The organism is Embleya sp. NPDC050493 (genome assembly GCF_044458105.1).
GTDB lineage: Bacteria > Actinomycetota > Actinomycetes > Streptomycetales > Streptomycetaceae > Embleya.
Genome location: NZ_JBITHP010000002.1, coordinates 704,353 through 762,023 on the forward strand (window position 1 = coordinate 704,353; position 57,671 = coordinate 762,023).

General features: G+C 69.5%; 46 protein-coding genes and 1 tRNA gene (2 of these 47 only partly in view). 40 read left to right on the forward strand and 7 right to left on the reverse strand.

The genetic code is table 11. The annotated features are described in order from the left end of the window. From gltB to pyk, 3 genes are all read left to right on the forward strand, one after another. Positions 1-3,102 carry the 3' portion of a glutamate synthase large subunit gene (gene gltB, locus ACIBM5_RS06385; RefSeq protein ID WP_396005738.1) on the forward strand. It extends 1,449 nt beyond the left edge of the window, so only the last 3,102 of its 4,551 coding nucleotides appear in the window; its start codon lies off the left edge, out of view; it ends in the stop codon at positions 3,100-3,102. Further along, on the forward strand, positions 3,095-4,555 hold the full coding sequence (locus ACIBM5_RS06390; protein WP_396005673.1) for a glutamate synthase subunit beta: 1,461 nt from the start codon (positions 3,095-3,097) through the stop codon (positions 4,553-4,555). The genes gltB and ACIBM5_RS06390 overlap by 8 nt, the downstream gene beginning before the upstream one ends. A 158-nt stretch (positions 4,556-4,713) precedes the next feature. Beyond that, complete coding sequence (gene pyk / locus ACIBM5_RS06395; protein ID WP_391583064.1) at positions 4,714-6,138, forward strand: pyruvate kinase; 1,425 nt, start codon at positions 4,714-4,716, stop codon at positions 6,136-6,138. 51 nt (positions 6,139-6,189) lie between these two features. Here the strand turns inward: pyk and ACIBM5_RS06400 are convergent, their stop codons facing one another. After that, complete coding sequence (locus tag ACIBM5_RS06400) at positions 6,190-6,954, reverse strand: helix-turn-helix domain-containing protein (RefSeq protein ID WP_396005674.1); 765 nt, start codon at positions 6,952-6,954, stop codon at positions 6,190-6,192. A gap of 83 nt (positions 6,955-7,037) precedes the next feature. Then, positions 7,038-7,123: transfer RNA gene (locus ACIBM5_RS06405), tRNA-Leu, on the reverse strand. A 102-nt stretch (positions 7,124-7,225) separates the two neighbouring features. Between ACIBM5_RS06405 and ACIBM5_RS06410 the strand changes: the two genes are divergently transcribed. From ACIBM5_RS06410 to ACIBM5_RS06435, 6 genes are all read left to right on the forward strand, one after another. Further along, positions 7,226-7,846: an ANTAR domain-containing response regulator gene (locus ACIBM5_RS06410; RefSeq protein ID WP_391582584.1), complete on the forward strand. Its 621-nt coding sequence runs from the start codon at positions 7,226-7,228 to the stop codon at positions 7,844-7,846. A 284-nt stretch (positions 7,847-8,130) separates the two neighbouring features. Continuing rightward, a complete protein-coding gene (locus ACIBM5_RS06415) occupies positions 8,131-9,348 on the forward strand; it encodes a branched-chain amino acid ABC transporter substrate-binding protein (protein ID WP_396005675.1) in 1,218 nt (405 codons plus the stop codon). 101 nt (positions 9,349-9,449) lie between these two features. Beyond that, the gene (locus tag ACIBM5_RS06420; protein WP_391582582.1) at positions 9,450-10,373 is read left to right on the forward strand and encodes a branched-chain amino acid ABC transporter permease; all 924 of its coding nucleotides are present in this window, start codon (positions 9,450-9,452) and stop codon (positions 10,371-10,373) included. After that, on the forward strand, positions 10,370-11,791 hold the full coding sequence (locus tag ACIBM5_RS06425) for a branched-chain amino acid ABC transporter permease (protein ID WP_391582581.1): 1,422 nt from the start codon (positions 10,370-10,372) through the stop codon (positions 11,789-11,791). The genes ACIBM5_RS06420 and ACIBM5_RS06425 overlap by 4 nt, the downstream gene beginning before the upstream one ends. Further along, positions 11,788-12,708, forward strand: coding sequence for an ABC transporter ATP-binding protein (locus tag ACIBM5_RS06430; RefSeq protein ID WP_396005676.1), 921 nt, complete (start codon positions 11,788-11,790; stop codon positions 12,706-12,708). Before ACIBM5_RS06425 ends, ACIBM5_RS06430 begins: the two co-directional genes overlap by 4 nt. Positions 12,709-12,785: 77 nt before the next feature. After that, positions 12,786-13,490, forward strand: a complete 705-nt coding sequence (locus tag ACIBM5_RS06435; protein WP_391583063.1) for an ABC transporter ATP-binding protein — start codon at positions 12,786-12,788, stop codon at positions 13,488-13,490. A gap of 65 nt (positions 13,491-13,555) precedes the next feature. Here ACIBM5_RS06435 and ACIBM5_RS06440 read toward each other — a convergent pair whose 3' ends face one another. Beyond that, complete coding sequence (locus ACIBM5_RS06440) at positions 13,556-13,984, reverse strand: hotdog fold thioesterase (protein ID WP_396005677.1); 429 nt, start codon at positions 13,982-13,984, stop codon at positions 13,556-13,558. A gap of 55 nt (positions 13,985-14,039) precedes the next feature. Between ACIBM5_RS06440 and polA the strand changes: the two genes are divergently transcribed. The 4 genes from polA to ACIBM5_RS06460 all read left to right on the forward strand — a co-directional run bounded on the left by polA (position 14,040) and on the right by ACIBM5_RS06460 (position 19,468). After that, on the forward strand, positions 14,040-16,778 hold the full coding sequence (gene polA, locus ACIBM5_RS06445) for a DNA polymerase I (RefSeq protein ID WP_396005678.1): 2,739 nt from the start codon (positions 14,040-14,042) through the stop codon (positions 16,776-16,778). 119 nt (positions 16,779-16,897) lie between these two features. Next, positions 16,898-18,106 (forward strand): lytic transglycosylase domain-containing protein, encoded by a 1,209-nt coding sequence (locus ACIBM5_RS06450; RefSeq protein ID WP_396005679.1) that lies wholly within the window; start codon positions 16,898-16,900, stop codon positions 18,104-18,106. Between the two features lie 126 nt (positions 18,107-18,232). Further along, entirely contained in the window at positions 18,233-18,370 is a 138-nt protein-coding gene (locus ACIBM5_RS06455; RefSeq protein ID WP_391582576.1) for a hypothetical protein, read from the forward strand. A 69-nt stretch (positions 18,371-18,439) separates the two neighbouring features. After that, complete coding sequence (locus ACIBM5_RS06460) at positions 18,440-19,468, forward strand: DUF3068 domain-containing protein (RefSeq protein WP_396005681.1); 1,029 nt, start codon at positions 18,440-18,442, stop codon at positions 19,466-19,468. Positions 19,469-19,471: 3 nt separating this feature from the next. Here the strand turns inward: ACIBM5_RS06460 and ACIBM5_RS06465 are convergent, their stop codons facing one another. Beyond that, a complete protein-coding gene (locus ACIBM5_RS06465) occupies positions 19,472-20,338 on the reverse strand; it encodes a class I SAM-dependent methyltransferase (RefSeq protein WP_391582574.1) in 867 nt (288 codons plus the stop codon). Between the two features lie 279 nt (positions 20,339-20,617). Between ACIBM5_RS06465 and rpsA the strand changes: the two genes are divergently transcribed. The 13 genes from rpsA to ACIBM5_RS06530 all read left to right on the forward strand — a co-directional run bounded on the left by rpsA (position 20,618) and on the right by ACIBM5_RS06530 (position 36,542). Further along, complete coding sequence (rpsA, locus tag ACIBM5_RS06470; protein ID WP_391582573.1) at positions 20,618-22,105, forward strand: 30S ribosomal protein S1; 1,488 nt, start codon at positions 20,618-20,620, stop codon at positions 22,103-22,105. 232 nt (positions 22,106-22,337) lie between these two features. Next, a complete protein-coding gene (locus ACIBM5_RS06475; RefSeq protein ID WP_396005682.1) occupies positions 22,338-23,618 on the forward strand; it encodes an MFS transporter in 1,281 nt (426 codons plus the stop codon). Next, on the forward strand, positions 23,608-24,657 hold the full coding sequence (locus tag ACIBM5_RS06480) for a hypothetical protein (protein WP_396005683.1): 1,050 nt from the start codon (positions 23,608-23,610) through the stop codon (positions 24,655-24,657). The genes ACIBM5_RS06475 and ACIBM5_RS06480 overlap by 11 nt, the downstream gene beginning before the upstream one ends. 375 nt (positions 24,658-25,032) lie before the next feature. Further along, positions 25,033-25,596, forward strand: coding sequence for a phosphatase PAP2 family protein (locus tag ACIBM5_RS06485; RefSeq protein ID WP_396005684.1), 564 nt, complete (start codon positions 25,033-25,035; stop codon positions 25,594-25,596). Between the two features lie 3 nt (positions 25,597-25,599). Then, complete coding sequence (locus tag ACIBM5_RS06490) at positions 25,600-26,574, forward strand: decaprenyl-phosphate phosphoribosyltransferase (protein WP_396005685.1); 975 nt, start codon at positions 25,600-25,602, stop codon at positions 26,572-26,574. Further along, on the forward strand, positions 26,567-27,952 hold the full coding sequence (locus tag ACIBM5_RS06495; protein WP_391582568.1) for an FAD-binding protein: 1,386 nt from the start codon (positions 26,567-26,569) through the stop codon (positions 27,950-27,952). Before ACIBM5_RS06490 ends, ACIBM5_RS06495 begins: the two co-directional genes overlap by 8 nt. Positions 27,953-27,999: 47 nt before the next feature. Then, a complete protein-coding gene (locus tag ACIBM5_RS06500) occupies positions 28,000-28,755 on the forward strand; it encodes a decaprenylphospho-beta-D-erythro-pentofuranosid-2-ulose 2-reductase (RefSeq protein WP_391582567.1) in 756 nt (251 codons plus the stop codon). Between the two features lie 166 nt (positions 28,756-28,921). After that, entirely contained in the window at positions 28,922-29,521 is a 600-nt protein-coding gene (coaE, locus tag ACIBM5_RS06505; RefSeq protein ID WP_391582566.1) for a dephospho-CoA kinase, read from the forward strand. A gap of 218 nt (positions 29,522-29,739) precedes the next feature. Continuing rightward, positions 29,740-31,818, forward strand: a complete 2,079-nt coding sequence (gene uvrB / locus ACIBM5_RS06510; RefSeq protein WP_396005686.1) for an excinuclease ABC subunit UvrB — start codon at positions 29,740-29,742, stop codon at positions 31,816-31,818. 212 nt (positions 31,819-32,030) lie between these two features. After that, positions 32,031-32,603 carry a TerD family protein gene (locus tag ACIBM5_RS06515; RefSeq protein ID WP_391582564.1) on the forward strand — a complete coding sequence of 191 codons (573 nt, stop codon included), beginning with the start codon at positions 32,031-32,033 and terminating at the stop codon, positions 32,601-32,603. Between the two features lie 104 nt (positions 32,604-32,707). Further along, complete coding sequence (locus ACIBM5_RS06520; protein ID WP_391582563.1) at positions 32,708-34,462, forward strand: TerD family protein; 1,755 nt, start codon at positions 32,708-32,710, stop codon at positions 34,460-34,462. Positions 34,463-34,719: 257 nt separating this feature from the next. Then, positions 34,720-35,376 (forward strand): exonuclease domain-containing protein, encoded by a 657-nt coding sequence (locus tag ACIBM5_RS06525; RefSeq protein WP_396005687.1) that lies wholly within the window; start codon positions 34,720-34,722, stop codon positions 35,374-35,376. Positions 35,377-35,552: 176 nt separating this feature from the next. Then, entirely contained in the window at positions 35,553-36,542 is a 990-nt protein-coding gene (locus ACIBM5_RS06530) for a TerC family protein (protein WP_396005688.1), read from the forward strand. Here ACIBM5_RS06530 and ACIBM5_RS06535 read toward each other — a convergent pair. Continuing rightward, positions 36,539-36,700, reverse strand: coding sequence for a hypothetical protein (locus ACIBM5_RS06535; protein ID WP_391582560.1), 162 nt, complete (start codon positions 36,698-36,700; stop codon positions 36,539-36,541). The two genes, ACIBM5_RS06530 and ACIBM5_RS06535, sit on opposite strands and share 4 nt — an antisense overlap. A gap of 125 nt (positions 36,701-36,825) precedes the next feature. Between ACIBM5_RS06535 and ACIBM5_RS06540 the strand changes: the two genes are divergently transcribed. Next, positions 36,826-37,377, forward strand: coding sequence for a CGNR zinc finger domain-containing protein (locus ACIBM5_RS06540; RefSeq protein ID WP_396005689.1), 552 nt, complete (start codon positions 36,826-36,828; stop codon positions 37,375-37,377). Between the two features lie 202 nt (positions 37,378-37,579). Here ACIBM5_RS06540 and ACIBM5_RS06545 read toward each other — a convergent pair whose 3' ends face one another. Beyond that, positions 37,580-38,236: an MBL fold metallo-hydrolase gene (locus ACIBM5_RS06545; protein WP_396005690.1), complete on the reverse strand. Its 657-nt coding sequence runs from the start codon at positions 38,234-38,236 to the stop codon at positions 37,580-37,582. A 70-nt stretch (positions 38,237-38,306) separates the two neighbouring features. Beyond that, on the reverse strand, positions 38,307-39,041 hold the full coding sequence (locus ACIBM5_RS06550) for a maleylpyruvate isomerase family mycothiol-dependent enzyme (protein ID WP_391582557.1): 735 nt from the start codon (positions 39,039-39,041) through the stop codon (positions 38,307-38,309). Positions 39,042-39,396: 355 nt separating this feature from the next. Between ACIBM5_RS06550 and uvrA the strand changes: the two genes are divergently transcribed. From uvrA to ACIBM5_RS06615, 13 genes are all read left to right on the forward strand, one after another. Beyond that, positions 39,397-42,243, forward strand: coding sequence for an excinuclease ABC subunit UvrA (uvrA, locus tag ACIBM5_RS06555; protein WP_396005691.1), 2,847 nt, complete (start codon positions 39,397-39,399; stop codon positions 42,241-42,243). Between the two features lie 102 nt (positions 42,244-42,345). Continuing rightward, on the forward strand, positions 42,346-42,822 hold the full coding sequence (locus ACIBM5_RS06560; protein WP_396005692.1) for a Rieske (2Fe-2S) protein: 477 nt from the start codon (positions 42,346-42,348) through the stop codon (positions 42,820-42,822). Between the two features lie 39 nt (positions 42,823-42,861). Continuing rightward, positions 42,862-44,967 carry an excinuclease ABC subunit UvrC gene (gene uvrC, locus ACIBM5_RS06565; RefSeq protein ID WP_396005693.1) on the forward strand — a complete coding sequence of 702 codons (2,106 nt, stop codon included), beginning with the start codon at positions 42,862-42,864 and terminating at the stop codon, positions 44,965-44,967. 24 nt (positions 44,968-44,991) lie between these two features. Next, positions 44,992-45,885: an RNase adapter RapZ gene (rapZ, locus tag ACIBM5_RS06570; RefSeq protein WP_391582553.1), complete on the forward strand. Its 894-nt coding sequence runs from the start codon at positions 44,992-44,994 to the stop codon at positions 45,883-45,885. Continuing rightward, a complete protein-coding gene (gene yvcK, locus ACIBM5_RS06575; RefSeq protein ID WP_396005694.1) occupies positions 45,882-46,847 on the forward strand; it encodes a uridine diphosphate-N-acetylglucosamine-binding protein YvcK in 966 nt (321 codons plus the stop codon). Before rapZ ends, yvcK begins: the two co-directional genes overlap by 4 nt. Then, positions 46,838-47,818: a DNA-binding protein WhiA gene (gene whiA / locus ACIBM5_RS06580; RefSeq protein WP_020553580.1), complete on the forward strand. Its 981-nt coding sequence runs from the start codon at positions 46,838-46,840 to the stop codon at positions 47,816-47,818. The genes yvcK and whiA overlap by 10 nt, the downstream gene beginning before the upstream one ends. A gap of 131 nt (positions 47,819-47,949) precedes the next feature. Beyond that, positions 47,950-49,194 carry a GNAT family N-acetyltransferase gene (locus ACIBM5_RS06585; RefSeq protein ID WP_396005695.1) on the forward strand — a complete coding sequence of 415 codons (1,245 nt, stop codon included), beginning with the start codon at positions 47,950-47,952 and terminating at the stop codon, positions 49,192-49,194. Positions 49,195-49,373: 179 nt separating this feature from the next. Continuing rightward, positions 49,374-52,598, forward strand: coding sequence for a M14 family zinc carboxypeptidase (locus ACIBM5_RS06590; RefSeq protein WP_396005696.1), 3,225 nt, complete (start codon positions 49,374-49,376; stop codon positions 52,596-52,598). 144 nt (positions 52,599-52,742) lie between these two features. Beyond that, on the forward strand, positions 52,743-53,288 hold the full coding sequence (locus tag ACIBM5_RS06595) for a hypothetical protein (RefSeq protein ID WP_396005697.1): 546 nt from the start codon (positions 52,743-52,745) through the stop codon (positions 53,286-53,288). A 198-nt stretch (positions 53,289-53,486) separates the two neighbouring features. Next, the gene (gene gap / locus ACIBM5_RS06600) at positions 53,487-54,491 is read left to right on the forward strand and encodes a type I glyceraldehyde-3-phosphate dehydrogenase (protein WP_020553576.1); all 1,005 of its coding nucleotides are present in this window, start codon (positions 53,487-53,489) and stop codon (positions 54,489-54,491) included. 123 nt (positions 54,492-54,614) lie between these two features. Then, positions 54,615-55,802 carry a phosphoglycerate kinase gene (locus ACIBM5_RS06605; RefSeq protein WP_396005698.1) on the forward strand — a complete coding sequence of 396 codons (1,188 nt, stop codon included), beginning with the start codon at positions 54,615-54,617 and terminating at the stop codon, positions 55,800-55,802. A 5-nt stretch (positions 55,803-55,807) separates the two neighbouring features. Beyond that, positions 55,808-56,608, forward strand: a complete 801-nt coding sequence (gene tpiA, locus ACIBM5_RS06610; RefSeq protein ID WP_396005700.1) for a triose-phosphate isomerase — start codon at positions 55,808-55,810, stop codon at positions 56,606-56,608. A gap of 265 nt (positions 56,609-56,873) precedes the next feature. After that, a protein-coding gene (locus ACIBM5_RS06615; protein ID WP_396005701.1) for a hypothetical protein crosses the window boundary here: on the forward strand, positions 56,874-57,671 show its beginning. It continues 867 nt past the right edge of the window; the window shows 798 of its 1,665 coding nt (coding positions 1-798); it begins with the start codon at positions 56,874-56,876; its stop codon lies beyond the right edge, outside the window.

Consider the following 57,671-nt stretch of genomic DNA (forward strand, 5'->3'; position numbering starts at 1 on the left):
GCCCGGGCCGGCGGCGAACCGCTCGGCTCGATGGGCACCGACAGCCCGATCGCCGCACTCTCCGCCAAGCCCCGGCTGCTCTTCGACTACTTCGTCCAGCTCTTCGCGCAGGTCACCAACCCGCCGCTGGACGCGATCCGGGAAGAACTCGTCACCTCGCTCGGCAGCTTCGTCGGCCCCGAGGGCAACCTGCTCGACGCCCAGCCCGCCGACTGCCGCAACGTCGTCCTGCCCTTCCCGGTGCTCGACAACGACGAACTCGCCAAGCTGATCCACATCAACCTCGACGGCGACCAGCCGGGCCTGAAGGCCGTCACCATCTCCGGGCTCTACCCGGTCGACGGCGGCGGCGCCGCGCTGGCCAAGCGACTCGAGGAAATCCGCACCGAGACCACCGGCGCAATCGCCGACGGTGCCCGCATCGTGGTCCTGTCCGACCGCCATTCGGACGCCGAGCACGCGCCGATCCCCTCGCTGCTGCTCACCTCCGCCGTGCACCACCACCTGATCCGGACCAAGACCCGCACCCAGGTCGGCCTGATCGTCGAGGCCGGCGACGTGCGCGAGGTCCACCACATCGCGCTCCTGATCGGCTACGGCGCCGCCGCGGTCAACCCCTACCTCGCGATGGAATCCGTCGAGGACCTGGTCCGCGAGGGCGTCTTCCTCGCCGACATCGCCCCCGAACAGGCCATCCGCAACCTGATCAAGGCACTGGGCAAGGGCGTGCTGAAGGTGATGTCCAAGATGGGCATCTCCACCGTCGCCTCCTACCGCGGCGCCCAGGTCTTCGAAGCCGTGGGCCTCGCCGAGGACTTCGTCGCCGAATACTTCACCGGCACCACCAGCAAGCTCGGCGGCATCGGCCTGGACATCGTCGCCGAGGAGGTCGCCCGCCGGCACGCCAAGGCCTACCCGCCCACCGGCATCGCCCCCTCGCACCGCCGACTGGAGATCGGCGGCGAGTACCAGTGGCGCCGCGAAGGCGAACCGCACCTGTTCGACCCCGAGACGGTCTTCCGGCTCCAGCACTCCACCCGGACCCGCCGCTACGACATCTTCAAGAAGTACACCTCGCGCGTGGACGAGCAGTCCAAGCGGCTGATGACCCTGCGCGGCCTGTTCGCGTTCAAGACCGGCGCCCGCACGGCGATCCCGATCGACGAGGTCGAACCGGTCTCCGAGATCGTCAGGCGCTTCTCCACCGGCGCGATGTCCTACGGCTCCATCTCGATGGAGGCGCACCAGACGCTGGCCATCGCGATGAACCGGCTCGGCGGCAAGTCCAACACCGGCGAAGGCGGCGAGGACCCCGAGCGGCTGTACGACCCCGAGCGGCGCTCGGCGATCAAGCAGGTCGCCTCCGGCCGATTCGGCGTCACCAGCGAATACCTGGTCAACGCGGACGACATCCAGATCAAGATGGCCCAGGGCGCCAAGCCCGGCGAGGGCGGCCAACTGCCCGGCCACAAGGTCTACCCCTGGGTCGCCCGCACCCGGCACTCCACCCCCGGCGTCGGCCTCATCTCGCCGCCGCCGCACCACGACATCTACTCGATCGAGGACCTCGCCCAGCTCATCCACGACCTCAAGAACGCCAACCCGGCGGCTCGGGTGCACGTGAAGCTGGTCGCCGAGGTCGGCGTCGGCACGGTTGCCGCCGGCGTATCCAAGGCACACGCCGACGTGGTGCTCATCTCCGGCCACGACGGCGGCACCGGCGCCTCGCCGCTCACCTCGCTCAAGCACGCGGGCGGCCCCTGGGAACTCGGCCTCGCCGAGACCCAGCAGACCCTGCTGCTCAACGGCCTGCGCGACCGCATCGTGGTGCAGACCGACGGCCAGCTCAAGACCGGCCGCGACGTCCTGGTCGCGGCCCTGCTCGGCGCCGAGGAATACGGCTTCGCCACCGCGCCGCTCGTGGTCTCCGGCTGCGTGATGATGCGGGTCTGCCACCTCGACACCTGCCCCGTGGGCGTCGCCACGCAAAACCCCGTGCTGCGCGAGCGCTACAACGGTCAGGCCGACCACGTGGTCAACTTCTTCGAATTCATCGCCGAAGAAGTCCGCGAACTGCTCGCCGAACTCGGCTTCCGCACCCTGGAGGAAGCCGTCGGCCACGCCGAACTCCTGGACACCAGCGCGGCGATCGAGCACTGGAAGGCCGAAGGTCTCGACCTCGCGCCGCTGTTCCACGTGCCCGCCCTCGCCGAAGGCGCGGCCCTGCACCACACCAGCCCGCAGGACCACGGGCTGGCCAAGGCGCTCGACAACCAGCTCATCCAACTCAGCGCCGACGCGCTGGAAAACGGTGAGAAGGTCGTCATCAACCTCCCCGTGCAAAACACCAACCGCACCGTCGGCACGATGCTCGGCCACGAGGTCACCAAGCGCTACCGCGGCGCGGGCCTGCCCGACGACACCATCGACATCACCCTGACCGGCTCCGCCGGCCAATCGTTCGGCGCGTTCGTGCCCAAGGGCATCACCCTGCGGCTCGAAGGCGACGGCAACGACTACGTCGGCAAGGGCCTGTCCGGCGGCCGGATCACCGTGCGCCCGCACCGCACCGCGCCCTTCGCCGCCGAGGACAACATCATCGCCGGCAACGTGATCGGCTACGGCGCCACCAGCGGCGAGATCTACCTGCGCGGCGTCGTCGGCGAACGCTTCTGCGTGCGCAACTCCGGCGCCACCGCCGTCGTCGAAGGCGTCGGGGACCACGGCTGCGAGTACATGACCGGCGGCCGGGCCGTGGTGCTCGGCCGTACCGGCCGCAACTTCGCCGCCGGCATGTCCGGGGGCGTCGCCTACCTGCTCGACGCCGACCCGGACAACATCAACACCGAACTCGTCGGCGTCGAGGAACTCGACGCCGCGGACAGCGCCGAACTGCACGACGTTGTGCGCCGGCACCACGAGGAGACCGGCTCGGCCGTCGCCGAAGCCCTGCTCTCCGACTGGGACGCCGCCTCCCGGCGCTTCACCAAGATCCTGCCCAGGGACTACAAGGCAGTGCTCGCCGCCAAGGACGCCGCCGAGCGAGCCGGTCTCACCGAGACCGAGATCGTCCAGAAGATGATGGAGGCGGTTCATGGCTGACCCGAAGGGCTTTTTGACCACGCCCCAACAGCTCGGCAAGCGTCGCCCCGTCGACGTGCGCATCCGGGACTGGAAGGAGGTGTACGAGGAGCGCACACTGCTCCCGATCATCACCGAACAGGCCGGCCGCTGCATGGACTGCGGCATCCCGTTCTGCCACAACGGCTGCCCGCTGGGGAACATCATCCCCGAGTGGAACGACCTGGTCTGGCGCGACGACTGGCAGACCGCGAGCGAACGACTGCACGCGACCAACAACTTCCCGGAATTCACCGGCCGACTGTGCCCCGCGCCCTGCGAGGCCGCCTGCGTGCTCGGCATCAACCAGCCGCCGGTCACCATCAAGAACGTCGAAGTCTCGATCATCGACCGGGCCTGGGACGACAACAACGTCGCCCCGCAACCGCCCGACCGGCTCTCCGGCAAGACCGTCGCGGTGATCGGCTCCGGCCCGGCCGGCCTCGCCGTCGCCCAGCAACTCACCCGGGCCGGCCACACCGTCGCCGTGTACGAGCGGGCGGACCGGATCGGCGGACTGCTGCGCTACGGCATCCCCGAATTCAAGATGGAGAAGCGGCACATCAACCGGCGCATCGAACAGATGCGCGCGGAAGGCACCAAGTTCTACACCGGTATGCAGATCGGCACCGACCTGGACGCGGCCAAGCTGCGCCGGCGCTACGACTCGGTGGTGATCGCCGCCGGCGCCACCGCCGCGCGCGACCTGCCGATCCCCGGGCGCGAGTTCGGCGGCATCCACCAGGCGATGGAATACCTGCCGTTCGCCAACAAGGTGCAGGAGGGCGACCTGGTCGCCTCGCCGATCGACGTGGCCGGCAAGCACGTGGTGATCATCGGCGGCGGCGACACCGGCGCGGACTGCCTGGGCACCGCACACCGCCAGGGCGCCGCCTCGGTCACCCAACTGGAGATCATGCCCCGGCCCACGGAGGAGCGGCCCGCCGCACAGCCGTGGCCTACCTACCCGATGACCTACCGGGTGGCCAGCGCGCACGAAGAGGGCGGCGAGCGCGTGTACGCGGTCAACACCCAGGAATTCGTGGGCGGCGAGGACGGCCGGGTCAAGGCGCTCAAGCTGGTCGAGGTGGTGTTCGAGAACGGCCGCTTCGTGCCGGTGCCCGGCACCGAGCGGGAGATCCCGGCGGACTTCGTGTTCCTGGCGATGGGCTTCACCGGGACCGACCGCTCCAACGGCCTGGTCGAACAGCTCGGACTGGCCCTGGACGAGCGCGGCAACGTGGCCCGGGACGAGGCGTTCGCGACCAACGTGGACGGCGTGTTCGTGGCCGGCGACGCCGGACGCGGGCAGTCCCTGATCGTCTGGGCGATCGCCGAGGGCCGCTCGTGCGCGGCAGCGGTGGACGCCTGGTTGACCGGCGGCACCAACCTGCCGTCGCCGATCCGACCCACCGATCGACCGCTCACCGTGTGACCCGCAGTGCTCGCGCGAGACCGGATTGAATATGTGACGAAAGTCGCGTGAACGGGAAAGGGCGCCGCCGTTGCGGCGCCCTTTCCGCATGCTGGAAAAGCGCCATATACCGGACGCGGGTACGGCTTACCCGGCGGTAGGAACTAGGCTCTGTGACCATGCGTCGAGCCAAAATTGTCTGCACCCTGGGCCCTGCCACCAATTCGTATGAACAGATCCGCACGCTGGTCGACGCAGGCATGGATGTAGCCCGCTTCAACCTCAGCCACGGCGCCTACGCCGAGCACGAGGAGCGTTATCACCGCGTCCGTCGGGCATCCGACGAATCCGGTCGCAGCGTCGGCATCCTCGTCGACCTCCAAGGCCCCAAGATCCGCCTGGAGACCTTCGCCGAAGGCCCCGTGCTCCTGGAGCGCGGCGACGAGTTCACGATCACGACCGAGGACGTCCCCGGCGACAAGCACGAGGTCGGCACCACCTACAAGGGGCTGACCGCCGACGTCACCAAGGGCGAGCGGATCCTCATCGACGACGGCCGGGTCACCCTGGAGGTCGTCGACGTCGAGGGCCCGCGCGTGCACACGATCGTCATCGAGGGCGGGATGGTCTCCGACCACAAGGGGCTCAACCTCCCCGGTGTGGCCGTGAGCGTCCCCGCACTGTCCGAGAAGGACATCGAGGACCTCAAGTGGGGCCTCGCCCTCGGTGCCGACATGATCGCGCTGTCCTTCGTGCGCGCCGCGAAGGACATCGAGGACGTCCACAAGATCATGGACGAGGTCGGCGTCCGACTCCCGGTGATCGCGAAGATCGAGAAGCCGCAGGCGGTGGACAACCTCGAGGAGATCGTCCACGCCTTCGACGCCATCATGGTCGCCCGCGGCGACCTGGGCGTCGAGATGCCGCTGGAGGCCGTGCCGATCGTGCAGAAGCGCGCGATCACACTGGCCCGGGCCAACGCCAAGCCCGTCATCGTCGCCACCCAGATGCTCGACTCGATGATCAGCGCCTCGCGCCCCACCCGGGCGGAGGCGTCCGACGTCGCCAACGCCGTCCTGGACGGCGCGGACGCGGTCATGTTGTCGGGCGAGACCTCGGTCGGCAAGTACCCGATCGAGACCGTCAAGACCATGGCACGGATCGTGGTCGCGGCGGAGGACTCCACCGCGATGCGGGAGGAGATCCGCAGCATCGCCGGCCCGCGCACGCAGGGCGGGGTGATCGCGAAGGCCGCGATCGAGATCGCCGAGCGCCTGGACGCCAAATACCTGGTCGCGTTCACCCAGAGCGGTGACACGGGCCGCCGGTTGTCCCGGTACCGCTCGATGATCCCGATGCTGGCCTTCACCCCCGAACCCGCCGTGCGCAGCCGCCTGGCGCTCACGTGGGGCCTGGAGACCTTCCTCGGCCCGCTGTGCAGCCACACCGACGAGATGGTTCGTCAGGTCGACGCGGCGCTCCTGGCCATCGGCCGCTGCAAGAAGGGCGACCTGGTCGTGATCACGGCCGGCTCCCCGCCCGGTGTTCCCGGCTCCACCAACCTGATCCGCCTGCACCACATAGGGGATCTGCCGACCGAGTGACACTCGGCCGCGACGCCGACGGCCCGCCACCCTTTCGAGGGCGGCGGGCCGTCAGTATTTGGGGCCGATATGCCGATCCATGAGCGCGACGGAGGATCGGCGGGCGACCGAGAGAAGGTTCCGTCGGGCGAATTTCCACTCGACACCGAGTTCGTCCAGCGTCGTTGTGAGGATGTGCATGATGTCGAGGGACTCGTTGGCGAAGAGGTAGCGCGGGTACTCGTAGCGCTTGCGTTCACCGGCGACCATGCGGGTGGTCCAGTTCATGTTGCGGCAGCCGTCGGAGTGGATCAGGCCGCGGACGAGGGCCCAGGGCTCGGCCCGGACGATGTCCTGCTGCCAGGGTTCGAGGACGATCGGCCGCTCGTGCTTGCGGCCGGGGCCGTGTTGGGGGAACAGGCATGGCCAGTGTTGCGAGTAGCGCTTGACGTCCTTGCACCCCTGCCGGGGTACGAAGCTCGGCGGGGAGCCGGGCAGAACCCGGGTGATGGCATTCGCGCACTCCTGCATCAGGCCGGGCCAGGCGTTCGCGCACGAGATGGAAAGGGAGTGGGAGCGAGGGTGCGCCACGATGTGGCCGTCGCCGAGGTAGAGGCCGAGGAGGTAGGCGTACGCCCGATGATCGACGCCGACGTCGTGGCATCGGAAGCAGGGGGCTCCGCGTCGCGCGGGGAGTTCGCCACGGCGAAAGCGTTCCATGTGCAGCCAGTAGCCCACGGTTCCTTTGGGAACGCACAACCTACGAGCCACATCGGCGTTGGAGATGCCTGCTTGCAGCAGAGAGAGTGCCTGGCGGCGCAGATCCGGATCATTCATGGGACCTACGGTGCGCCGCCGGCGCCTATCGATACATATGTTCGAGTCGACGTCACTCGAACGAGTGTTCCCTGAGGATGCACTGGTACCGGGTGCGGGATTCGAACCCGCAAGCCCTTTCGGGCAGATGGGTTTGAGCCATCCGCGTATGCCATTCCGCCAACCCGGCAGGTCAGGATGGTCTTGGTGCCCCAAAACCCCCTGCTAGGAGAACACCATACCGTGTCTCGGTACCCTCGTGTCCGCACCATTTCCCTGATCGAGGAGCGACGTGACCGCCGCCACGCAGCCGCCCGCCGCATCGCAGGACAGCCGCCGCGCCCGTGTCGTCATTGCCGAGGACGAGGCGCTGATCCGGCTCGATCTGAAAGAGATGTTGGAGGAAGAGGGGTACCACGTCGTCGGGGAGGCCGGGGACGGGCAGCGCGCCGTGGAGTTGGTCCACGAGTGTCGGCCCGACCTGGTCATCCTCGATGTGAAGATGCCGATACTGGACGGGATTTCGGCTGCCGAGCAGATTGCCCAGGCGCGGCTGGCGCCGGTGTTGATGCTGACCGCCTTCTCCCAGCGCGAGCTGGTCGAGCGGGCCCGGGACGCCGGTGCGATGGCGTATCTGGTCAAGCCGTTCACCAAGGGCGATCTCGTCCCGGCGATCGAGATGGCCGTCTCGCGGTACACCGAATTGGCCGCCCTGGAGCGTGAGGTCGGCGATCTCACCCAGCGGCTGGAGACGCGCAAGCTGGTGGACCGGGCCAAGAGCGTGCTCCAGGAGAAGTACGGGATGTCCGAGCCCGAGGCGTTCCGCTGGATTCAGAAGGCCTCGATGGATCGCCGGATGTCGATGCGCACCGTGGCCGAGGTCGTCGTGTCCGGAGGCGACGTCGCCGACTGACCCAGCCGTACCCATACCCCAACGAACCCGTCCGGTTGCTGGCAAACCGGACGGGTTCGTTGTTTTTCCGGCACCCGATGATCATATTTGATCACTTTGGACCGTAAGAATTCGTTCACTGTTTCTTTTGGATTACATCTGGTTACGGGCGCATCACATCTCAGTCGGCGGACTGCCGCTGCCCTTCCCGCCGGACTACATTCCGGGCACCGCATGTTCATCGCGGTTTGTGAAGGCGCCCCGATGCGGGCTCCGAACTTTTTCTACAAGGGTTGGGGTTTGCTGTGCTCAAGCGACGCGTGATCAAAATCGCGCTGCCCATCGCGGCAGCGGCACTCGTGCTTTCCGCGTGCGGCAGTGACGATGACGACGACAAGAAGAAGGACGGTGGCAGCACCGCCCCCGGCAACAGCGGTGGCGGTAACAAGCCGACCTGGACGATAGGTTTCCAAGCGGGGCTCTCGGGGGAGAATGCCCAGCTTGGCATCAACGAAGAGAACGGCGCTCGGCTTGCCGTCGAGCAGGCCAACGCGAAGGGCGATCTTCCCTTCACGCTCAAGTTCAAGACCTCGGACGACGAGGCGTCGGAGACCAAATCGGTCTCCGCGGCGCAGAAGCTGATCGACGACAACAACGTTGTTGCCGTCGTCGGCCCCGCCTTCTCCGGCCCCACCAAGGCCGCGTCGCCGAACTACGCCAAGGCGAAGCTCGCCACGGTGTCCCCGTCGGCGACCAACCCTTCCCTGACGAACGCGGAGAACAATTTCACCGCGTTCCTGCGCGGCGCGCCGAACGACAACGCGCAGGGCGGCGGGATGGCGAAGTACCTGTCGAAGAAGCTTCAGGTCAAGAAGGTCTTCGTCGTCGACGACAAGACCGAGTACGGCGTGGGTCTGTCGAAGGTCGCCAAGGACGAGCTGACCAAGGCCGGTGTCCAGGTCGTCTCGGACAGCGTGCCGAAGGCGACCCCGGACTACGGTCCGATCTCCACGAAGATCAAGAACTCCGGCGCGGACGCCATGATCTACGCGGGCTACTACCAGGACGGCGCGCCGTTCGCGAAGAAGCTCAAGGAGGCCGGGTTCACCGGTCCCAAGTTCTCCGGTGACGGCACCAACGACTCGCAGTTCGTCTCGCTCGCCGGGGACGCCGCGAACGACTGGTTCCTGACCTGCCCGTGCGCCGACGCGAACGTCGAGGCGGCCACGAAGCAGTTCACCGAGGACTACAAGAAGCGCTTCAACACGAACCCGAGCACCTACTCGGCGGAGTCGTTCGACATCGCCAACCTGGTGATCGACCAGATGAAGTCGTTCGGCGCGGAGAAGATCACCCGCGAGGCGATGCTCACCAAGCTCAAGGGTGCGTCGTACAAGGGTCTGACCAAGACCTTCAAGTTCCAGCCGAACGGTGAATTCGACGGCGCGACCACCTTCATCTACCAGGTGAAGGGCGGCAAGATCGGCTACATGGGCGACATCGACCAGCTCGTGGGCGGCTGACCCGTCAATCGGGGCGGCGCTACCTGACGATCGGGCCCGGGTCTTCCCGGAGTTTTCGGGAAGACCCGGGCCCGTCCGGTTTTCTTGAGGAAGCTTTCCTTATGCAACCTGATGAAATCCTGGATTACCTTATTCCAGGGATCATGCTCGGTGCGTTGTACGCGGTGATCGCCATCGGCTATACCCTGGTCTATGGCGTTCTGCAACTCATCAACTTCGCGCACAGCGAAGTCTTCATGGTGGGCGCCTATTCGGCGTTGCTCGCCTTGACCTGGATCGACCCGAGCAGCAATCCGACGACGTTCATGTCGGTGTTGTTGGTCGCGGCCGGTCTGGCCGTTTCCGGTACCGCCGGCGCGGCCACGGCCTTTACGCTCGAAAAAGTCGCGTACAGACCACTCAGACGCAGGAACGCGCCGCGCCTTGCGTTCCTGATCAGCGCGATCGGGGCGTCCTACTTCCTGCAGAACCTGGCAGGGAAGTTGTTCGGTCGCGACTCGCGCGCACTGCCGACGGTGTTCGAGAACAAGAAGGTCTTCTCGGTCTTCGGCACCCAGGTCACCATCCTGCAGCTGCTCATCGTTTGTGCGGCCGTGCTGATGATGGTCGGCCTGGACTACCTGGTGAACCGCACCAAGCTGGGCTCGGGTATCCGGGCGGTGGCGCAGGACGCCGAGACGGCGGGCCTGATGGGTGTGGACATCGACAAGGTGATCTCGCGGACGTTCATCATCGGCGGGTTCATGGGCGGTATCGCCGGCTTCCTGTTCGGCCTGCACCTGCAGCTGTCGTTCACGATGGGCTTCCTGCCCGGCATCACCGCGTTCGCGGCGGCCGTGGTCGGCGGGGTCGGCAACATTCGCGGCGCGATGATGGGCGGCATGCTGCTCGGCATCGTCGAGAGCTTCTCGTCGCCCATCTTCGGTGAGTCGTGGCGGTACGTCAGTGCCTTCGCGGTGCTGGTCCTGGTGCTGATGTTCCGGCCGACCGGCATCCTGGGCGAGCGCTTGGGGAGGTCGGCGTGACCACGACGACGAAGGAACGCGATCTCGCGCCGACCGGGTCGGCGCTGGCCAAGCTGCGGCGCAAGCGCTGGTATCAGCAGCCGATGTTCGGCCGACTGGTCGGGACCGTCGCCGCGGCCGTGCTGCTGGACGTGATGAGCGGTCCGCAGGGCAGCCGCGAGGACGTGTTCTTCTCGCTGGACAAGACCCTCGGGTCGATGCGTCTGGTGTGGTGGGTCCTCGGCGCGGTGGTGTTGTGGGCCGTCCTGGAGTTCGCCAAGCCGCTGTACAACCGTCATCTGGCGACGAGCGTGGGCCCGCTGGAGCGTTTCCACGCGCCGGTGACCGGTCCGGTGAAGGGGCTGATCGCGCAGACCCGGGCGACCTCGGCGAATCTGCGTCGGATCATCTGGGTCCGGATCGGCTTCTCGGTCGTGGTGATCGGCCTGCTGATCCTGCTGCCGAACGTGCTGTCCACCTTCTGGAACCAGGTCCTGGTCAACGAGGTGGCGATCTACGTCCTGCTCGCGATCGGTCTGAACGTGGTGATCGGCTGGGCGGGTCTGTTGGACCTGGGCTTCATCGCGTTCTTCGCGATCGGCGCGTACAGCACGGCGTACTGGACCGGCGCGATGCCGGTGGATCCGCCGTTCACGCTGAACGCGTTCCTGGTGATCCCGGTCGCGGTGGCCACGTGTCTGCTGGCCGGGCTGTTGCTCGGCGCGCCGACGCTGCGGCTGCGCGGTGACTACCTGGCGATCGTGACGCTGGGCTTCCACGAGATCATCTATCTGATCGCCAAGAACGCGGACGGGTTCACCAACGGTCCGCGCGGGGTCCAGGGCATCTCGAACTTCGGGGTGCACGTCGGTCCGATCGACTACGACTGGGAACTGGATCCAGTGCCTTACTGGTACCTGCTGATCGGTATCGCGACGGTCCTGATCATCGCGTTCCTGCGGTTGGAGCACTCCCGGGTCGGTCGGGCCTGGACCGCGATCCGTGAGGACGAGGTGGCCGCGTCGGCCACCGGCGTGCCGACGGTGAAGTTCAAGTTGATGGCGTTCGCGATCGGCGCGTCCACGTCCGGCATCGCCGGTGTGGCGTACGCGAGCAAGGCCCGGTTCATCAGTCCGGAGAGCTTCCTGCTGCTGTTCTCGGTGCTGGTGGTGGCGTACGTCATCTTCGGCGGCATGGGTTCGCTGTGGGGCGTCATCATCGGCACGGCGTTCCTGGCCTGGCTGCCGCAGTACATGAAGGACTGGGTCAACCCGAACGACCGATTCATGTACCTGGGCGCGTTGTTGATCATCATGATGATCTACCGCCCGCAGGGCCTGATTCCCTCGGTTCGGCGCAAGCGCGAGTTGAGCATGGCCAAGGCGGGTCTCGGCGACGCGGATGCGATGTCGGAGCCGGCCGGCGGGAGGATGACGTGAGCATCACCACGACGAAGGCGGACGACCGGCCGCGGGTGGACCCCGAGGACCAGGTCATGCGGGTGCGCGGGGTCACGCTGCGCTTCGGCGGCCTGGTGGGTCTGTCCGACGTGGCGTTGGACCTGCACCGGGGCGAGATCCTCGCGGTGATCGGCCCCAACGGTGCGGGCAAGACGTCGTTGTTCAACTCGTTGACCGGGATGTACGTCCCGCAGGAAGGCAGCATCGTGCTGCGCGACCGGGCGGGTGGCGAGCATTCCCTCAAGGGCCGCAAGCCGCACCTGGTGAACCGGCTGGGCGTGGCCCGTACGTTCCAGAACATTCGTCTGTTCGGCGCGCTCACCGCGTTGGAGAACGTGAAGATCGCGGCGGAGACCCGGCAGAAGGCCGGGCCGGTGTCGATCATGCTGGGCCTGCCGAACGCGCGTCGCGAGGATCGCGAGAGCGACCAGCGGGCGCTGGAGCTGCTGCACTTCGTGGGCCTGGACGGGCTGCTCAACGAGTTGGCCGCGTCGCTGTCGTACGGCCAGCAGCGCAGCCTGGAGATCGCCCGCGCGCTGGCCACCGATCCGCAGGTGCTGCTCCTGGACGAGCCGGCGGCGGGCACCAACCCGACCGAGAAGCTCGAGCTGGAGGTGTTGATCCGCCGGATCAACCGCGAGCTGGGCATCAGCGTGCTGCTGATCGAGCACGACATGCGTCTGGTGATGTCGGTCGCGGACCGGGTCACGGTGCTCAACTTCGGCAAGGTGATCGCGTCCGGCTCGCCGGCCGAGGTGCAGCGCAATCCCGAGGTCGTCGCGGCCTATCTGGGGGCCGAGATGGCCGCCGAGATGGTCGCGGCCTCGGACGCCGAGGCGGCGAACGGGTCGGACGGTACGGTCCCCGCGCAGCGGGACGGGGAGGAGCAGCGATGAGCGCCGCCGAGTCCAAGGGCGCGGATGCGGTCGGGCTGACCAAGCCGGCCGCGACCGCGACGACGCCGCGGAAGAAGATGCTGGAGCTGGACGATCTGCACGTGTTCTACGGCGCCATCCAGGCGTTGAAGGGCGTGCACATCGAGGTGAACGAGGGCGAGATCGTGGCTCTGCTCGGTGCCAACGGCGCGGGTAAGACCACGACGCTGCGCACCATCTCGGGGTTGCTGACGCCGCGCGAGGGCGAGGTGCGCTGGCGGGGCGAGCGGATCGACGGGGTGCCCGCCCACCATGTGGTGGGGCTGGGCATCGGGCACTCTCCGGAGGGTCGTCGGGTGTTCCCGGCGATGACCGTCACGGAGAACCTGAACATGGGTGCCTACCGGTTCAAGTCGGTGCCCAGGGCCGAGCTGGATCGGGTGTTCGAGTTGTTCCCGCGGTTGGCCGAGCGGCGTACCCAGCTCGCGGGCACGCTGTCGGGTGGCGAGCAGCAGATGCTGGCGATCGGGCGGGCGTTGATGGGGCAGCCGAAGCTGCTGCTCCTGGACGAGCCGTCGATGGGTCTGGCGCCGCTGATCGTGGCGCAGATCTTCGACATCATCCGGGAGATCAACGAGCAGGGCACCACGGTGTTGCTGGTCGAGCAGAACGCGGCGCAGGCGTTGCGCCTGGCCCATCGCGGCTATGCGCTGGAGACCGGTTCGGTGGTGTTGTCCGGTCCGGCCGATCAGCTGTTGTCGGATCCGAAGGTGCGCGAGGCGTATCTGGGCGAGGGCGCTTAGCCCGGTGCCGCGCGGCGGAGGGGGTCGGCCCCTTCGCCGCGCGGTGTCGCGTGCGGGGTCGGGGTTCAGGCGCGCTTGATCATGCAGCTCAGGCGTGCGGTGCAGACCCGCTTGTCGTCCTCGTCGGTGATCACGATCTCGTAGGTGGCCAGCGACCGGCCCAGGTGTACGGGGGTTGCCACGCCGGTGACCAGGCCGGACTTGGCCGAGCGGTGGTGGGTGGCGTTGATCTCGATGCCCAGGGTGATCGCGTCCTTGCCCGCGTGCAGCGCGGAGCCCACCGAGCCGAGGGTCTCGGCCAGGACGCAGGATGCGCCGCCGTGCAGCAGGCCGTAGGGCTGGGTGTTGCCCTCGACCGGCATGGTGGCGACCAGCCGCTGGGCGGAGGCTTCGACGAATTCGATCCCCATGCGGTCGGAGAGGGTCTTTCGGGTGCCCATGTTCATGAAGGCCAGGACCTCGTCGAGGTTGGGCTGCGGGGTCTGGTCGGGCATGGGGTGCTCCTCCGGATACATGGTTGTGTCGGCCTGACAGCCTAGGATCGCGGTCGTGGCAGCGACTCAGACCCCCCAGACCTCCGTTCCCGCCGGTTCCCGGCCGCGACTTCTGCTCCTCGACGGGCATTCGTTGGCATATCGGGCGTTCTATGCGCTCAAGGAAGCGTCGATGAGTACCGCGACGGGCCAGCCGACCCAGGCGGTCTACGGGTTCACGTCGATGCTGGTGAACGTGTTGCGCGACGAGGCGCCGACCCATCTGGGTGTGGCGTTCGACGTGTCCCGGCAGTCGTTTCGCACCGAGGAGTTCCCGGACTACAAGGCGAACCGGTCGGAGACTCCGGAGGAGTTCAAGGGCCAGGTCGAGCTGATCGTCGAGGAGCTGCACGCGATGGGCGTGCCCACCTTGCGGGTGGCGGGCTTCGAGGCGGACGACGTGATCGCCACGCTGGCGACCCGGGCCGCGGCCGAGGGCTTCGAGGTGTTGATCCTCACCGGTGACCGGGACGCGTTGCAGTTGGTCACGCCGGACGTCACGGTGCTGTATCCGATGATGGGTGTGAGCAAGCTGCACCGGTTCACCCCGGAGGCGGTCGAGGAGAAGTACGGGTTGACCCCGGCGCAGTATCCCGACTTCGCGGCGCTGCGCGGCGACCCGAGCGACAACCTGCCGGGTATTCCGGGGGTGGGTGAGAAGACGGCCGCGAAGTGGATTCGCGAGTTCGGTTCGTTCGCCGATCTGATGGAGCGCGCGGACGAGGTCAAGGGCAAGGCCGGGCAGAACCTGCGCGACCACCTGGACAACGTGAAGTTGAACCGGCGGCTGACCGAGCTGGTGCGCGAGGTGGAGCTGGAGGTGACGCCGGCCGATCTGGAGCGCAAGCCGTTCGACCGGGCGGCGATCGAGGTGGTGCTGGACACGCTGGAGTTCCGCAACGCCAACTTCCGGGATCGGCTGTGGGCGGTGGATCCGGGTCTGGTGCCCGAGGTGATCGAGGCGGAGCCGGGTTTCGAGCTGGACACCACGGTGGTCGAGCCGGGCGGGCTGACCGCGTGGTTGGAGGAGCACGCGTCGGGTGCGGGGCGGACCGGGCTCGCGGTGGAGGGTTCGTGGGGGCGCGGGACGGGCGAGGTCAAGGGCCTGGCGTTCGCGGCGGCGGACGGTGCGGCGGCGTTCATGGACCCGTTGGGCATGGACGAGAACGACGACGCGGCGTTGGCGGCCTGGTTGGCGGATCCGCAGCGGACCAAGGCGGTGCACGACGCGAAGGGTCCGATCCTGGCGTTGGCCGCGCACGGCTGGGCGCTGTGGGGGGTGACCAGCGACACCGCGCTGGGCGCGTATCTGGTGTTGCCCGGTCAGCGCTCGTTCGCCCTGGAGACGCTGGTCGAGCGGTTCCTGGGCCGTGAGTTGAAGCTGGATCAGAGCGGCTCGGGGGACGGCCAGCTCGCGCTGGACATGTCGGATCAGGAGGACGCGGAGCCGGGTGCGGCGCTGATGTTGGCCGCGCGGGCGGTGGTGGACCTGGCCGCGGCGTTGGACGTCGAACTGGCCGCCAAGGGTGGCCTGGAACTGCTCCAGGACATGGAGTTGCCGCTGCTGCCGGTGCTCGCGCAGATGGAGCAGTTCGGCATCGCGGCCGATCTGCCCTACCTGGAGTCGCTTCAGGAGCAGTTCGCGGCGGCGGTGAAGCAGGCGACCGAAGAGGCGCACGCGGCGGTGGGCCACGAGTTCAATCTGGGTTCGCCCAAGCAGTTGCAGGAGATCCTGTTCAACGAGCTGGGCCTGCCCAAGACGAAGAAGATCAAGACCGGTTTCACCACCGACGCGGACGCGTTGACCTGGCTGGCCGCCCAGACCGACAACGAACTCCCGGTGATCCTGCTGCGGCACCGCGACCAGACCCGGCTGCGCACCACGGTCGAGGGTCTGATCAAGACGGTCGCGGACGACGCGCGCATCCACACCACGTTCAACCAGACGGTGGCGGCCACGGGCCGGTTGTCCTCGCAGGATCCGAACCTGCAGAACATTCCGATCCGGACCGAGGAGGGGCGGCTGATCCGGCGCTCGTTCGTGGTCGGCGCGGGCTTCGAGGGGTTGTTGACCGCGGACTACAGCCAGATCGAGCTGCGGATCATGGCCCACCTGTCCCAGGACGCGGCGCTGATCGAGGCGTTCACCTCGGGTGAGGACCTGCACTCGACGATGGCCGCGCAGGTGTTCTCGGTGGCCCCGGAGGCGGTGGACCACGCGCTGCGCAGCAAGATCAAGGCGATGTCGTACGGACTGGCGTACGGGCTCTCCGCGTTCGGCCTGTCCCAGCAGTTGGACATCGAACCGGCCGAGGCGCGCGGCCTGATGGAGACCTACTTCGAGCGTTTCGGCGGGGTGCGCGACTACCTGCACAAGGTGGTCGAGGAGGCCCGGCAGACCGGTTACACCGAGACCGTGTTCGGCCGCCGGCGTTACCTGCCGGACCTGACCAGCGACAACCGGCAGCGCCGCGAGATGGCCGAGCGGATGGCGTTGAACGCGCCGATCCAGGGTTCGGCGGCGGACATCGTCAAGGTCGCGATGCTCAAGGTGGATCGGGCCATGCGGGACGAGAAGTTGGCCTCGCGGATACTGCTCCAGGTCCACGACGAACTGGTCCTGGAGGTGGCGCCGGGCGAGCGGGAGCGGTTGGAGGCGCTGGTGCGTCGGGAGATGGCCGGCGCGTATCCGCTGCGCACTCCGCTGGACGTCTCGGTCGGTTTCGGGCCGAACTGGGAAGACGCGGGTCACTGATCGTGAACCGGTGTGCCGTGGGGGTGGAGAGCCGGCCGAAGCCGGCATAGGTTCGCACGGGTCACCGGTGTACGACACCGGCCGACAGAGTCGAACTTGCGCACAGAGGGGGGAGCTTCGTGGAAGAGGCCGAGTCGGGGCCCGATCCGCAGAAGCCGGGCACGCCGGACGAGGTCGCGGTCGAGTCGGCGGCGGAGTCGATATCCGCCGCCGCTCCCGCGCCGAAGCCGGCGTCCGAGGTGCCGGCGACGGCGGGCGCGGCACAGGCGCCGGAGCGGCGCAGACGGATCCTGAATCCGTGGCTGGGCAGTGCGGCGGCGATCCTGGTGGTGCTGGCCTGCGGTGCGGCGGTGCAGTCCCCGTTCACCATGGTCACCGCGCACCGGGTGCCCACGTCGGACCTGCCGCGGTTGTCCGATCCGGCGCCGGCCGACGGCACGTCGGCGAACGGCGGCGGGCCGAGCCACTTCGAACTGCCGCCGCCGGTCGTGCCGGCCGCGTTGCCGGGCGCGCCGGCCACGTCCGCGCCGGCCACCGCTCCCGCTTCCGGGACGCCGACCGCGTCGGCGGGCACGCGGGGCACCACCGCGACCGGCACCGGCGGCATCCCGCAGACGGTGCTGCTGGCCTATCAGCAGGCGGCCTCCAACCTGGCCCGGATGGATCCGGGCTGCAAGCTGCCGTGGACGCTGCTCGCGGGCATCGGCCGGGTCGAGTCGGAGCACGCGTACGGCGGCAACGTGACCGTGGACGGCACGGCGGTCACCCCGATCCTGGGCCCGCGGCTGGACGGTGGCCCGTGGGCGCGGATCACCGACACCGACGGCGGTCGCTACGACTTCGACACCGAGTTCGACCGCGCGGTGGGCCCGATGCAGTTCATCCCGTCCACGTGGCAGAGCTGGGGTATGGACGGCAACCGGGACGGCCGGATCAACCCGCAGAACGTCTTCGACGCGACCCTGACCGCGGGCCGCTACCTGTGCGCGGGCACCCGGGACCTGTCCACCGGCGCGGGACTGAACGCGGCGATCCTCTCGTACAACCATTCCACCGAGTACGTGCGCAACGTGATGTCCTGGATGACGTACTACGCGACCGGCGCGCGGTCCGTCCCGGACGCGCGGCAGCCCCCGGCGAAGCAGACTCCGACGCCGAAGCAGACCACCACCAAGCCGACGCCGAACAAGCCGGCGAGCAGCCCGGCGACGAGCCGGTCGGTGAGCGCGTCCGGTTCGGTGGCGCCCTCGACGTCGGCCGCGACACCCGACCCGGGGGATTCGGCGAACGCGTCCGCCACGACGTCGGAGACCGCTCCCGCGCGATAGCCGTGCCCGGTGGTCGGAATCCACCGGGCAGGAAACGGGAACCTGTTCTCGTTATTTGCTACCGTGCCCCATCGTCGACCGTCCGGTGCGACGGCCGAGGCAGCAGCAGGAAGGTGGGACCGCCACATGCGTTCCTTCGCAGCGGTCGTGGTCGGGCTGCTCCTGGCGGTGGGAGCCGCGTTCGCGTTGAACGCGTGCGCCGTGGGTGATCCCGCGCCGGTGCACGAGCCGCTCCAGGTCACCAGCCCGCCCGCGCACCCCTGACCCGGATGCGGCGTTCCCGAGCGGCGGCGCGAATCCGTACCCGGTTCCATCGTCAAGGGGTCCACCTCGATGCGTCGTAAGTCCGGTTTGATCCTGCTGGTCGCGGCAGTGTTCTGCGTGGCCATGGCGCCGCTGCTGCGCGAGTTCGTCTTCCCGAAACTGGTCGCCGAGGCGCTGGCGGGCGAGGACGCCTACCGGGTCGTGGTGCTGGACGCGAACAACGCCACCCTCCTGGGCGCGCCCGAGGGGCCGGGCAAGGCCAAGGTCACCGCGATCCAGACGATCCGACCGGACGCGAAGGCGGCCGAGGGCGGCACGGTGGTGTGGGACCTGAACCTGGCCGTGCTGGACAGCACCGGCAAAGTGGTCACCCAACTCCCCGAACGCTACGCGTTCGAGGCGGCCGGCCAGATTCCCCGGAACTGCTGCGGCGAATCGGTCGACGGCGCCCCCGCCGCGCACACCGGGCTCGCCTACAAGTGGCCGTTCTTCACCGGCAAGCGCGACTACAACTACTACGACTCACAGGCGCACAGCGCGAACGTGATCTCGTACAAGGGCACCGAGAAGCGCGGTGGGCTGCGGACCTACCGCTTCGAGCAGGAGGTGCCGTGGATGAAGATCCCGATGCCCAAGCAGCTCCCGGGCGGCCTGGACCCGGTCGCGATCGAGAAGGAGGGCATGCAGCTCTGGTACACCGCGACCCGCAAGATGTGGGTCGAGCCGGTCACCGGCATCCCGGTGTACGTGGAGGAGACCCGCAAGGAGGAACTGCGCACCTCCCCGCCCGCCGACGACCCGAACGCCAAGCCGGTGGTCACCAAGGTCTTCGAGGGCACGTTCATCCCCCGCCCGGCGTGGTCGGAGAAGCTGATCGCCGACGCCAGGAGCCACAGCGAGAAGCTCCGCGCCGTCCACGACACCATCCCCCTGGCCCTGCTGGTGCTCGGCGTCGTCCTCTTCCTGCTCGCCGTGGCGCTGCAATTCGTCGCCGACCACAAATCCCGCCCGAAGCCGTCCCCCGCCCGGCCGACCGAGGACACCACCGGGACCGACGCGGCCCGGGCCACGCCGGTGGCCGGCGAGGTCACCCGTTAGCGATCAGTCCTTGTCGCACACGAAGATCGCGGTGCCCGGCAACAGCCGGCCGCGCAGCGGGCTCCAGCCGCCCCAGACCGACTCCAGGTCCTGCGGCCATTCCGGTTCCACGAGGTCGGTGAGGCGAAAGCCCGCGCCGACCACCTCGCGTACCCGGTCGCCCAGCGTGCGGTGCTGCTCGACGTAGGTCGCCCGTCCGGTGTGGTCCTGCTCCACGTACGGCGTCGTGTCGAAGTAGGAGGTCACCGCGGTCAGCCCGGCCGGCCCCGGCTCGTCGGGGAAGGCCCAGCGCACCGGGTGGGTGATCGAGAAGACCCAGCGCCCGCCCGGCCGCAACACCCGGAACACCTCGCGCATGATGCCCGCGCCGTCCGGGCTGAACGGCAGTGCGCCGTACGCGGAGAACGCCAGGTCGAAGCTCGCGTCGGCGAACGGCAGTCGCGCCGCGTCGGCCTGCACCACCGGCACCCGGGTGCCGTGCTCGGCGTCCAGCCGCCGCGAATGCTGGAGCTGACGCAGGGACAGGTCCAGCGCGATCGGGAAGGCGCCGCGCGCGAGCAGCCGGCGCGAACACTGCGCCGCACCCGCGCCGACCTCCAGGACGGTGCGCCCCTGGACCGGGCCCAGCAGCTCGGCGCGGTCCTCGTCCAGCCCCTCCGGGCACCATGTGAAGCGCGCGTCGCCGAGGAAGTCGCCGTGCTCGACCTGGTACTCGTCGGCGTTCGCGTCCCACCACTGCCGGCCCGCCCGCACGCTCTCCACCAGGCCCACCTTGCGCCGCACCGCGTCGTCGCCGTCGTCGAGTTCGTCCGGGTCGACGTACCGCGCCGCGAGGGACGCGTGCGGGTCGTGGGAAGTGGGGCGGTTCACAGGGCTCCAGACACTGCGGGCGGGCACGGACGCGCGTAGGGTACTCCCTTCGGGACGTCCCGGTTGACCCCATGCATCCCGTGCGCGTTGACCGCACCCGGTCGGCCCCGTATGCTGCAAGTTGCGCCGCGGGCCTGCGTGAACTCAGACGGAGCAGGTCGCGCTCACCTTTGTCGATCCCACGCCATCCTCTTGCATGGTCGCGGGCGTCGGGGGCGAAACCGGGTCCACAAGCGTGTTTGAAAACGACTTCTGTCCGTACCCGGAGCCCTTACCCACATGACGAGCAGCACCGAGGCCACGCCCAGCACCACCCCGCAGGTGGCGGTCAACGACATCGGCTCCGAGGAAGACTTCCTCGCAGCGATCGATGAGACGATCAAGTACTTCAACGACGGCGACATCGTGGATGGCGTGATCGTCAAGGTCGACCGGGACGAGGTCCTGCTCGACATCGGTTACAAGACCGAAGGCGTCATCCCGTCCCGCGAGCTTTCCATCAAGCACGACGTGGACCCCCACGAGGTTGTCACTGTCGGTGACCACATCGAGGCCTTGGTTCTCCAGAAGGAGGACAAGGAAGGCCGCCTGATCCTCTCGAAGAAGCGGGCTCAGTACGAGCGCGCTTGGGGCACCATCGAGAAGATCAAGGAAGAAGACGGCATCGTCACCGGTACCGTCATCGAGGTCGTCAAGGGTGGTCTCATCCTGGACATCGGCCTCCGCGGCTTCCTCCCGGCCTCGCTGGTCGAGATGCGTCGTGTGCGTGACCTCCAGCCGTACGTGGGCAAGGAGCTCGAAGCCAAGATCATCGAGCTGGACAAGAACCGCAACAACGTGGTCCTGTCCCGCCGTGCCTGGCTCGAGCAGACCCAGTCCGAGGTGCGTCAGACCTTCCTCACGACCCTGCAGAAGGGTCAGGTCCGCACGGGCGTCGTGTCCTCGATCGTCAACTTCGGTGCGTTCGTGGACCTCGGCGGCGTCGACGGTCTCGTGCACGTCTCCGAGCTGTCCTGGAAGCACATCGACCACCCGTCCGAGGTTGTCGAGGTCGGCCAGGAAGTCACCGTCGAGGTCCTCGACGTGGACATGGACCGCGAGCGCGTCTCCCTGTCGCTGAAGGCGACCCAGGAAGACCCGTGGCAGCAGTTCGCCCGGACGCACCAGATCGGTCAGGTCGTTCCCGGCAAGGTCACCAAGCTCGTTCCGTTCGGTGCGTTCGTCCGCGTGGACGAGGGCATCGAGGGCCTGGTGCACATCTCCGAGCTGGCCGAGCGCCACGTGGAGATCCCGGAGCAGGTCGTCCAGGTCGGCGACGAGATCTTCGTCAAGGTCATCGACATCGACCTCGAGCGTCGCCGCATCAGCCTCTCGCTGAAGCAGGCCAACGAGGCGTTCGGCGCGGACCCGGCCACGGCCGAGTTCGACCCGACCCTCTACGGCATGGCCGCGACGTACGACGACTCGGGCAACTACATCTACCCCGAGGGCTTCGACCCGGAGACCAACGACTGGCTCGAGGGCTTCGACAAGCAGCGCGAGGAGTGGGAGAAGCAGTACGCCGACGCCCAGGCGCGCTTCGAGTCGCACCAGCAGCAGGTCGTCAAGGCTCGCGAGGCCGAGGCGGAGGCCGTGGCCGGCGAAGCCGCCGGCGCGTACTCCTCGGGCGGTGACGACGAGGTCGAGGCCGACACCACCGGTGGCGCCCTGGCCTCCGACGAGGCGCTCGCCGCGCTCCGCGAGAAGCTGGCCGGCGGCCAGAGCTGACCTCGGTCGGCCCCGCCGAAGCAGTGCTCGATGTGATCCGCCGGTAGCGATACCGGCGGATGCAAAGGCCCCACCCCCCCTCGGGGAGGTGGGGCCTTTCGGCTTTCCCGGTGCGAGAGCACGAACGGGACTAGGGTCTGTTTCCAGTCCCGCGTCGTGGTGCTCGGTGGGATCGAAGAACAGGCCCCGGGGGTCGGGGGCGGTTGCACGGCAGCCTGGGGAGGGTGCGGGGGTGTACCTCTCGTCGGGTCGTCCGGAAGCGGCGAGCGAGGCGGTTTCCGCGCGGCCCGTGTCCGGAGCCGGTGCGGTGGTCACCGGCAACGTGATCGCGCTCGGCATGGTCAGCCTGGTCACCGACGTCTCCTCGGAGATGGTCACCGCCGTGATGCCGGTCTACCTGGTCACCGGCCTGGGCCTGACCATGCTGCAATTCGGCTTCCTGGACGGCCTGTACTCCGGCGTCACGGTCTTCCTGCGGCTGGTCGGCGGGCACCTCGCCGACCGGTTCGCCGCGCGCAAGCGGGTTGCCGTGGCCGGCTACGGGATGTCCGCGGTCGCCAAGCTCGGACTGCCGCTGGTCGGTGCCTCGGTGCCGGGCATCGGCGCGGTGCTGGCGGCCGACCGGGCGGGCAAGGGGCTGCGCACCGCCCCCCGGGACGCGCTCATCTCACTCTCCAGCAGCCCGCAGGCGCAGGGGCGTGCGTTCGGCGTGCACCGTGCGCTGGACACCGTCGGCGCGTTCACCGGGCCGCTCGTGGCGTTCGCCATCCTGGCCGCGGTGGGCACCGCCTACGACGCGGTGTTCGTGGTGAGCTTCTGCGTGGGCCTGGTCGGTGTCGCGATGCTGGTGCTGTTCGTGCGCGACCACCGCGACCCGATCGAGCAGCGGCCCGGATGGCGGGACGGACTGCGGCTGTTGCGGGATCGGCCCTATCGCCGGTTGTGCGCGGTCGCGGCCGTGCTCGGCCTGGTCACGGTCAGCGACGCCTTCGTCTACCTGCTGCTCCAGCACCGACTGGAGATCGAGCCGCACTGGTTCCCTCTGCTTCCCCTGGGCACCGCCGGGGTCTACCTGGTGCTCGCGCTGCCGCTGGGCAGGCTCGCCGACCGGGTGGGCCGGCGGCGGGTGTTCCTGGCCGGGCACGGCGTGCTGCTCGCGGCGTACCTGCTGCTGGGCGGTCCGCTCGGCGGGGTCGGGTTGCTGATCTCGGTGCTCGCGCTGCACGGGGTGTTCTACGCGGCCACCGACGGCGTGCTCTCGGCGGCGGTGGGCGCGCGGTTGCCGGCGTCGGGCCGGGCCGGCGGGCTGGCGGTCGTGCAGACCGGGCAGGCCGCGGGTCGGTTCGCGTCCTCGATGATCTTCGGCGCGCTGTGGACCGGGTGGGGGCCGGCCGGCGCGATCCGGATCCTGGCCGTCGCACTCGCGGTGGCCCTACTCGGCTCCGCGCTCGCCCTCGCGGGTGGCCGGATGCGCGCGGCGGGCCGGGTCGAGGAGGTGGCCGATGTCCGTTGACGCACCGGTGAAACCGGCCCTGACCAGGGGGCGGATCCTGATCTTCGGGCTGGTTCTGATCCTGCTCGCGGGGATCGCGATCGGATACACGGTGTACGCGGTCAAGCGCGAGGACGACCGGCTGCACGGCGGCTCCGGCACCGCGCCGGGCGGGCCGCCGCTGACCCTGGTCGGGGCGCCGCGGCTGCTGTTCCGCAGCACCGAGTCGGGCCCGGGGTACGGCCGGCTGGCCACCGTCGCGGCCGGCGATCCCGGTGGGCCGCGCACGGTGGGCGAGCGCTCCTGCGATCGGGTCTACGCGGCCGGCGGCACCGCGGTCTGCCTGGCCACCGAGGGCGGGATCACCAGGACCAACGTGGCGCTGGTCCTGGACGCGAACCTGCGCCAGGTGCGCCGGGTCGAACTGGCGGGCACGCCCAACCGGGCGCGCGTGTCGGCCTCGGGCCGGATGGCCTCGTGGACGGTGTTCGTCTACGGCGATTCGTACGCGTCGATGACGTTCTCCACCCGGACCTCGATCCTGGACACGCACACCGGTGCCATGGCGGCGAACCTGGAGGACTTCACCACCACCCGGGACGGCAAGGAACTCAAGTCGCCCGATCGCAACTTCTGGGGCGTCACGTTCACCGCCGACGACAACACCTTCTACGCCACGCTGTCCACCAACACCTCCGGCCGCACCTACCTGGTCCGCGGCGACCTGCGGGCCCGCACCATGACGGTGCTGCGGGAGAACGTCGAGTGCCCCTCGTTGTCCCCGGACGGCACCCGCCTGGTGTTCAAGAAGAAGGTCTCGCAGAGCACCCGCAACCCGTGGCGCCTGCACGTGCTCGACCTGGCGACGATGCGCGAGACACCGCTCGCGGAGACTCGCAGCGTGGACGACCAGGCGGTCTGGCTGGACGAGCGCACGGTCGGCTACGCGCTGGCGACCGGGGCGGGCGCGGCCACCGACGTGTGGTCGGTGCCGGCCGACGGGGGCGGCGCGCCGGCGCGCATCGTGGCGGGCGGGTTCTCCCCGGCGCCGCTGCGCTGACCCCCCCGTGTGCGTGCCGGGCCCGGTCCCAGGACGCGCTTGTGCATCGGCCCGGCATCGCGCAGGCTGCGGGTCTGCCACAGTTCCGTCACGAAAGGCCGCCCGGCGCACGGGCGCGGCCACCCGTTTGACAACGTCTGACCAGGAACGAAGAGGTATCGCGCGAGCGCGGTCACCTCGCGCCGGGGGCGGTGGTCGCCGGGGCGGCGCGGCGAAGGGCCCATGCTCGGTTCGCGTACCCTGACTCATTGGTGCCATGCGCCGGGCTCGTATGGAAGTGGCCCGTGTGGCGGTCGGGACGACCGCCGAAGCACGCAGGCCCCCGGACTTCGGGGCAGGGCGCCCATTCGACGTGCAGCAGGAATGAGGATATCGATGGCCTTTGGTGGGGCGTTCGCCACCGGGCAGGTAGTCAAGACGGTCGGCGCGTCCGACGTCGCCCTGTACCGCGGAGTACGCGGACGCACCGGTCATCCGGTCGTCCAGCGCACGAGCAAGGCGCTGTCGTTCGCCGGCGAGCACGCGGGTGTCTGGCTCGCGGCCGGCCTGGTCGGCGCGGCCGTGGACCGCGGTCGTCGGCACGAGTGGCTGCGGGCCACCGCCACGGTTGCCGGCGCGCACGCGGCCAGCATGGTGGTCAAGCGCGTCGTGCGCCGTCCCCGGCCTGCCATACCGGGCCTGGAGCCGACGGTGCGCACCGCGGGCCGACACAGCTTCCCGTCCTCGCACTCGGTGTCCTCTGCCGCCGCCGCCGTGGCGTTCCACGGCCTGTTGCCCACCGCGGTCACGGGTACGGCCGCCGCTGCGACGTGTTTCTCGCGGCTCGTCGTGGGCGTCCACTATCCGTCCGACGTGGCCGCCGGCGCGACCATGGGTCTCGCCGCCGGCGGCTTGGGTCGAGCCTGGGCCCGTCGCGCACAGCGTCCGAAAGGGTTCTGAGTCTTGAGTACATCCGAAATCGAATCGCCACTCGATGCGCGCGAGGCCGCGGTCGCCACCGCGACCGCGTCCGCGGTCGAGGCACCGACGCGGCCTCCGCGCGGTGGACTCGCGGGTGGCCTGCTGAAGTTGGCCCGGCCCAAGCAGTGGGTCAAGAACGTGCTCGTGTTCGCCGCGCCGCTCGCGGCCGGGCGGTTGGACGAGGGCTACGTCCTCGGCCACACCGCGATCATGTTCATGCTGTTCTGCCTGGCGGCTTCGGCGATCTACTACGTCAACGACGCGTTCGACGTCGAGGCCGACCGTGAGCACCCCACCAAGCGCAACCGCCCGATCGCCTCCGGCGTGGTGCCGGTCAAGCTGGCGTGGGTGCTGGGGCCGATCCTGGGCATCGCCGCGGTCGTACTCGGGGTGTTGCTCTGCAACCCCGGGACCGCGCTCGTGCTGGGCCTGTACGTGGTGCTCAACGTCGCGTACTGCTTCTCGTTCAAGCACGTGGTCGTGCTCGACCTGGCCATGGTCGCCTCGGGCTTCCTGTTCCGGGCGATGGCCGGCGGTACCGCGTCCGAACTGCCGCTGTCGCGCTGGTTCCTGCTGACGGCGGGCTTCGGGTCGTTGTTCATGGTCGCGGGCAAGCGCTACTCGGAGATGGTCCTGATGGGCGAGGAGGCGGCCAAGACGCGCGCCTCGCTGGCCAATTACTCGATCACCTACCTGCGCTTCGTGTGGCAGATGGCGGTCTCGGTGACGCTGCTCACCTACTCCCTGTGGGCATTCCAGATCCCCGAGGGCGATTCCACGCTGGCCTGGCACCAGTTGTCGCTGATCCCGTTCGGATTCGCGTTCCTGCGCTACGCCGTCTACGTCGACGCCGGAACCGCGGGATCCCCCGAGGACGTTCTTCTCAGGGACAAGGTCCTCGTCGGCCTTGGCTTCGCCTGGCTTCTCACCTTTGTTCTGGGAGTTTTCCATGTCTGACGGCCCGTCGGCCGACGCACGCCCCACCGCTCGGCGGGTAAGCCTGAACGGTTGGGGACGCACCGCCCCCTCCTTCGCCGACGTCGTGCGCCCCACCACCCGCGACCAGGTCGCGACCGCCCTGGGGCAACGCACCTCGCGCGGGGTGATCGCCCGCGGCCTGGGCCGCTCGTACGGCGACCCGGCACAAAACGCCGGCGGCACCGTCCTGGACATGACCGGCCTCGACCGCATCCTCGCGGTGGACCTGGAGCGCGGCCTGGTCACCTGCGAGGCCGGGGTGAGTCTGGACCGGCTGATCGAACTGTTCGTGCCGTTCGGCTTCTTCGTGCCGGTCACCCCGGGCACCCGGCAGGTCACCGTGGGCGGCGCGATCGGCGCGGACGTGCACGGGAAGAACCACCACGCGGACGGCAGCTTCTGCAACCACGTGTCGTCCATCGACATGTTGATGGCCGACGGCACCGAACGCACGATCACCCCCGAGGGCGACCCGGAGCTGTTCTGGGCCACCGCCGGCGGCATGGGCCTGACCGGCCTGATCCTGTCCGCGACCATCCGGATGACGCCCATCGAGACCTCGCTCGCGTCGGTGGACACCGACCGGACGAAGAACCTCGACGAGGCCATGGCGCTGATGGCCGAGACGGACGAGAAGTACACCTACACCGTCGCGTGGCTGGACTGCCTGGCCAAGGGCCCCAACCTCGGCCGCTGCGTGCTCACCTGCGGCGAGTTCGCCGCGCTCGACGACCTGCCCGCGAAGAAGCGCCGGGACCCGCTGCGATTTCGCACCGGCTCGCTGCTGACCGTCCCGGACCTGGTGCCGGGTCGGCTGCCGAACAAGCTCACCATGGGCCTGTTCAACGAGCTGTGGTACCGCAAGGCGCCCAAGCACAAGGTCGGCCAACTGCAGTCGATCACCGGGTTCTTCCACCCGCTGGACCTGGTCCAGGAATGGAACCGGGTCTACGGGCGGACCGGCTTCCTCCAGTACCAGTTCGTGGTGCCGTTCGGGCGCGAGGACGGGCTGGTCAAGGCGGTCGAGACGATCAGTGCGCACGGCGCGCCCTCCTCGCTCACGGTGCTCAAGCGCTTCGGACCCGGCAACGAGGGCTTCCTGTCCTTCCCCAAGCCGGGGTGGACGCTGACCCTCGACTTCCCGACCAACACGCCCGGCCTGGCCCGGCTGCTCAAGCAACTCGACGAGATCGTGCTGACCAACGAGGGCCGGTTCTACCTCGCCAAGGACTCGCGGATGGACCCGGCCGACCTGGCCCGGATGTACCCGCGTCTGGAGCGGTTCCGCGAGGTGCGGGCCAAGGTCGACCCGGACGGGATCTTCGTCTCCGATCAGGCCCGCCGACTCGGGCTCTGACCCACCCCCCTTTCGTCTTCTCGTGAACCACTTGTGAAGGACACACCGTGAAAGACGCCCTGGGCGCACCGCAGTCCCTGCTCGTTCTCGGCGGCACCTCCGAGATCGCGCTGACCACGGCCCGCGCGATGGTCGCCGAGCGGGTTCGGCGGGTCGTGCTCGCCGGCCGCCCCTCCGCCGCGCTGGACACGGCCGCCGAACAGCTGCGCGGCCTCGGTGCGACGGTCGAGGTGGTCGGCTTCGACGCGGCCGAGACCGACGACCACGAGAAGACCGTCGACGAGGTCTTCGCCGCCGGTGACATCGACGTCGTGCTGCTCGCCTTCGGCGTGCTGGGCGACCAGGACGCGGACGAGAAGTCCCCGGCCGCCGCCGCGCGCGTCGCGCAGGTCAACTACGTGGGCGGCGTCTCGGCCGGGCTGGCCGCGGCCAACGCGCTGTCCCGGCAGGGCCACGGCGCGCTCGCGGTGATCTCGTCGGTGGCCGGCGAGCGGGCCCGCAAGTCGAACTTCATCTACGGATCCACCAAGGCCGGCCTGGACGCGTTCGCCCAGGGCCTGGGCGACAAGCTGCACGGCACCGGCGTGCACGTGATGGTCGTGCGGCCGGGCTTCGTGCGGACCAAGATGACCGAGGGCCTGCCGGAGGCACCGCTGGCCACCACGCCGGAGGCGGTCGCCGAGGCGATCGTCAAGGGCCTGCGCCGCAAGTCGTCCGTGGTCTGGGTCCCGGGCCAGTTCCGCTTCGTGATGTCCGCGCTGCGGCACGTGCCGCGGCCGATCTTCCGCAAGCTGAACATCTGACCCGCGGTCCCTACCTCCGACCCGCGGTTCGTCGCGGCCGAGCCCGTCCCGGTGTGTCCGGGGCGGGCTCCCGTGTGTGTGCGGGAGGCGTCCCCTTCTACCCTGGGGTCGCCTGGCCTACCGTGGCCCGGTTCTGGTCCACCCGAAGACGTACGAGGGGCGCGGCATGGGCAGCAGGGGCAACGTCGGGCTCACCGGTGGCATCGGCGCGGGCAAGAGCGAGGTGGCGCGGCGGCTCGCCGAGCTGGGCGCGGTGGTGATCGACTCGGACCGGATCGCCCGCGAGGTGGTGGCCCCGGACACGCCCGGGCTGGCGGCGGTGGTGGCGGAATTCGGCGAATCGGTGCTACTGCCGGACGGCTCGCTGGACCGCCCGGGCCTGGGCCGGATCGTCTTCGGTTCGCCGGAGCGGTTGGCCGCGCTCAACGCGATCGTGCACCCCCTGGTCGGGGCCCGGGCCGCGGAGCTGACGGCGGCGGCCGGCGACGATGCGGTGCTGGTCAACGACGTGCCGCTGCTGGCCGAGAACGATCTGGCGAAGCTGTACGACCTGGTCGTGGTCGTGGACGCCTCCCCGGAGACCCAGCTCGATCGGCTGGTCCGCCTGCGGGGCATGCCGGAGGCCGACGCGCTCGCCCGCATGGGTGCGCAGGCCACTCGGGCCGAGCGGTTGGCGATCGCGGATGTGGTGATCGACAACGACGGGCCGCTTTCGGCGTTGGAGCCGCAGGTGCTGGCGCTGTGGGAGCGGTTGACGGGTGACTGAGGGCGCGGCCGCGTCTCGGTCGGCCTTGGTCGGTGTACCCAGCCGCTCCACCCGTTGCGTTCGGTGCGGAGGCTGCGGGTTTTCCGGCGGCGGCGCGGCGCGATCGAGCCCCGCGGCCTGCGACGTGGCCGCACTCGACGGCCGCCGGCACCTTACGGGTCTCCACCGACAAACGGCGTCCACGCCGTTTGTCGGTGGAGACCCGTAACGTGTATCTCGTGCGACCCATTACCGATCTCGAACGCAAAGTGGCGCCCTTCGAGGTCGTCAGTCCCTATCGGCCGTCCGGTGACCAGCCGCAGGCGATCGATCTTCTCGAACAGCGCGTCAATGCGGGCGACAAGAATGTGGTGTTGCTCGGTGCGACCGGCACCGGGAAGTCGGCGACGACCGCGTGGATGATCGAGCGGCTCCAGCGGCCGACCCTCGTCATGGCGCCCAACAAGACCCTCGCGGCCCAGCTCGCCAACGAGTTTCGTGAGCTGCTGCCCAACAACGCAGTCGAGTACTTCGTCTCGTACTACGACTACTACCAGCCCGAGGCGTACGTCCCGACCACGGACACCTACATCGAGAAGGACTCCTCGATCAACGAGGAGGTCGAGCGGTTGCGGCACTCGACCACCAACTCGCTGCTGACCCGCCGCGACGTGGTCGTGGTCGCCTCCGTGTCCTGCATCTACGGCCTCGGCACCCCGCAGGAGTACGTCGACCGGATGGTCCGGCTGCGAGTCGGCGAGGAGATCGAGCGCGACGCGCTGCTGCGCCGCTTCGTCGGCAACCAGTACACCCGCAACGACATCGCGTTCACCCGCGGCACCTTCCGGGTGCGCGGCGACACGATCGAGATCTTCCCGGTGTACGAAGAGCTGGCCGTGCGGATCGAGATGTTCGGCGACGAGATCGAGTCGCTGATGACGCTGCACCCGCTCACCGGCGAGGTGGTCAGCGAGGACGACGAGCTCTACGTCTTCCCCGCCACCCACTACGTGGCCGGCCCCGAGCGCATGGAGCGGGCGGTCGCCGGGATCGAGCGGGAGCTGGAGGAGACGCTCGCCCGGATGGACAAGCAGGGCAAGGTGCTGGAGTCCCAGCGGCTGCGGATGCGGACCACGTACGACATCGAGATGCTCCGCCAGATCGGCACCTGCTCCGGCATCGAGAACTACTCGCGGCACATGGACGGCCGCGAGGCCGGCACCGCGCCGAACACACTCCTCGACTACTTCCCCGAGGACTTCCTGCTGGTACTGGACGAGTCGCACGTGACCGTGCCGCAGATCGGCGCGATGTACGAGGGCGACGCGTCGCGCAAGCGCACGCTGGTCGAGCACGGCTTCCGGCTGCCGTCCGCGATGGACAACCGCCCGCTCAAGTGGGAGGAGTTCCTGGAGCGGGTCGGCCAGACGGTGTATCTGTCCGCGACCCCCGGCAAGTACGAGCTGGCCAAGGCGGATGCGGTGGTCGAGCAGATCATCCGCCCGACCGGCCTGATCGACCCCGAGGTCGTGGTCAAGCCGACCGAGGGCCAGATCGACGACCTGCTGCACGAGATCCGCACCCGGGCCGAGAAGGACGAGCGGGTCCTGGTCACCACGCTCACCAAGAAGATGTCCGAGGACCTCACGGACTACTTCCTGGAGCAGGGTGTGCGGGTGCGCTACCTGCACAGCGACATCGACACGCTGCGCCGGGTCGAGTTGCTGCGCGAGCTGCGGCTGGGCGAGTACGACGTGCTGGTCGGCATCAACCTGCTGCGCGAGGGCCTGGACCTGCCCGAGGTCTCGCTCGTGTCCATCCTGGACGCGGACAAGGAGGGCTTCCTGCGCTCGGGCACGTCGCTGATCCAGACCATCGGCCGTGCGGCGCGCAACGTGTCCGGCCAGGTGCACATGTACGCGGACAAGATCACCCCGTCGATGGCCAAGGCGATCGACGAGACCAACCGTCGCCGGGCCAAGCAGATCGCGTACAACACCGAGCGCGGCATCGACCCGCAGCCGCTGCGCAAGAAGATCGTGGACATCCTGGACTCGATTTCGCGCGAGGACGCGGACACCGCCGATCTGCTGGCCGGCAACAAGGGTCGGCAGAAGGCGCCGGTGCCCTCGCTGGGCAAGAAGGCGGCGACGGACAATCTGCCCGCGGCCGATCTCGCGGACATGATCCGGGTGATGACCGAGCAGATGCACGCCGCGGCCTCCGAACTGCAATTCGAACTGGCCGCGCGGTTGCGCGACGAGGTCGGGGAGCTGAAGAAGGAGCTGCGCGGGATGAAGGCCGCGGGCATCGCGTAGCACGATGTCCGGGACGGATCACGGACATGAGGGAACGGCCTGCGAAGTCCGTACGTCTTGACCGGTAGGTTCGTGATCCTGAATGTCACCGAGGGGCTCGCCGGGACACCGGCGACTCCCGAGGACTACTCTGCGGCCAGTGTGGGCCCGCCCCGACCACGGGACGGCGTTCGCGAGCCGCGTGACCAAATCTGTGAGGGGAGACGTCGCCAGTGGCCGTCAACATGTCCAAGGGCCAGAGGATTTCACTCGACAAGCCGGGTGGTGGCGAGCTGACCATGGTCCGGATGGGCCTGGGATGGGACGCCATCAAGCGCCGCGGCCTGTTCGGCAGCCGGGAGAAGGAGGTCGACCTCGACGCGTCGTGTGTGCTCTTCGCCGAGAACCAGCCGGTCGACGTCTGCTACTTCGGCCAGCTCACCAGCAAGGACGGGTCCGTTCGCCACACCGGCGACAACCTGACCGGGCACGGTGACGGTGACGACGAGTCGATCCTCGTGGACCTGTCCCGCGTGCCGGTGCACGTGGACCAGATCATCTTCACGGTCAGCTCGTTCCAGGGGCAGACCTTCCAGGAGATCGAGAACGCGTTCTGCCGGATCGTGGACGAGACCACGAACACCGAGCTGGCGCGCTACACGCTCTCCGGCGGTGGCAACTACACCGGCCAGATCATGGCCAAGCTCTACCGGCACGGCACCGCCTGGAAGATGGCCGCGATCGGCGAGCCCGCGCACGGTCAGACCCTGCGCGACCTGCTCCCGGCTCTGATGGCGCACCTGTAGGACGCACAACCAAACATGGTGAGCGGGCCGGGACGGGCGAACCACGCCTCCCGGCCCGCTCGCGCGGGGTCCGTCCCGGCGGGGCGGGGAGGGGACGAACGCACGTGAGCACCGAACTGGTACGGGGTCAGAACCTGGCGCTGCCCGACACCCGGGTGGAGGTCGAGATCGCGGCACAATGCCCGGTCGAGCTTGTGGTGACCCTGGTGGGCGCCGACGATCGGGTCCGCGGCGACGACGATGTGATCCAGCGCGGCGGTGTCGACACCGTCGGGGTGACCATCCGGCAGGCCGGTGCGACCTTCGAGCTGGACAGGCTGCCCGCCGAGATCGAGCGGGTGCTGGTCGGCGCCTCGCTGGAGGGCGGCGGCGTGGACCGGTTCGGCGTGGTCGCGGCGCCGGTGGTCACCGTGCGGGCCGGCGGCGAGGACCTGGCCACGTTCCGGATCACCGATCTGGGCAACGAGCGCGCGCTGCACACCGTCGAGCTGTATCGACGCCAGGGCGCCTGGAAGGTGCGTGCCGTCGGGCAGGGCTACGAGGCCGGCCTGGAGGCGCTGCTCAAGGACGTCGGCGTGCAGAACCGGGCGCGGGTGGTGGACCGGGCGCGCACCGCGCTCGGCGGACCCGCCGCCGCGCCGTTCAGCGCCGCGAACGCGCCCACCGAACCGCGCGAGCCGGGCACCCCGCCGCGGGTGGACCAGAGCGGCGGCATGGCGTGGGCCGCGGCTCCGCCGGACGTCGAGCGCGAGGCCGCGCAGCGGGCCGCGCGGCGCGAGGTGGAGAAGCTGTACGAACAGGTCTGGGGCGTGTTCGAGGACGCGGCGCGATCGGCCGCCGCCTACCGATCGGCGATCGAGTACGCCGACGGGCGGCTGGACAAGGAGCTGGAAGGCGTCCTGAACGACCCCGCCGCGCGCTTCTCGCCCGCGGGGCTCGCCGCGCAGGACACCGCGCGTGATCGGCACCGGGCGCTGGCCGAGCAGGCCAAGGCCGTACTCGACCGGGACACCACGCAGTTGGTCGGCGAGGTCGAGCAGCTGGAGCCGAACCTGCCGCCGGTGATGGCGCGTTGGGACAGCACGTCGTGGGCCGGTTGGCAGGCTCCCGAGGACGGGGCGCCGGCGATTCGGCTCGGCGACCTGCATCTGCCGGAGCGACCGGAGCTGCGCGTGCCGATGGTGTTGCGGCTGCCGATGGATCGCGGGTTGTGGATCGACACCGGTGCGACCGGCCTGGAGGGCGAGCGGGGCAACGGCGCGGAGCGGGCCGACGAGCTCGCGGTGTCGCTGACCGCGCGGATGTTCGCGGCGTTCCCGGTGGGCGAGTTCAAGGTGCACGTGATCGACCCGGCGGGCAAGGGCACGGCTGCCGCGCCGTTGCAGCCGCTGGCGTCGTCCGGGCTGCTGGTGGGGCCGGTGGCCACCGATGCGGCCGACGTGTCCGTGCTGCTCGGGCGGATCCTGGACCGGATCGAGCTGGTGCGGATGGCGGTGGCCAACGACGCGGTGGACTCTTTGCCGAGCGATCTGGATCTGGCCCGACAGTTGTTGCTCGTGCACGACTTCCCGTTCGGTTTCGACGATCGCAGTGCGGCGCAGTTGCGGCACATCGTCGAGGAGGGGCCCAGGGTCGGGGTGCACGTGATCGTGGTGGGTTCGCGGGGCGACGCCGAGTCGTTCGGGCCGCTGCTGGATCCGTTGTGGCGGTCGTTGTTGCGGCTCACCGCGATTCCGGAGGACCACATCATGGACCCGTGGATCGGGCTGCCCTGGGTGTACACGGCGGACCTGCCCTCGGGCGGCGCGGAGGCCACGCGGCAGTTGTTGTCCTGGGTCGCCGGCACGAACGGGCGCTAGGCGCGCGAGGTTCGGCCTCCGGCCGGGTGGCTTCGAGCGCCGGCCGGGCTGAAGTGGGTCGGCTCGGCGGGGTGTTGACGCCGGGGTTCGGTGGAGCGTTGGTCTTCGGCCGGGTGACGTCACGTGCCGGCCGGGCTGGGCGGGGATTCGCTCGAAGCGGGCAGTTCGTGGCAATGCGGGGAAAGCGGCGGGGCGGGGGTCATAGACTCTCGCCCCGTCGGTCGTGACCGAGGCGGCCGGGGGAGAGGGATGTCGCCTTGTTCGCCTATGCCGATCCCGTGCGCATGCTCGGGGTGCCCGCCGAGGTCGCTCGGACCGAATTCGCGGTCGTAGACCTGGAGACCACGGGATTCTCGCCGGCCCGCGGGGATCGGATCGTGGAGGTCGGCGTGGTGCGCATCCGCGGCACCGGCGAGGTGCTGCGCGAATGGACCACGCTGCTGGATCCGGGCCGCTCGGTGGGCGCGAGCCACGTGCATCGCATCACCGCCGCCGACGTGCTGGGCGCGCCCCGATTCGCGCAGATCGCCGTCGAGTTGGCCGGGCTGCTCGCGGGTGCCGTGGTGGTCGCCCACAACGCGTCCTTCGAGCAGCGTTTCCTGGAGGCCGAGTTCGTCGCGGCCGGCCTGGCGCCGCCGACGTTGCCCGCGCTGTGCACGATGAAGCTGGCGAAGGCGTCCGGGCTGCCGCTGGCCGATCACAAGCTCGGGACGTGTTGTGCGCACTTCGGGCTGACCTTCCCCGACGCGCACGCGGCGCTGGCCGATGCCCGGGTGACCGCGCGCCTGCTGCCGCTGCTGCTGGCCGGCCTGGGGACCCGCAGTCTCGGGCTGCCGGTGCCGCCCGCCCGGGCCCCGGAGCGGGCCGCCGCGCCCGTGCTCAAGCCGCGCCGGGGGTTCTCCCCGGTGCGCTGACGGGTATCCGGGTGCTCCGAGCGGGCGGATCCGCACAGGTCTTCCGATGACCTGTCACCAGGGTTTGGTAAAGGATCGCTTGGTGTTTCCTTTACCTTCTGGCATCCTGGAGGCAATCGGAGGGGTACATCCCCCCTCCGGCGTTGACGCGACCCCCCACGTCTGCCGGAGGCGCAGTGGACGTTTCACCCGTTGCCTGGATCCTGACCATCGTCGTGCTGTTGGCACTGGTGGCAGTCGATCTGTTCCTCAATCGCAAACCACACGAGGTCACCCTCAAGGAGGCGTCCCTCTGGGGCATCTTCTGGGTCGGTCTCGCCGTCCTGTTCGGAATCGGCCTGTGGGTCTTCTCCGGGTCGGCACCCGCCGGCGAGTTCTTCGCCGGCTTCATCACCGAGAAGTCGCTGAGTGTCGACAACCTGTTCGTGTTCGTACTGATCATGGGCAAGTTCGCGGTCCCGCCGCAGTACCAGCAGCGGGTGCTGCTGGTCGGCGTGCTGCTCGCGCTGGTGCTGCGCGGCATCTTCATCGCCGCGGGCGCCGCGGTCGTGGCCGCGTTCTCGTGGGTCTTCTTCATCTTCGGCGCGTTCCTGATCTGGACCGCCTGGAAGCTGATCAAGGAGGCCCGGTCGGACGAGGAGGAGGAGTTCGAGGAGAACGCCCTCCTGCGCAAGGTCGAGAAGGTGCTGCCGACCACCGACGGCTACCGCGACATGAAGCTCGTAGTGAAGGAGAACGGCAAGCGTTTCGTCACCCCGATGCTGATCGTGATGATCGCCGTCGGCACCACGGACGTGCTGTTCGCGCTGGACTCGATCCCGGCGATCTTCGGCCTCACCAAGGAGCCGTACATCGTCTTCACCGCGAACGCGTTCGCGTTGATGGGGCTGCGCCAGCTGTACTTCCTGATCGGCGGGCTGCTCAAGAAGCTCGTCTACCTGTCGTACGGCCTGTCGGTGATCCTCGGCTTCATCGGCGTCAAGCTGATCTTCGAGGCGCTGCACGGTCAGGGTGTGCACGTGCCGGAGATCGGCATCCCGCTCTCGCTCGGCGTGATCGTGGTGACCCTCGCGGTGACCACGGTGCTGAGTCTGCGCAAGACGAAGAAGGACGAGATCGCGGCGGCCGAGGAGGCCGCCAAGGCGGACCGGGACGCGAGCGTCTAACCCGGAAACGGTACGGCCGGCGGCCCCTGGGCGAGGAGCACCTCGTGCGGGGGCCGCTGTGTCGTGGTGGGCCGCAGTCGCACGCCGACGCTGCCGCACAGGCAGCGGGTGTAGACGATTTCGCCCTGGGATGTGGAGTGCCGGGACAGTACGGTCATCCGCGGATCCTCGATCCGGCCGCAGGCATCGCACCGGGAAGCCATCGCGTTGCCCCCAAGTTGGCTAGGGTAATGAGTGTTCTGGTGTAGCTCCTTACATACCTCGCAGCCTAGGTAAGGGTTCAATGGAAGTCAACGGTTACCGTAGTGACGGCGTCGGCGCTGCCGTGGCGATGGTCAACGCGTGGACGGGCGCGGACGGCTCGGCGCCGGACCTGGAGTCCGCGCGGGACGTGCTGCGAGCGTTCTCGTTCCTGGTCGAGGACCTGGAGCAGGAGGCGCTCGAACCCCTGCTGGAGTGGGCCGGCGAGTTGCGCGCGTTCTTCGTGATCACCGACCTGGAGGAGGCCGTCGAGCACGTCAACGGCCTGCTGGCGCGGGTCGAGGTGCGGCCGCGGCTGGTGGATCACGGCTACGGGCTGCACCTGCACCACGCGCCCTCGGGGGTGCCGTTCGTGCAGCGCATGCGGATCAACACGGCGATGGGGCTGGCCAACCTGGTGGCCGACTACGGCGTGGGCCGGTCCGGTGTGTGCGCGGCGGTCGGTTGCGACCGGGCGTTCGCGGACACCTCCCGCAACGGCCGCAAACGCTACTGCTCGGACGCGTGCGCCAACCGTGCCAACGTGGCCGCGCACCGGGCCCGCCGCAGGGCGGCCGCGCCGAGCGCCGGTTAGGCCGTGTCCGGCGGATCCTGGTGGGGTCGCGCCGCCCGGCGCCGCACCTCGCCGCACCGGAGAAACAGCCGAATGGAACCACTATGCGGCTGCTTCTCCGGCACGCCGAGCCACGGCACCGGACGACGCGACCTCATCCACCAAGATCCACCGGACACGGCCTAGCCCTGAGCGGGCCGGACCGACACTCGGCGTGCTCGGATCACCAGCGGCGTTCGCGCCACTCGGCCAGGGCGGGGCGCTCGGCGCCCAGGGTCGTGTCGTTGCCGTGGCCCGGGTAGACCCAGGTCTCGTCCGGGAGCGGGTCGAAGAGCTTGTGTTCGACGTCGTCGATCAGCCGATCGAAGGCGGCCGGGTCGCCGAAGGTGTTGCCCACCCCGCCGGGGAACAGGCAGTCGCCGGTGAACAGGTGCGGGTGGCCCTTGGGGTCGTCGTACAGCAGCGCGATGCTGCCCTCGGTGTGACCCACCAGGTGGATGGCCCGCAGTTCGATCGCGCCGAAGGCGATCGTGTCGCCGTCGTCCACGAGGACGTCGGTGGGCACCGGGATGGCCTCGGCGTCGGCGCGTCCGGCCAGGGTGGTCGCGCCGGTGTGCGCGACCACCTCGGCGAGCGCCTGCCAGTGGTCCTGGTGCCGATGGGTGGTGACCACCTTCGCGAGGCCGCCGTCGCCCACCAGGGTGATCAGCGTGCCCGCGTCGTTGGCCGCGTCGATCAGCAACTGTTGATCGGTGGCCCGACAGCGGAGCAGGTAGGCGTCGTTGTCGTAGGGCCCGACCGCCACCTTGCTGATCATCAGATTGGCCAGCTCGCGCACGGCCGGGGCGCCGCCGACCTTCACGGATCCGTGATACGTCATACGAGCCATCCTCCCCGTCCGTGACCCCTCCCGGCTACCGACCGGCGCCGGCGGCGGCCGCATCCGCCCGCTACATCCACGCGGGCAGCGGTGGCAGGCGGCCGAACGGCTCGACGATCAGGCCGTCGCCGTTGGTGCGGCCGATCAGCCACGCGAGCAGCGACTGACGGCGACCGGAGACGACTGCGGCGGGGGCCACGCCCTCCGGGCCGATCAACAGCTCGCGGTGGGTGATGTCGTCGCGCAGCAGCAGCGGCGGGCAGTCCGGCCGGCCGCGGAAGGAGGCGGCGACCTCGTTCAGCTCGCGCTCGGTGTACTCGGTCGGCCAGTGCGCCGGCGTCCAGCCCGCGTCCAGATCGACGTGGTGGATGTACAACTCGCGCAGTCGTTTGCCGGGCAGCGTCGTGGCGGCGATCTCGCCCGCGTTGCGCGCGGTGACCTTGGCGCCCCACGCGGTCGGCGTCATCGCGGTGAACGCCCGGGCGAACCGGCCGGACGCGTCGTACAGGTCGGTGAGCTGCTCCGGGAGCGGCCGACCGGCACCCTCCTCGATGGCCCGGTCGCGGGCGTCCCCCGGCGGGTACATCGGGGTCGGGATCCCGGTGCGGGCCCAGTTCAGCAGGTTGGTCAGGGCGTCCGCGTTGCGCGCGAGGTGGGTCAGTACATGGCCCCTGCTCCACCCGGGCAGCAACGACGGACCGGCCAGGTGCTCGGGCGTCAGCCGTTCCGCGGTCGCCAATACCTGCGCGGTCGCGTCGTTGATCTCCGCGAGCAGTGCGGCGGGGTCGAACCCGTCCGTGGTCACGCATACCTCCCCCGGATCGCCCCCGCCGCCGATTCGTGGGACGAGACGGGTCCCGGTGCGGCGAGGTCTTGGGGTTTCACCTTAGTGGCGCGGGCGGGCCGGAGCGCCGGGGCCGAAGCTTCACACGATCGAGTGAAGAAGGACCCGGAGAAGTTTTGTTCGAATGAATGTGCGATAGCCTGGCGGCTCAAAGGGGAACAAAAACCTGCCGTGGGCTGCTTACGATGGCGCGGGGCACGGATCCGACCGGCATCGTCCCGGTCGGCACTGCCTCGATCCGCACTGTCGACGCGTACCGATCAGCTCGACATCATTCAGCCGCAGCGGCATGTCGTCGAAGGGTTTCGATTCTCAAGTGGCCGACCGTCTCATCGTCCGTGGCGCGCGCGAGCACAACCTCAAGGACGTCTCCCTCGACCTACCGCGCGACGCGCTCATCGTCTTCACCGGCCTGTCCGGTTCCGGCAAGTCCTCGCTCGCGTTCGACACGATCTTCGCGGAGGGACAGCGCCGCTACGTCGAGTCGCTGTCGTCCTACGCGCGCCAGTTCCTCGGGCAGATGGACAAGCCCGACGTCGACTTCATCGAGGGCCTGTCGCCCGCGGTCTCGATCGACCAGAAGTCGACGAACCGCAACCCGCGCTCCACGGTCGGCACGATCACCGAGGTCTACGACTACCTGCGCCTGCTCTACGCCCGGATCGGCCACCCGCACTGCCCGCAGTGCGCCCGCCCGATCGCCCGGCAGAGCCCGCAGCAGGTGGTCGACCGGGTGCTGGAGCTGGAGGAGGGCACCCGCTTCCAGGTGCTCTCGCCGATCGTGCGCGAGCGCAAGGGCGAGTTCGTCGACCTGTTCGCCGAACTCCAGTCCAAGGGCTACAGCCGGGCCCGGGTGGACGGCGCGGTGATCCAGCTGACCGACCCGCCCAAGCTCAAGAAGCAGGAGAAGCACACCATCGAGGTGGTCATCGACCGCCTGACCGTCAAGGCCTCGGCCAAGCGCCGACTGACCGACTCGGTGGAGACCGCGCTCTCGCTCGGCTCCGGCATGGTGATCCTGGACTTCGTCGACCTGCCCGAGGACGACGCCAACCGCGAGCGGATGTTCTCCGAGCACCTCTACTGCCCCTACGACGACCTGTCGTTCGAGGAGCTGGAACCGCGCTCGTTCTCCTTCAACTCGCCGTTCGGCGCGTGCCCCGACTGCACCGGCATCGGCACCCGGATGGAGGTCGACCCGGAGCTGGTCGTGCCCGACGGGCAGAAGTCGCTGGACGAGGGCGCACTCGCGCCGTGGTCGAGCGGACACGCCTCGGAGTACTTCGGCCGGCTGGTCTCCGCGCTCGCGGACGAGATGGGCTTCCGTACCGACATCGCCTGGGACGGCCTGCCGCAGCGGGCCAGGAAGGCGCTGCTGAACGGCCACAAGACGCAGATCCACGTCAAGTACCGGAACCGCTACGGGCGCGAGCGCTCGTACTACACGTCCTTCGAGGGCGCGCTGCCGTACATCGTGCGCCGGCACTCCGAGGCGGAGACCGACACCAGTCGCGAGCGCTTCGAGGGCTACATGCGCGAGGTGCCGTGTCCCACGTGCCACGGCGCCCGGCTCAAGCCGATCGTGCTCGCGGTGACCATCGCGGACAAGTCGATCGCCGACGTCGCGTCGATGTCGATCAGCGACTGCGCCGAGTTCCTCGGCCGGATCAAGCTGGTGGCGCGGGAGAAGAAGATCGCCGAGCGGGTGCTCAAGGAGGTCAACGAGCGGCTGAGGTTCCTGGTCGACGTCGGCCTGGACTACCTCTCGCTCAGCCGCGCCGCGGGCACCCTGTCCGGCGGCGAGGCGCAGCGCATCCGGCTGGCCACCCAGATCGGCTCCGGCCTGGTCGGCGTGCTGTACGTGCTCGACGAGCCGTCCATCGGCCTGCACCAGCGGGACAACCACCGGCTGATCGAGACCCTGGTCCGCCTGCGGGACATGGGCAACACGCTGATCGTGGTCGAGCACGACGAGGACACCATCCGGATCGCCGACTGGGTCGTGGACATCGGTCCCGGCGCGGGCGAGCACGGCGGCGAGGTGGTGCACTCGGGCAGCTACAAGGAGCTGCTCAAGAACAAGCGCTCGGCGACCGGCGACTACCTCTCCGGCCGCAAGTCGATCCCCACGCCGACCGAGCGGCGGGTGCCGGACAAGAAGCGTCGCCTGGTCGTGCACGGCGCCCGGGAGAACAACCTCCAGGACGTCGGCGTGGCGTTCCCGCTGGGCGTGTTCACCGCGGTCACCGGCGTGTCCGGCTCGGGCAAGTCGACCCTGGTCAACGACATCCTGTACACGCACCTGGCCCGCGAACTCAACGGCGCGCGCCTGGTGCCCGGTCGGCACACCCGGATCACCGGGACCGAGCTGGTGGACAAGGTCGTGCACGTGGACCAGGGTCCGATCGGGCGCACCCCGCGCTCGAACCCGGCCACCTACACCGGCGTGTTCGACCACGTGCGCAAGCTGTTCGCGGAGACCACCGAGGCCAAGGTGCGCGGCTACCTGCCGGGTCGGTTCTCCTTCAACGTCAAGGGCGGCCGCTGCGAGAACTGCTCGGGCGACGGCACCATCAAGATCGAGATGAACTTCCTGCCGGACGTCTACGTGCCGTGCGAGGTCTGCCACGGTGCGCGGTACAACCGGGAGACCCTGGAGGTGCACTTCAAGGGCAAGAACATCTCCGAGGTGCTCGACATGCCGATCGAGGAGGGCTTGGCCTTCTTCGAGGCGGTCCCCGCGATCGCCCGGCACCTGCGCACGCTCGACGACGTCGGCCTGGGCTACGTGCGGCTCGGCCAGCCCGCGACCACGCTCTCCGGCGGCGAGGCGCAGCGCGTCAAGCTCGCCTCCGAGCTGCAGCGCCGCTCCACCGGCAAGACGGTCTACGTACTCGACGAGCCGACCACGGGTCTGCACTTCGAGGACATCCGCCGGCTGCTCGGCGTGCTGACCAGCCTGGTCGACAAGGGCAACACGGTGATCGTGATCGAGCACAACCTCGACGTGATCAAGACCGCCGACTGGGTCGTCGACCTGGGCCCCGAGGGCGGCAGCGGCGGCGGTCTGGTCGTCGCCGAGGGCACTCCCGAGGAGGTCGCCGAGGTGGCCGGCAGCCACACCGGCAAGTTCCTCCAGAACGTGCTGTACGACCGACGGTGACGTAAGCGCGGTCCGGGCCGGGTGCGAGGATTGACCGGCCGCACGGTGGCGTGGCCGGTCCGGGCCACGCCACCGGTGTCACCGTTCACGAGGAGATCCCGCATGACCCCGCAGCAGCAGCCCCGGCCCGAGACCGCGCGCGAAGGCGTCGCCGAGCACGGACCGGACCGGCGCACCCTGCTGCGCGGGGCCGCGGTGGTCGGCGCGGTCGGCGCCGCCGGACTCGGCCTGAGCGCGTGCACCACGGAGAACCAGCCCGCGTCGCCGCACGAGAAGAAGCTGCTCGACGGACCGGTCACGGTGGGTCGTTCCGAGGATGTGAAGGTCGGCAAGGGCAAGGTCTACACCGACACCTCGATCGTGGTGACCCAGCCCGCCAAGGACGATTACAAGGCGTTCGACGCCCGTTGTCCGCACCAGGGGTGTCTGGTCACCAAGGTCGACCAGGGTGTCATCCAGTGCCAGTGCCACGGCAGCCAGTTCTCGATGAACGACGGCTCCGTCGTACGCCGACCCGCCAAGCGCGGCCTGACGCCGCTGCCGATCACGGTCGCGAACGGCGAGATCGTCGTGGGTTGACCGCAAAAATCTGTTGGAGCCAGCACATAGGGTGGAGAAATGGACCCGTCGTCGTACCGGCCCGCGCCCGGCCAGATCCCGACGTCGCCCGGTGTGTACCGGTTCAGCGACGAGCACGGGCGCGTCGTCTACGTCGGCAAGGCGAAGAACCTGCGCGCCCGGCTCTCGTCCTACTTCCAGGACCTGGCCCACCTGCACCCGCGCACCCAGACCATGGTCACCACCGCCGCGGCGGTGGACTGGACCGTGGTCGGCACCGAGGTCGAGGCGCTCCAGCTGGAGTACTCCTGGATCAAGGAGTTCGACCCGCGCTTCAACGTCAAATACCGCGACGACAAGAGCTATCCCTCGCTCGCGGTGACGCTCGACGAGGAGTTCCCGCGCGCCCAGGTGATGCGCGGCCCGCACCGCAAGGGTGTGCGCTACTTCGGGCCCTACGGGCACGCGTGGGCCATCCGCGAGACGCTCGACCTGCTGCTGCGGGTGTTCCCGGTGCGCACGTGTTCGGCCGGCGTGTTCAAGAACGCCCGCCAGGTCGGCCGCCCCTGTCTGCTCGGCTACATCGGCAAATGCTCGGCGCCGTGCACCGGGAAGATCTCCGCCGAGGACCACCGCGCGCTCGCCGAGGACTTCTGCGAGTTCATGGCCGGCCGCACCGGGCCCTACATCAAGCGCCTCGAGCGGGAGATGAAGCAGGCCGCGCAGGCGATGGAATACGAGAAGGCGGCCCGGCTGCGGGACGACATAACGGCGCTGACCCGGGCCCTGGAGAAGAACGCGATCGTCTTCGGCGACGGCACCGACGCGGACGTGATCGCGCTGGCCGAGGACGAACTGGAGGTCGCGGTCCAGATCTTCCACGTGCGCGGCGGCCGGGTGCGCGGACAGCGCGGCTGGGTCACCGAGCGGGTCGAGGACGTGGACACCGCCGACCTGGTCGAACACTTCCTCCAGCAGCTCTACGGCGAGCAGCGCGGCGAGGCCGTGCCGCGCGAGGTGCTCGTGCCCGCGCTGCCCGCGGACACCGCGGCGCTCGGCCAGTGGTTGTGCGAGCTGCGCGGCGCCAGGGTGGAACTGCGGGTGCCGCAGCGCGGCGACAAGAAGTCGCTCCAGGAGACCGTGCAACGCAACGCCGCACAGGCGCTGAACCTGCACAAGCTGCGCCGGGCCGGCGACCTGACCGCCCGCTCGCTCGCGCTCCAGCAACTGGCCGAGGCGCTGGACATGGACACCGCGCCGCTGCGCATCGAGTGCTTCGACATCTCGCATCTGCAGGGCACCGAGGTGGTCGCCTCGATGGTGGTCTTCGAGGACGGGCTGCCGCGCAAGAGCGAGTACCGGCGGTTCGCGATCAAGACCTTCGAGGGCCAGGACGACCCGAGGGCGATGCACGAGGTGCTGACCCGGCGGTTCAGGCGCTACAAGTCCGATCTCGCGCGCGACGCGGCCGCCGACGCGGCGGTGGCCGGTGCCGAGGACGCGGACGGCGCGGACGGCGCGGAGAACACCGGCCCGATCGACCCGGAGACCGGCCGGCCCAAGCGCTTCGCCTATCCGCCGCAGCTGATCGTGGTCGACGGCGGGCAACCCCAGGTCGCCGCCGCCGTGCGGGCCCTGGAGGAGGCCGGCGTGGTCGACGTCACCGTGTGTGGGCTGGCCAAGCGGCTCGAAGAGGTGTGGGTGCCCGGTGAGGACGACCCGGTCGTGCTCCCGCGCAGCAGCGGCGAGGCGCTGCTGATGCTCCAGCGGATCCGGGACGAGGCGCACCGCTTCGCGATCACCTACCACCGGTCCAAGCGGTCCAAGGCGATGACGGCCAGTGCGCTCGACGACGTCCCGGGGTTGGGCGCGACCCGCCGCAAGGCGGTGCTCGCCCACTTCGGCTCGCTCAAGCGACTGCGCGCGGCCGGCGTCGAGCAGATCACCGAGGTGCCCGGCATCGGCCGCGCCACCGCGGCGGCGATCGTGGCGGCGCTCGCCACGCGGGCGCCCTCGGCACCGGCGGTGAACACCGCGACGGGCGAGATCATTGAAGACGACGCCGACGTTGTAGTCGACGAGGCCGTCGATGCCGACGAGGCGGTCCCGGTTGTACCCCCGAGGCAGGAACCAGCAGGAGGAAGCGTTGAACTCGCCCAGCCGTAGGTGCGGTACGCACCGGGGGGACGCATGAGTACCGAGGTCACGAGTACGGCGGTCGAGGGCACCCCGGAGTTGGTGATCATCTCCGGCATGTCCGGCGCCGGTCGCAGCACCGCCGCCAAGGGCATGGAGGACCTCGGCTGGTTCGTGGTGGACAACCTGCCGCCGTCGCTGATCCCCGCGATGGTCGACCTCGGCGCGCGGACCCAGGGCGCGGTCGCGCGGATAGCGGTCGTCGTCGACGTGCGCGGCCGGACCTTCTTCGACGACCTGCGCTCGGCGCTGAGCGAGCTGGACGCGGCCGGCGTGGTGCGTCGGATCGTCTTCCTGGAGGCCGCCGACGACGTCCTGGTGCGGCGCTTCGAGGGCGTGCGCCGGCCGCACCCGCTCCAGGGCGACGGGCGCATCCCGGACGGCATCGCCCGCGAGCGCGAACTGCTGCGCGAGCTGCGCGGCGAGGCCGACCTGGTGATCGACACGTCCGACATCAACGTGCACCAGTTGCGTGCGCGGATGGACGACCGGTTCGCCGGTTCCGGCGAGCCGCAGCTGCGCGCCACGGTGATGTCCTTCGGCTTCAAGTACGGCCTGCCGGTGGACGCCGACCTGGTCGTCGACTGCCGCTTCCTGCCCAATCCGCACTGGATCCCGGAGCTGCGCCCGCACACCGGCATGGACGAGGCGGTCAGCCGGTACGTGTTCGACCAGCCCGGCGCCAAGGAGTTCCTGGACCGGTACGCCGAGCTGCTGCACATCGTCACCGAGGGCTACCGTCGCGAGGGCAAGCGCTATGTGACGCTCGCGGTGGGCTGTACCGGTGGCAAGCACCGCAGTGTGGCGATGGCCGAACGGCTGGCCCGCCGGCTCACCGAGGACGGCCTGGACACCGTGCTCGTGCACCGCGACATGGGCAGGGAATGAGCGGCCCCAAGGTGGTCGCCTTGGGCGGCGGACACGGGCTCTCGGCTTCGCTGGCGGCACTGCGCAGGCTCACCGACGAACTGACGGCGATCGTCACGGTCGCCGACGACGGCGGCTCCAGCGGGCGGTTGCGCAAGGACCTGGGCGTGCTGCCGCCCGGCGATCTGCGGATGGCGCTGGCCGCGCTGTGCGGCGACGACGAGTGGGGGGTGACCTGGAGTCGGGTCATCCAGCACCGGTTCCGCCGCGAGGGCGAGCTGAACGGGCACGCGGTCGGCAACCTGCTCCTGGTCGGCCTGTGGGAACTGATGGACGATCCGATCGCGGCCCTGGACTGGATGGGTCGCCTCCTCGGCGCGCACGGGCGGGTGCTGCCGATGTCGGCGGTCCCGTTGGACATCGAGGCGGACGTGGCCGGGCACGACCCGGCCCGGCCGGACGAGATGTCCGTCGTGCGCGGGCAGGCGCAGGTCGCGGTGACGCCGGGCGACGTGCGCGGAATCCGGCTGCTGCCCAGTGATCCGCCCGCCGTGCCGGAGGCGGTCGCGGCGGTTCGTGACGCCGATTGGGTGGTTGTCGGGCCCGGTTCGTGGTTCACCTCGGTGCTGCCCCACCTGCTCGTTCCCGAGTTGGCGACCGCCCTGCTGGAGACCAAGGCCAGGCGGCTGCTCGCGCTGAATCTGGCCCCGCAGCCGGGTGAGACGGCGGGTTTCTCGCCGCAGCAGCACCTGGAGGTGCTGGCCGCCCATGCTCCCGGACTGACCTTTGACATCGTCCTCGGCGACCGCGACCGTGTGGAGGACGTACCGGGCCTGGAACGGGCCACGGCGGCGCTCGGTGGACACGTCCACCTGGCCCCCGTTTCGGCGGTCGACGGCACCGCGCGACACGACCCCGAACGGTTGGCCGCAGCCTACGGCCGGATCTTCGTCGATCGTGAAAGGATCGCTCCATGGCGATGACGGCAGCAGTGAAGGACGAGCTCAGCCGCCTCCCGGTCACCCGGTCGTGCTGTCGCAAGGCGGAGGTCTCCGCGCTCTTGCGCTTCGCGGGCGGACTGCACATCGTGGGCGGGCGAATCGTCATCGAGGCGGAGTTGGACACGGCGATGGCCGCGCGCCGCCTGCGCAAGGACATCCTGGAGGTCTACGGGCACAGCTCGGACCTGGTCGTGGTGGCCCCCGGTGGCCTGCGGCGCGGCAGTCGGTACGTGGTGCGGGTCGCGGTCGGCGGCGACCAGCTGGCCAGGCAGACCGGGTTGCTGGATGCCCGCGGGCGTCCGGTGCGGGGCCTGCCGCCGCAGGTCGTCTCCGGTGCGACGTGTGACGCGGAGGCCGCCTGGCGCGGCGCGTTCCTGGCGCACGGCTCGCTCACCGAGCCCGGCCGCTCCTCGGCGCTGGAGGTGACCTGCCCCGGTTCGGAGGCGGCTCTCGCGCTGGTCGGCGCGGCCCGTCGGCTCGGTCTGGCGGCCAAGTCGCGCGAGGTGCGCGGCGTGGACCGGGTGGTGGTCCGCGACGGCGACGCGATCGGCGCGCTGCTCACCCGGCTCGGTGCGCACGAGAGCGTGCTGGCCTGGGAGGAGCGGCGGATGCGCCGCGAGGTGCGGGCGACCGCGAACCGGCTGGCCAACTTCGACGACGCGAACCTGCGCCGCTCGGCCCGCGCGGCCGTGGCGGCGGGCGCGCGCGTGCAGCGGGCCCTGGAGATCCTCGGCGAGGAGGTCCCGGAGCACCTGGCCGCGGCCGGCAAGCTGCGGCTCGACCACAAGCAGGCGTCCCTGGAGGAATTGGGCGGGCTGGCCGAGCCGCCGCTGACCAAGGACGCGGTCGCGGGTCGGATCCGCAGGCTGCTGGCGATGGCCGACAAGCGCGCGGGCGAACTGGGCATGCCCGGCACCGATGCCGGCCTGTCGGTGGACATACTCGTGTCCTGACCGGCCCAGGGGCCGGCCTGCGCCGGCGAAAACAATTCGAAGGCGTCGAACCGTGAGACATAGGGTCTCCGGGTCGGCGCCTTCGTCCGTTGTCGGGAGAAGGCCGCGCACGCGAGGAAGGAACCACCGCAGTGGAAATCCGCACGATCGGCGAAGAAGACATCATCCCCTGGACCGCCGCCGTCGGCATCGGTTTTCTCCGGGTCCCGGACGACACCAAGGAGAACCGGGAGAAGCGGATCGAGCACTGGCGGGAGCGGGCCGACTTCGCCCGAACGCGCGGAGCCTTCGACGGCGGTCGCTGCGTCGGCACCTTCCGCAGCTTCGCCACCGGTCTGACCGTGCCCGGCGGGGCGATAGTCCCGGCGTCGGCGATCACCAACGTCACCGTCTCGCCGACGCACCGCCGGCAGGGCCTGCTCACCAAGATGATGGGCCTGGATCTGGCGGACGCGGCCGCGCGCGGCGAGTCGGTGGCCATCCTGATCGCCGCCGAGTACCGGATCTACGGCCGGTTCGGCTTCGGCGTGGCCACCGAGTACCAGAAGTTCACCCTGGACACGCTGCGCACCGACTTCGCGCCGGACGCGCCGGTCGAGGCCGGGGCCCGGATCGAGTTGGCCACCCCCGAGGAGGTGGCCGAGGTCGGGCCGCCGCTGCACGAGGAGTTCCGCCGACAGCGGGCCGGGGCGATCGAGCGCACCGCGATGTGGTGGCAGATGTACACCGGGCTGGCGCCCTCGCCGATGAGCCCGACCCCGCCGCGCTTCCACGCGGTGTACCGCGATCCGTCCGGCAAGGTCGCCGGCCTGGTCGGCTATCGCACCGACGACCACTGGGACGAGTTCGTGCCCAAGGTCACGCTGACCGTGGACTCGCTCATCGCGCTCACCCCGGCGGCCGAGATCGCGCTGTGGCGGTTCTGCGCGAACGTCGACTACGTCAACCGGGTCGAGGGTGCCGACCGCAGTCCCGACGAGTTGTTGCCGCTGCTCGTGCAGGATCCGCGGGCGATCACCACGCAGTCGCGTCGGGACTTCGTGTGGGCGCGGATCCTGGACGCGCCCGCCGCGTTCTCGGCACGCACCTACGGCGCGCGCGATCGGCTCGTGGTCGAGGTGCACGACGATCTGGGTTATGCGGCGGGACGGTTCGCGATCGACGGCGCGGCCGAGCAGGCGCGGTGTGTGCCGACCGGTGACCCCGCGGATCTGGCCCTGGACGCCTCGACGCTGGGGGCGCTGTACCTGGGTGCGGGCTCGCCGGTGCGGCTCGCGGTGACCGGCCGGATCTCCGAGCGCACACCCGGTGCGGCGGAGCGGGCCGAGGCGCTGCTGCGGACGCCGCGCGAACCGTGGTGTCCCGACTGGTTCTGATCACAATGCGGAATCTCTGCGCGTAGCGTTGACCGAATATGACCGTGCGTCAGGTCTCGTGTACCACACGGTAGTTGCCGTAGCATGCGCAACACCCGGGCGCAGGAGTCACGTTCCGTACCTTGAGGTCGTGGTTTTGCGCCGTCCCTATGCACGCCGAACCCACGACTGGGGGGTCGATGAGGCGTCATCGTTCCAGGGGCACCACCACACGAGTCCGGATCGGCACCACGGGAATCGCGGCGCTCTCACTGGCGCTCGGTCTGTTGACCGCAGCGCCGGCGAGCACCGCGGCACCCGCCGACAATCCGGTCTCGTACCCCGAAGTGACCAGCGCACCGCCGGAAGCGAAACTTCCTCCGGCGGGCGAAGCAGGTCCGCAGTCCTACACGATCACAGCCGACGCGGCACAGGTGAAGCAGATCTTCGACCTGGGCGTGGACCGGCACGAGACCCGGGCCACCAAGTCCGCCGACGGCAAGGCCCGGCTGGAGGTGATCCTGAGCGATGCCCAGGCCGCCAAGCTGCGTGCCGCCGGCATCTCCGTGGAGGCCAAGTCCCGGGCGCAGAAGCGATCGGCCGCGGCGGACGCGGGCGTCTTCCGCAAGTACAGCGGCCCCAACGGCCTCGGCGCGGAGCTGGTCCAGCTCGCCAAGGACCACCCCGACATCGCCAAGACCGTCAGCATCGGCAAGACCGTGCTCGGTCAGGACATTCTCGCGGTCAAGGTGACCAAGAACGTCCGTACCAGTGCCGACGGCTCCAAGCCCGGCGTGTTGTACATGTCCAACCAGCACGCCCGTGAGTGGATCACGCCGGAGATGACCCGCCGGCTCGTGCACCACTACGTGGAGGGCTACGGCAAGGACGACGAGGCCACCAAGCTGGTCTCGGACAACGAGCTGTGGTTCGTGGTCTCGGCCAACCCCGACGGCTACGACTGGACCTTCGAGACGGACCAGCGGTTGTGGCGCAAGAACCTGCGCGACAACAACGGCGACGGTGTGATCACCGCCGGCGACGGTGTCGACCTCAACCGCAACTTCGACTACAAGTGGGGTTACGACAACGAGGGTTCCTCGCCCGACCCGCTGAACGAGACCTACCGGGGGCCCGCGCCCTCCTCCGAGCCGGAGACCCGGGCGATCGAGGGCTTCGCCAAGCACATCAAGGCGGAGTTCGTGGTCAACTACCACTCCGCCGCGCAGCTGATCCTGTACGGCGTCGGCTCGCAGGTGGCCACGCCCAGCCCCGACGACCAGATCATGATCGCGCTCGCGGGCGACGACGCACACCCGGCGGTCCCGGACTACGACCCGGACCTGTCCGCCGAGCTGTACGTGACCAACGGTGACACCGACGGACAGATGAACGAGGCGTACAAGACGCTGTCGTTCACCCCGGAGATGTCCACGTGCGTGACGGCCGCCGGCTACCTGCCGGACGACCCGTACACGGAGGACAACTGCGGCAGCATCTTCGAATTCCCGAACGACGAGACGTTGGTCGGGATGGAGTACGCCAAGAACCGGGCCTTCGCGCTGTCGGTGGCCAAGTCGGCCAAGGACCCGGACGATCCGGTCTCCTCGGTCGGTCGCAAGGCTCCCGACCTGGTGGCCGACCGGTTCGAGCACTCCTATGCCGAGGACCACGACGATCAGACCGTCGCGGTGATCGCCAAGCGCTCGCTGACCAACCGCAAGCTCAACTACCGCGTCAACGGCGGCCCGGCCAAGACCGCGGGCGTCAAGGAGTGGAAGGGCGGCGAGCGGTACGGCGAGCAGGGCTCGGCCTACTACGCCGAATACCGGGGCGACATCAAGAACGTGCGCACCGGTGACCGGATCGAGGTGTGGTTCACCGGCGACAAGGCCGGCACCGGCAAGGTTTCCAGTGACCGCTTCACCTTCACGGTGGAGAGCGGCATCGCCGAGAAGACCGAGACGCTGGTCCTGGCCAACGAGGACTACAAGGGTGTCAACCCGACCTACCCGCCGAACACGGTCGGCCCCAAGTACGCCCAGCAGTATGTGGACGCGTTGGCGGCCAATGGCATCAAGGCGGCCGTCTACGACGTGGACAGGCTCGGCACACCGCACCACCTCGGCGTGCTCTCGCACTTCAAGGGCGTGTTCTGGTACCTCGGCGACAACCGACTGACCCAGGACGCGGCCCGGGAGGTCACCGACTTCCGCGGCCGGCCGGTGCGGGACGCGCAGGTCACCCCCGCGGTCCAGGATCTGACCGTGAACGTGCGCGACTTCCTCAACGAGGGCGGCAAGCTGGCCTACCTCGGTGAGACCGCGGGCTACTACGGTCCCCTGCGCAGCGCGGCGGGCGGCGGCATCTACTACGGCCTCAACGGCCACCCGGACCAGCCCTGCAAGGTCACCGCCGACCCGGCGGGCGACTGCCTGATCGTCTCGGACGACTTCACCCAGTACTGGCTGGGCGCGTACGACCGGTCGGCGACCAACGGCGCCACCGGGGTGGTCGGCGCGGCCGCGCCGTTCGAGGGCATCGACAAGGCGTTGCCGGGCACCGCGTCCAACCCGCTGAACGAGGCGGGCGGGTTCCTGCCCACCAGCGCGATTCTGACGCCGGACCGGTTCCCGATGTTCGACAGCCGTTCGGTGGCGACCTACTCGGGCAACACGTCCGGGCCGTACTCGCCGGCCGAGGGTTCGTGGTACATCAACGGCCTGCACTCGGACAACGCGTACAAGCGACTGACCCGCACGATCGACCTCACCGCGGTGACGGCGGCGGACGCGGCGAAGCTGACCGCGCAGTTCTCGTACGACACCGAGGCCAACTGGGACCACGCGATCGTGGAGGCGCACACGGTCGGTGCCGAGGACTGGACGACGCTGCCCGACCTCAACGGTGGCACCGGCACCGAGCCGCCGACGTCCTGTGAGGGTGGCGACTTCGTCCGGACCCACACGCAGTTGCGGCACTACCTGACGGTGACCACTCCCACGTGCCTGAACACCGGCACCACAGGCGCGTGGAACTCCTTCACCGGCAACTCGGGTGGCTGGAAGCCGGTCGCCTTCGACCTGTCCGCGTACGCGGGCAAGAAGATCGAGGTCTCGATCTCGTACGTGAGCGACGCGAACACCGGTGGCACCGGCCTGTTCGTGGACGACACCAAGGTCACCACCACGGCCGGCGTCCTGGACGCCGAGGGCTTCGAGACCGGTTTGGGCCCGTGGGCCCTGGCCGGCCCGCCGCCCGGTGACCGCTCGCTCGTCGGCTTCACGCGCAGCCAGGCCGCGTTCGGTTCGTCGGTGATCGCCACCGACGACACCATGCTCTTCGGCTTCGGCCTGGAGCAGCTGGCCACCGCTGACGACCGCAAGGTGGTCGTCGACCGGATCCTGCGGGAGCTGTACAAGTAGGCGCGCACGATCGTGACGCGCCGACGGTGAAAACCGATGGCGCGACGACGGCCCCCGGCGGAGACTCCTGCGTCGGGGGCCATTAACGTCTGTGCGCACACGCGAGTTCCGGCGTGTGCCACTTTTTTGTCGGGGGGAATCGCCTTGAGCAACAACGCACCCGGTCCCTGGGGGCCGCCGCCGAGCCAACCCGGCCCGGGGCAGTGGGGGCAACAACAGCCGGGTCCGCCCGGGCCGTTCGGCTCGGGGCCGTTCGGCGGGCCGCCGCCGCAGCCGCCGCGCCGCGTCGGCAACCCGGGTCTGGCCGTCGCGGCCGGGGTGGTGGCGATGCTGGTGGGTGCCGGTGTGTACGGCGTGATCGTCAAGTCGTTGGAGATCCAGAGCACCTGGTTCGGGGTGGGTGTCGCGGCGTTGATCGGTCTCGCGATGGGCCGGGTGGGGGGCGCCAACCCGGTACTGCCGATCGTGGCGATCGTGCTCGCGCTGGTCGGGATCATGCTGGGGCAACTCACCGCGATCACCCTGGCGGGCGCCGACGAATTGAACATCTCGGTGCTCGACGTGGTCTCCGACTTCGGCAGCGACATCATCCAGGGTTGGAAGGACGGCCTGGAGCCGTTCGACTTCCTCGTCTTCGTGTTCGGCGCCGTCGCGGCCTTCGGTATCACCAAGTCCGTCGGCGAGAAATAGCTCCGCCCGAGTTCGCCCGCCGCTCCGCTTTTACGATCATCCGTCCCGTCCTGGGCACCTTGTGCAGCAAGCCTGCGTGAAGGTGCCCGGGGCGTCACGGTAGGGTCGGACATGGCCGGGGATATCGCAGATTCCACTGACCATCTCCTCGGCCATTCACCATCAGGGCATTCGGCGTTCGACAGAGGAGATCGGTTCGTGACGATCCGGGTAGGCATCAACGGATTCGGCCGTATCGGCCGCAACTTCTTCCGCGCGGCGCTGGCCTCGGGCGCGGACTTCGAGATCGTCGGGGTCAACGACCTCACGAACATCGCGACCCTGGCCCACCTGCTGAAGTACGACAGCATCCTCGGCCGCATCGGCCAGGAGGTCACCTACACCGACGACGCGATCACCGTCGGCGACAAGACCTTCAAGGTCATCGCCGAGCGTGACCCGGCCGCGCTGCCCTGGGGCGAGCTGGGTGCGGACATCGTGATCGAGTCCACCGGCATCTTCACGGACGCCGAGAAGGCCAAGAAGCACATCGAGGCCGGCGCCAAGAAGGTCATCATCTCGGCTCCGGCCAAGAATGAGGACGTCACGATCGTGATGGGCGTCAACCACGAGAAGTACGACGCCGCCGCGCACACGATCATCTCGAACGCCTCCTGCACGACCAACTGCGTCGCGCCGATGGCCAAGGTTCTCCTGGAGAACTTCGGCCTGGTCAAGGGCATGATGACCACGGTCCACGCGTACACGAACGACCAGGTCATCCTGGACTTCCCGCACTCGGACCTGCGCCGCGCGCGGGCCGCCGCGACCAACATCATCCCGACCTCGACGGGTGCCGCCAAGGCGACCGCGCTGGTCATCCCCGAGCTCAAGGGCAAGCTGGACGGCATCGCCATGCGCGTCCCGGTCCCCACCGGCTCGGTCACCGACCTGGTCGTCGAGCTGGAGCGCGAGGTGACCCGCGACGAGGTCAACGCCGCCTTCCAGAAGGCCGCCGAGGGCTCGCTCAAGGGCTACCTGACCTACACCGAGGACCCGATCGTCTCCTCGGACATCGTCACCGACCCGTCCTCGTGCACCTTCGACTCGGGCCTGACCATGGCCCAGGGCAAGCAGGTCAAGGTCGTCGGCTGGTACGACAACGAGTGGGGCTACAGCAACCGTCTGGTCGACCTGGTCGGCTACATCGGTGGTCAGCTCTGACGGTGCGGCACAACGCACCGATGGACAACGCTTGACGATGCGGGCCCGGGTGACACGCCGTCACCCGGGCCCGTTTCTCGGCTACCCCCACCCGTTTCTTCGACATCCGAGGACGAGTCGAACTTGAAGACCATCGACGACATCGAGGTATCCGGTAAGCGCGTCCTGGTACGCGCCGACCTCAACGTCCCGCTCGACGGCGGGCGCATCACCGACGACGGCCGGATCCGGGCGAGCGTGCCGACCATCGAGGCCCTGGTCGCCCGCGGCGCCAAGGTGATCGTGTGCTCGCACCTGGGCCGGCCCAAGGGCGCTCCCGAGCCGCAGTTCTCGCTCGCGCCGGTTGCCGCGCGACTGGGCGAACTGCTGGGCGCCGACGTGGCGTTCGCGACCGACACGGTCGGCGACAGTGCCCGGGAAACGGTCGGCGGGCTCGCCGACGGCCGGGTCGCGCTGCTGGAGAACCTGCGCTTCAACCCGGGCGAGACGGCCAAGGACGACACCGAGCGCGGCGCGTTCGCGGACCGCCTCGCCGAGCTCGCCGAGGTGTACGTGGGCGACGGCTTCGGCGCGGTGCACCGCAAGCACGCGTCGGTCTACGACGTGCCGGCCCGGCTGCCGCACGCGGTCGGCGGCCTGATCGCCACCGAGCTGGACGTGCTCAAGCGGCTCACCGAGGACGTGCAGCGTCCGTACGCGGTGATCCTGGGCGGGTCGAAGGTGTCCGACAAGCTCGGCGTCATCGACAGCCTGCTCGACAAGGCCGACCGGATCCTGGTCGGCGGCGGCATGGTGTTCACCTTCCTGGCCGCGCAGGGCCACGAGGTGGGCAAGTCGCTGCTGGAGAAGGACCAGCTCGACCGGGTCCGCGAGTACCTGGCCCGGGCCGAGGCGCGCGGCGTGGAGTTCGTGCTGCCGGTCGACGTGATCGCGGCCACCGCGTTCGCCGCCGACGCGGACCACGCGGTGGTCTCCACCGACGCGATCCCGGCCGACCGGCTCGGCCTGGACATCGGCCCGGCGTCCGGCGAACTGTTCGCGGACAAGCTCGCCGACGCCCAAACGGTCTTCTGGAACGGCCCGATGGGCGTGTTCGAGATGGAGCCGTACAGCCACGGCACCCGCGCGGTGGCGCAGGGCCTGATCGACTCCGACGCGTTCACCGTGGTCGGCGGCGGCGACTCGGCCGCGGCGGTGCGCACGCTCGGCTTCGACGAGAACGCCTTCGGTCACATCTCGACTGGCGGCGGCGCGAGCCTGGAGTACCTCGAAGGCAAGTCCCTGCCCGGTCTCGAAGCCCTGGAGGGCTGATCCCGATGTCTGCGCTCAACAACGGCACCGGCCGCATCCCGCTGATGGCGGGCAACTGGAAGATGAACCTCAACCACCTCGAGGCCATCTCCCTGGTGCAAAAGCTCGCGTTCACCCTGAACGACAAGGACTTCGACCGGGTCGAGGTCGCGGTGCTGCCGCCGTTCACCGATCTGCGCTCGGTGCAGACCATGGTCGACGCGGACAAGCTCCGCTTCAGCTACGGCGCGCAGGACATCTCGCAGCACGCGGGCGGCGCCTACACCGGCGAGATCGCCGGGTCCATGCTCGCCAAGCTGAACTGCACCTATGCGCTGGTCGGCCACTCCGAGCGGCGGCAGTACCACGCCGAGGACGACACCGTGGTGAACGCGAAGGCGCACGCCGCCTATCGCAGCGGCCTGGTCCCGATCGTGTGCGTCGGCGAGGGCCTGGACGTGCGCAAGGCGGGCCGGCACGTGGCCCACACGCTCGCGCAGGTCGAGGGCGCGCTCAAGGGCATCACGGCCGAGCAGGCCGAGTCCGTGGTGATCGCGTACGAGCCGGTCTGGGCGATCGGCACCGGCGAGGTGGCCACGCCGGAGAACGCGCAGGAGGTGTGCTCGGCGATCCGGGCCAAGCTCGCCGAGCTGTACTCGCCGGAACTCGCGGACCGGGTGCGGGTGTTGTACGGCGGTTCGATGAAGCCCGGCAACGTGGCGGGGCTGATGGCGCAGCCGGACGTGGACGGCGGACTGGTCGGCGGTGCCTGCCTGGCCGCCGAGGAGTTCGCGCAGATCGTCCGCTACCACGAGAAGAAGGCCTGACGGTCGCGGTCGTCCGGTCGGGACGTGTGCCGAGGGCCCGGAGCGGGATGCCGCTCCGGGCCCTCGGCATGTCCGGGCCGGTCCTGTGCCCCGGCGTGCCGGCCGGAATCACTCGTTCCTCATAAACCCGTCGCAACTATTTCCATTCCGCTTGCCGCTCCCGTAACGGGTGACTGACCATAAGTCATCGCCAAGTGGCCGGTAGTCGCCCCTACAGGGTGGTTCGGCCGGTCGACCCCAGGGGGTCCGGGTGTCATTTCCAGACATGTCCACAACCGGGGATACCGGTGCCACGCGGTATCTGTGCACGGGCGCGGAGATCGACGAGCGGTTCGCCGCGCGGGTGATCGAGGAACTGTGGGAGAACGCGCACCGCGATCGGGCGCCTTCCTACGGGTACAACGAACAGGCGGTCCTGGAGCATGCGTTGGCCGCACGAAGGCGGCGCATCCTGCGCGACGTGATCGCGTTCCTGGTGCCGGCGGTGATGTTCCTGATCGGCTTCGGCTTCGCACCCGGGTTGTTCTGGCTCGCGATCGTGGTCTTCGTCGGGCTGCTGACGGTGCGGGCCGGGGTTGCCGGCGGGGGCGGCGTGCGCGACTTCCGGACCCGGGCGGCGGCGCAGGTGTCCTGGGTGGCGGCGCTGCTGTTCGGGCTGATGTTGTACGTGGCGGGCGGGGACACCGGCTTCCCGGGAGGCGAGACCCTGGCGGTGACCGTGCTGCCGACCTACGCGGTCGTGGTCTTCGTGGTGTGGATCGAGCGCATGCAGCAGCGGGCCATCGTGGTCTCGGATCTGGGACCGGGGCGGACCCGGGTGCCGACCGGGCCACCGGCGGACGGGACCGGAGACCCCTGGCCGGGGGGATTGCAGAGTGCGTGGGCGGAGGTGCCGCCGCCGCGACCGACGCATGCGCCGGCCGTCCCGGAGGGGGTGTTCCCGCCCACGGTCCCGATTCCGTCCAGCGTGCGCTACAGCGGCTACCTGCCGTTCGTGGGCGCCGGCGAACTGGTGGAGAGCTGGACCTTCCCGGTCGAGCTGCGCGGGGCCGAGCCGTCCGTG

Bases quoted from the DNA above. Each gene is read 5' to 3' on its own strand.
- rpsA (WP_391582573.1), top strand. From the start codon at position 20,618: ATGACGAGCAGCACCGAGGCCACGCCCAGCACCACCCCGCAGGTGGCG.
- tpiA (WP_396005700.1), top strand. From the start codon at position 55,808: ATGTCTGCGCTCAACAACGGCACCGGCCGCATCCCGCTGATGGCGGGC.
- ACIBM5_RS06400 (WP_396005674.1), bottom strand. From the start codon at position 6,954: ATGAATGATCCGGATCTGCGCCGCCAGGCACTCTCTCTGCTGCAAGCA.
- ACIBM5_RS06545 (WP_396005690.1), bottom strand. From the start codon at position 38,236: ATGACGTATCACGGATCCGTGAAGGTCGGCGGCGCCCCGGCCGTGCGC.
- ACIBM5_RS06420 (WP_391582582.1), top strand. From the start codon at position 9,450: ATGCAACCTGATGAAATCCTGGATTACCTTATTCCAGGGATCATGCTC.
- ACIBM5_RS06485 (WP_396005684.1), top strand. From the start codon at position 25,033: ATGGCCTTTGGTGGGGCGTTCGCCACCGGGCAGGTAGTCAAGACGGTC.
- ACIBM5_RS06535 (WP_391582560.1), bottom strand. From the start codon at position 36,700: ATGACCGTACTGTCCCGGCACTCCACATCCCAGGGCGAAATCGTCTAC.
- ACIBM5_RS06390 (WP_396005673.1), top strand. From the start codon at position 3,095: ATGGCTGACCCGAAGGGCTTTTTGACCACGCCCCAACAGCTCGGCAAG.
- ACIBM5_RS06460 (WP_396005681.1), top strand. From the start codon at position 18,440: ATGCGTCGTAAGTCCGGTTTGATCCTGCTGGTCGCGGCAGTGTTCTGC.
- ACIBM5_RS06480 (WP_396005683.1), top strand. From the start codon at position 23,608: ATGTCCGTTGACGCACCGGTGAAACCGGCCCTGACCAGGGGGCGGATC.
- ACIBM5_RS06435 (WP_391583063.1), top strand. From the start codon at position 12,786: ATGCTGGAGCTGGACGATCTGCACGTGTTCTACGGCGCCATCCAGGCG.
- ACIBM5_RS06495 (WP_391582568.1), top strand. From the start codon at position 26,567: ATGTCTGACGGCCCGTCGGCCGACGCACGCCCCACCGCTCGGCGGGTA.
- coaE (WP_391582566.1), top strand. From the start codon at position 28,922: ATGGGCAGCAGGGGCAACGTCGGGCTCACCGGTGGCATCGGCGCGGGC.
- yvcK (WP_396005694.1), top strand. From the start codon at position 45,882: ATGAGCGGCCCCAAGGTGGTCGCCTTGGGCGGCGGACACGGGCTCTCG.
- rapZ (WP_391582553.1), top strand. From the start codon at position 44,992: ATGAGTACCGAGGTCACGAGTACGGCGGTCGAGGGCACCCCGGAGTTG.
- ACIBM5_RS06590 (WP_396005696.1), top strand. From the start codon at position 49,374: ATGAGGCGTCATCGTTCCAGGGGCACCACCACACGAGTCCGGATCGGC.
- ACIBM5_RS06560 (WP_396005692.1), top strand. From the start codon at position 42,346: ATGACCCCGCAGCAGCAGCCCCGGCCCGAGACCGCGCGCGAAGGCGTC.
- ACIBM5_RS06455 (WP_391582576.1), top strand. From the start codon at position 18,233: ATGCGTTCCTTCGCAGCGGTCGTGGTCGGGCTGCTCCTGGCGGTGGGA.
- ACIBM5_RS06540 (WP_396005689.1), top strand. From the start codon at position 36,826: ATGGAAGTCAACGGTTACCGTAGTGACGGCGTCGGCGCTGCCGTGGCG.
- uvrC (WP_396005693.1), top strand. From the start codon at position 42,862: ATGGACCCGTCGTCGTACCGGCCCGCGCCCGGCCAGATCCCGACGTCG.
- pyk (WP_391583064.1), top strand. From the start codon at position 4,714: ATGCGTCGAGCCAAAATTGTCTGCACCCTGGGCCCTGCCACCAATTCG.
- whiA (WP_020553580.1), top strand. From the start codon at position 46,838: ATGGCGATGACGGCAGCAGTGAAGGACGAGCTCAGCCGCCTCCCGGTC.
- ACIBM5_RS06440 (WP_396005677.1), bottom strand. From the start codon at position 13,984: ATGCCCGACCAGACCCCGCAGCCCAACCTCGACGAGGTCCTGGCCTTC.